Raw genomic sequence first — 44,513 nt, forward strand, 5'->3', positions numbered from 1 at the left:
ACGAGTTCGTTTGTGGTAAGATGGGTGTAGGTCATTTATGGTAGTTCCTCTCAGACAAATGTGGTGTTTATCTGAGCCTAACATAAATGGCTTTTTTCTGTCTAGCTTAATTTTACAAATTGGGATATAATAAAAAGGTCCGCTTTTAAAAGGGGCTGGCCCTTTTATACTTGAAGCAAATAAGCTTAAACGAATTAAGCTTGGAGCTGATTGCCCAGTTTCTCAATGCTGTCTAATGGATGACCAGTTCGGCAATGCCGATTAAACACTTTAGCAGGTCTTTGACTTTTCTGATGAGTTACCTAGCTGTGAGAAAAATGCAAGCCAAGACCTTTACAGGAGGCTGAGAGTAGGACAAAAATCAATAAATCTAGAACAGTGCAATGAGTCTGGACTTTTGTCCTAGACTCAATAGACTTAAGCAGTCAGTATCGATCCAAGATATACAGCATTTATGCTAGAAAGTGCCAGTTTGATTTTTAAAGCGTATGACTTAGAAAGGAATAGTAGTAATGCAAGCCTTAGAAGAAAAATTACAAGCAGATTTTGGGATTGTTTTTAAGGACAAAACACTTCTAGAAACAGCCTTTACCCACACTTCCTATGCCAACGAGCACCGCCTCCTAAACATTTCACATAACGAACGTCTGGAGTTTTTAGGAGACGCCGTTCTGCAATTATTGATTTCGCGCTATTTATTTGAAAAATACCCCAAGAAACCCGAAGGAGACTTATCAAAAATGCGCTCCATGATTGTACGGGAGGAGAGTTTAGCAGGATTTTCCCGTGACTGTGGTTTTGAAGCCTTTGTCAAACTAGGAAAAGGTGAGGAAAAATCAGGCGGTAGAGATCGCGAGACGATCCTAGGAGATTTATTCGAAGCGTTTTTGGGAGCCCTGCTCCTAGATGCAGGAGTGGAAACAGTAGAAAGTTTTCTCAATCAGGTCATGATTCCCAAGGTTGAAGTGGGTGATTTTGAGCGAGTTAAGGACTATAAGACAGCCCTGCAGGAAGCCTTGCAGGTCAAAGGCAGTGTGACCATTAGCTACCGTGTTATTAGTGAAACGGGTCCTGCTCATGATAAACTATTTAAAGTGAGTCTGTCGGTTGATGGACAGGATCTTAGCCAAGGGCAAGGTAAGTCCAAAAAATTGGCAGAGCAGGATGCTGCCAAGACGGCCCTGCTCCAACTGGGACGAGGTTAGTATGTTTCTAAAAGAGATTGAAATGCAGGGGTTCAAGTCTTTTGCGGACAAGACCCGTATTGAATTTGACCGCGGTGTGACAGCCGTGGTTGGCCCTAATGGTTCTGGTAAGTCAAATATTACGGAAAGTCTGCGCTGGGCCTTGGGGGAGTCCTCTGCTAAAAGTCTGCGCGGCGGTAAGATGCCAGACGTTATTTTTGCAGGAACTCAAGATCGCAGTCCCCTTAATTTTGCTCAGGTAACAGTCGTACTGGATAATAGCGATGGTTTCATTGCTGACAGCAGCGATGAGATTCGGGTGGAGCGTCATATCTACCGCAATGGTGACAGTGACTATCTGATTGATGGTAAAAAAGTGCGTTTGCGCGATATTCACGATTTATTCATGGATACCGGCCTTGGACGCGATTCGTTTTCGATCATCTCTCAGGGGCGCGTTGAGGCTATTTTCAACAGTCGGCCTGAAGAGCGCCGAGCTATCTTTGAAGAGGCAGCAGGCGTTCTCAAATACAAAACCCGTAAAAAAGAAACCCAAAGCAAACTGGATAAAACACAGGATAATCTGGATCGGCTGGAAGACATCATCTATGAGCTGGAAGGCCAGATTAAGCCCTTGGAAAAGCAAGCACAGACCGCCAAACAGTTTTTGGACTTAGATGACAAGCGCAAAAAACTCCAGTTAGACATCTTGATTGAAGATATTAAGGTCAATCGAGCTGAACTTGATAAGAGCAATCACCAGCTGGCTTCTGTTAAGACTGATTTAACAGCCTACTATGAGCAGCGTAATCGTTTAGAGTCCGAAAATCAAAAGCTCAAGGAACGCCGGCAGAGCCTATCACAGAGTATGGATAAGGAACAGGCCGAGCTTTTGGAAGTTACTCGCCTTATTGCCGATTATCAGCGTCGGATTGAGGTTCTTTCTTTGGAATCCAGTCAAAAAGCTGAAAAGCAGGCGGATGCTGAAAATCGTTTGGCAGACCTGGAACAAGATAAAGAGAAGCTGCTGCAAGCCTTGTCTGAAAAGCAGCAGGAACAAGAGCAGCTGGCTGAAAAGTTAACAGTCCTCAAAAATCGCATCAGTCAATTGGAAGTCGATCTCTCTCGTTTTTCGACTGATCCCGATCAGATTATTGAAAATTTACGGGAAGAGTTTGTGGCTCTGCTGCAAAAAGAGGCAGATCTTTCCAATCGTTTAACTGCCCTGCAGGCGGATATTGAACAAGAGGAACAAGCCCAAGCTGAACAATCAGCTGAGCGGCAGCAGCTGACTGCAGACCTGACTCAGGCGAAAGAGCAAGCTCAAATAGCTCTGGCTGCTTTTGAAACTGCTAAGGGCAATGTTAAGGAGCTGCTGGATAGCTATCAAGTCCAAGTCCAGCAAGCAAGAGCAATCAGTGCTAACTACCAAGATGAGCAAGAAAAGATGTTTGCCATCATGGACAAGATAAAGGAAAAGGAAGCACGCAAGCGCAGTCTGGAAGCTATTCAGAAGAATCATAGTAATTTTTATGCCGGTGTCAAAACCGTCCTCCAGCAAGCTGATAAACTAGGCGGAATTATTGGAGCTGTTTCTGAGCATCTTTCCTTTAATCCTGACTATCAGACGGCTCTGGAAATAGCTCTGGGCGGCAGCAGTCAAAATATCATTGTAGAGGATGAAGCCGCAGCTAAGAGGGGGATTGATTTTCTCAGACGCAATCGCCAAGGGCGGGCGACCTTTTTGCCCTTGACTACGATCAAACCCCGCCACATGGCTGAACGCAATTTGGAAAACATCACCCAAGCTCAGGGCTTCCTTGGTCTTGCCAGCGACTTGGTGACCTTTGATGATAAGCTGTCCAACATCTTTCAGAATCTTCTGGGTGTTACTGCTATTTTTGATACTGTTGATCATGCCAATCAGGCAGCGCGCTCTGTCGGCTATCAGGTGCGAATGGTGACCTTGGATGGGACAGAGCTGCGCCCAGGTGGCTCCTTTTCAGGCGGTGCCAGCCGCAATAATAATACGACCTTTATCAAGCCGGAATTAGATAGCTTGACAGAAGAATTGACGGTACTCAAAAATCAGCTGGCTCAGCAGGAGACAGCTCTTGATCAGCTTAAGACTGCCGTCAAACAAAAAGAAGAAGAACTAGCTAGTCTCAAGGAAGCCGGTGAGCAGGCACGCTTGGATGAGCAGAAAGCTGAGCTGGCCTATCAAAATCAAGCTGATCGTTTGTCCGACCTCAACCAAGTCTTTAGTGCCTTGTCTGCTAATCAAGAAGGAGAGGCTGCGGTTAATCTGATAGATGAAAAAGACAAGCTGGAAGCAGACTTAGCTGGAGTTGAAGAGCAAAAGGTACATGTCCAGGAGCAGCTGGATAAAATTAAGAATGATAAGGATACGATTACAGCTCAGGTCAATCAATTAAATGAGGAGCTGGCGCAAGCAAGACTGTCTGAGCGTGAATTAACAGGAGAAGAGCGTTTTGCTAGAAATGAGCTGAATCGCCTTAAACTGAACCTGACTGATGTCGAGAAAAATATTGACACCCTCACCCAGCAGCTAAGTACTCAGGCGAGCGACCTATCGCCAGATGAACTGCCTAAGCTAGCCAAGCAGCTGGATCAGGCCCAAGAACGCAAGACTGAGTTGGAAACCGGCCTTATTCGATTGCGGTTTGAAGTGGAAGACTGTGATGGACAGCTCGATGATATTGAAGAGCAAGTTCAAGCCGCCAGCAAGCGCAATGAAGATTTGATTAGGCGTCAGGCTCACCTTGAAGCTGAAATTGATAGCCTCTCGGATAAACTGCGCCAGTTTGCCCGCCAGCTGTCTGAGGATTATCAGATGAGTTTTGAGCAGGCCAGTCAGACAGCTAGTCCTTTGGAAGATGTGCCGGCAGCCAGGCAGCAGTTGACATCGCTTAATCGTCAAATTAAGGCGCTAGGTCCTATTAATTTGGATGCGATTGAACAGTACGATGAAGTCAGCACCCGTCTATCCTTCCTCAATGAGCAAAAATCAGATTTAGTAGATGCGAAAAACCTTCTGCTCAGTACTATCCATGATATGGATGATGAAGTTAAATCTCGTTTCAAGACGACTTTTGAAGCTATTCGTGAGAGTTTTAAGGAAACCTTTGTGCAGATGTTTGGCGGCGGTTCGGCTGACCTTGTCTTGACAGAAGGAGACTTGCTGACAGCTGGCGTAGAAATTTCTGTGCAGCCGCCGGGCAAAAAAATTCAGTCCCTCAACCTGATGTCTGGTGGAGAGAAGGCCCTGTCTGCTTTAGCCCTCCTCTTTTCCATCATTCGTGTTAAGACCATTCCGTTTGTGATCCTAGATGAGGTAGAGGCAGCATTAGATGAAGCGAATGTTAAGCGCTTTGGCGATTATCTCAACCGCTTTGATAAGGCCAGCCAGTTTATCGTGGTCACCCACCGTAAGGGGACAATGGCCGCAGCTGACAGCATCTACGGCGTCACCATGCAGGAATCCGGAGTCTCTAAAATCGTCTCCGTCAAGCTAAAGGATGCTGAAAATATGGTGGAATAGACCATCAAAAAAGCCGATTCATCGGCTTTTTTACTATAACAAACTCTCAATTTCTGAGATTAGCTCAGCTGGTTCTGATTTAGAAGCGAAGCGCCTGACAACTCTGCCTTGGCGATCAACTAAAAATTTAGCAAAATTCCACTCAATAGGCTTACCTAAAGGGCCAGTTTGCTGAGATTTAAGCCATTTATAGAGCGGATCGGCCTGGCTGCCGTTGACCTTTATCTTGGCAAAGCGCGGAAAGGTTGTCTGGTAATTCAGCGTACAGAAATTGTTGATTTCCTCAGCTGTTCCTGGTGCCTGTCCAGCGAATTGGTTACAAGGAAAATCAAGAATTTCAAAGTCCTGATCTTTATAGCTGTCATAGAGAGCTTGCAACCCTTCGTATTGGGGAGTCAGCCCGCAGCCCGTAGCCGTATTGACGATCAGCAAGACTTTGCCGCGATAATCACTGAGGGCAGTCAGTTCTCCGTCTTGCCTAGCAACTGTAAAATCATAGATAGTCATAAGCCACCTCCAGTATTCTTTTCCTTAGTCTATCAAAAAAGCGCGGTCCTTACCAGTTTAAAAGTAAAGAAAAAGCCGAACATAAGGTAGGTAATTCGCAAAAAATCTTTAGTTTTAGCCTTGAAAGTGATATGATAGGAAAGTACTACGCAAAGTTAAAGGAGAGGTGGTTATGGCCATAAAAAAACTCGAAGCGAGCAGCGATCAGAACATTATCAGCGAAGAAGTTCAAATTTTACAGGAACTTCTGGAAGATACCACACGTCAGATGGTCGGTAATAAGGTTTTTTCTCGCATTGAAGAGATGATTGACCTATCGACAAGGGGAGAATATGGGGATTTGGAAAAGGTTATTCAGACTGTTTCCAATGATGACATGGTAGTCATTGCCCGCTATTTCTCCATTCTGCCGCTTTTGATTAATATCTCAGAAGATGTGGATCTAGCTTATGAAGTTAACCACCAAAATAACACCGATAGAGATTATCTGGGAAAAATCTCGACAACCATTGATTTAGTAGCCCAAAAGGATAATGCACAAGAAATCCTGCAGCAGGTCAATGTTGTGCCAGTCTTGACTGCCCACCCCACCCAAGTGCAGCGCAAGACCATGCTGGAGTTGAATCAAAAGATTCACGAGCTTCTGCGCAAGCACCGCGATGTCAAGTTAGGCCTGATCAATAAGGATAAATGGTATGCGGATCTCCGTCGTTATATCGAGATCATGATGCAAACGGACATTATCCGCGAGCAAAAGCTTAAGGTAACCAATGAAATCACCAATGTCATGGAGTACTACAATAGCTCCCTGATTAAGGCCATCACTAATCTGTCATCCGAATACCAGCGTTTAGCTGCCCAGCGCGGCTTAAAGTTGGAAAATCCTAAACCCATCACTATGGGGATGTGGATCGGTGGCGACCGCGACGGCAATCCCTACGTAACAGCCGAGACTTTGCGAATTTCAGCAACCGTTCAAAGTGAGGTCATTTTAAATTACTATATTGAAAAGCTTAATACACTTTACCGCGGTTTTTCTCTTTCGACCCATCTGACGCAGACATCAGAGGCTGTTCAGCGCCTAGCCTCCCTGTCAGATGATACCTCCATCTATCGGGAGCATGAGCCCTATCGTAAGGCCTTTAGTTATATTCAATCTAAGGTTATTCAGACTCTACTGAAGTTACATGCACAGGAAGCTGGTGTCCAGCTGCCTCTTGGTCAGGTCAAATCTACTAGTTTGAGCAGCAGCATTATTGCCAATTATATTCAAAATCAGGTTGGCAGTCGAGCCTCTGAACTGGCAGCCAACCAGCCTGCAGCCTATCAAAGTGCCCGAGAATTAAAAGATGATTTGTTAGCTATCCGTGATTCATTAGTAGCTAATGGCGGAGAAGCGCTCTTAACCGGAGATTTTGAGGAACTCTTGCAGGCCGTTGAGGTCTTTGGCTTTTACTTGGCTAGTATTGACATGCGACAAGACTCCAGTGTTCAGGAAGCCTGTGTGGCTGAATTGCTCAAGTCAGCGAATATTGTAGAAGATTACAGCAGCCTGTCTGAGGAGGAAAAGTGCCAAGTTCTTCTCAAAGAACTCCTAGAGGATCCGCGGCCGCTCTCTTCAACGCATGCTGAGAAATCAGACCTGCTCCAAAAGGAGTTGGCCATCTATCAAACAGCACGCGATATGAAAGATCTACTTGGGGAAGATGTCATTAAGCAGCATATTATTTCCCACACTGAAAGTGTATCTGACATGTTTGAGCTAGCTATTATGCTCAAAGAAGTCGGATTGATTGATAAAGAATCTGCCCGTGTGCAGATTGTACCGCTCTTTGAAACCATTGAGGACTTGGATAATGCCACGGCTATTATGGAAGACTATCTCTCATATGACCTTGTTAAACAATGGATTGCATCGAACGGCAGCTACCAAGAAATCATGCTGGGGTATTCAGACAGTAATAAAGATGGCGGCTACCTAGCTTCCGGCTGGACCCTCTACAAGGCGCAGAATGCCTTGACTAAAATTGGTGAGGACCACGGAATTAAGATTACCTTCTTCCATGGCCGCGGTGGAACTGTAGGCCGCGGTGGCGGTCCTTCTTACGAAGCTATCACCTCCCAGCCATTTGGTTCTATCAAGGATCGCATCCGCTTAACAGAGCAGGGAGAAGTAATTGGATTTAAATATGGCAATAAAGATGCTGCCTACTATAACTTAGAAATGTTGGTATCAGCAGCTATCAACCGTATGGTTACCCGTATGATTGCTGACCCTAATGAGATTGATGGCTTCCGTGCTGACATGGATAAAATCGTAGCAGATTCCAATAGGATCTACCGTGATCTTGTTTTTGGCAATCCACATTTCTATGATTATTTCTTTGAAGCCAGCCCTATTAAAGAAGTGTCCAGTCTCAATCTCGGTTCTCGTCCAGCGGCTCGCAAAACAATTACAGAAATTTCAGGTTTGCGGGCGATTCCATGGGTTTTCTCTTGGTCTCAAAATCGTATAATGTTTCCGGGATGGTACGGTGTTGGCTCGGCTTTCAAACACTTTATTGATGCTAAAGATAGCAATTTGGAAAAACTGCGTCACATGTATAAAACTTGGCCTTTCTTCAATTCCTTGCTGTCTAATGTTGATATGGTTCTGTCGAAATCTAACATGAATATTGCCTTTCAGTATGCTCAGTTGGCTGAAAGACAGGAAGTGCGGGATGTTTTCAACATTATTTTGGACGAATGGCAGCTGACCAAAAATGTTATTTTGGCTATTGAGGGACAAGAAGAACTCCTTGCTGAGAATCCATCTCTAAAATCCAGTCTGGATGTCCGTCTACCCTACTTCAATGTCCTGAACTATATCCAAATTGAATTGATTAAACGTCTGCGTAATGAAGGACTTGATGAAGATACTGAAAAGCTAATCCATATCACGATCAATGGTATTGCTACCGGTCTGCGCAACTCAGGCTGATGCCCACAATCAAAATCAACATGAGGGACTGAACAGGTTATTGTTCAATCCCTTTTATAATAGGCTTTTTAAAGGCTTCTTAGAGGCAAAAATGGGACGTTCCGCCTTTTATTTTGTAGCTAAACGTGATATAATTCTAAGAATATGACTGTTAAGTATTGGAGAAATCATGAAAATTGATAAAAAGCACTTGCTCAATTATTCCATACTAATTCCCTATCTTGTGCTATCTGTGATCGGTTTGATTGTTGTCTACTCGACAACCAGTGTAACCTTGATTAAGTTTGGACTCAATCCCTTTAGCTCTGTTTTAAACCAAGCGGCTTTCTGGCTGGTTAGTCTTTTGGGAATTACCTTTATTTATCGCCTGAAGTTAAATTTTCTAAAAAATAAGCGCGTGTTGACAGCAGCCCTCCTCGTTGAGGTCGTTTTACTGATTGTTGCCAAGTTTTTCTCAGAGGAAATCAACGGTGCTAACGGCTGGATTTCGCTGGGCCCGATTACCTTTCAGCCGGCAGAATATCTCAAGCTGATAATGGTCTGGCTGCTAGCCTTTACCTTTTCCAGACGTCAGGGTGATATTGAGACCTACGACTATCAGGCCTTGACTCGGAGGCGCTGGTACCCGCGTTCTTTAGATGATTTAAAAGACTGGCGGATCTACTCGATGATAATGGTCGGCTTAGTCGTCATCCAGCCTGACTTGGGAAATGCGACTATTATTGTCTTGTCTGGGCTGATTATGTTTGCAGTAAGCGGGATTGGCTACCGTTGGTATATCGCTTTGGTCGGTGTCATCGTTAGTGCTTCAACGATATTCTTAGGGATCATCAAGGTCGTCGGTGTAGAGACGATGTCCAATGTGCCAATTTTTGGCTACGTTGCTAAACGTTTCAGTGCCTACTTCAATCCTTTCAAGGACTTGGCAGATTCAGGATTGCAGTTAGCCCACTCCTATTATGCGATGAGCAATGGGGCCTGGCTGGGCCGTGGACTGGGAAATTCTATCGAAAAGAATGGTTACCTGCCTGAAGCAACGACCGATTTTGTCTTTTCAATTCTAATTGAGGAAATGGGCTTTATCGGTGCTGGTCTTATTTTAGCCCTTGTCTTCTTTTTAATCTTGCGCATTATGCTGGTAGGGATCAAGGCTAAGAACCCATTTAATTCTATGATGGCTCTGGGGATTGGCGGGATGATTCTGATGCAGGTTTTTGTCAATATCGGCGGAATTTCAGGCTTGATTCCATCGACTGGCGTTACCTTTCCCTTCCTCTCACAAGGAGGAAACAGTCTCTTGCTTTTATCAGTTGCCATCGGTATCGTGCTGAATATTGACGCTAACGAAAAACGTGAGGAAATTTATCAGGAAGCAACCGAAGAGATACAAAAGGCTCAAACCCAAGAATTCAAGGTTATTAGTTGAAAGAGGAAGTGAGACATTGCATATGATGGTATATCATATGTATGTCCCAACCTCTTTTTATTATGGTTTCAGAACAGTTTTTTAATAGAGAGAAGCAGTCATAACCAGCAGTTCAACTGCAAATTAATAAGACTTTGGGCTTCTCTTGATTTCCTGATTTTAGGTGCAAGCTTCAAGGAGGGAAGAGTAGAGAGAGCAGAATTATAGACATAGCTATTTTTTAGTTGCAACTGTAGATTAAAGATGATATACTGCCCGTGAAAACGTATTCATAAAAAATACTTAATTAAGCTAGGAGGCCATAGAGATGAAAATTACAGCCGCACTTGCTAAAAAACAAGGGCAAGATTTAAAAACAGAGGAGCTTGAACTTCGTGAACCTCAAGCTGATGAGGTATTGATCAAAATCGTTGCGACCGGTATCTGCCATACAGATGCTATTGGGCGTGATTTCGGTGTCACCCCTTATCCAGTTTTACTGGGACATGAGGGAGCTGGAATCGTTGAGAAGGTTGGGGACTTTGTTACCAGTGTTGAGCCGGGAGACCATGTTGTGCTGTCTTTTGCCTACTGCGGCCACTGTGTCAACTGTTTAAGCGGTCATCCAGCCAATTGTATTCACTGTGGACCAATAAATTTTGGGGGACGTTTTTTGGACGGTACAACCCCCTTGACTCAGGAAGGTCAGCAAGTCTCTAATTTCTTTGGGCAATCGTCATTTGGAAGCTATTCTATTGCCAAAGAGAATAATGTTGTTAAGGTAGATAAAGAGGTGGATATCGCCCTTTTGGGCCCGCTAGGCTGTGGCATTCAAACCGGAAGCGGTACTGTTTTGAACCGTTTAAGACCTGAATTTGGTTCTTCAATTGTGGTTTATGGAACTGGCGCGGTTGGCTTGAGTGCCATAATGGCTGCCAAACTCATTGGCTGCAAGAACATCATCGCTGTAGATATTCATGATAATCGCTTGGCGTTAGCCAAAGATCTAGGTGCAACTCACACTATTAACAGTAAAACAGAAGACATTGTTGAAAGTGTTAAAGCCATCACAGGAGATGGTGCAGAGTATGGTGTTGATACGACAGGAGTTCCTATTGTTGTCAGATCAGCCTTACGAGCCTTGATGCCTATGGGAAATCTTGCGGTTGTTGGTTTTACGCCTGAAATGGAAATCGATATTCACAATGAAATTATGGCTGAAAGCAAGTCCTTGATTGGTGTTGTAGAAGGCGACGCTGTACCGCAAATTTTTATTCCTAGTTTAGTGGACTTCTACAAAGAAGGGCGCTTCCCATTTGATAAATTGGTTAAATTTTATGATTTTAATGAGATTAATCAAGCCTTTCTGGATTCTGCTGATGGTTCGGTCATTAAGCCTATTGTCAAAATGCCCTAGAGAGATGTCGTTAACCTAAACAGTAGAATAAAGAGCTGGACTCCTAGGCAGTTCAGCTCTTTAGTACTCCTTAAATAGGTGACGCTACCCCCTTGAGCTACTTGCCTAATTTTTCTGCTTATTTGGGCCGAAAGAAGTGCAAGAGATTTTTGAGCTTGCCATTCTCTTTTTTTGATAAAAAGCCTTTGACAATTATGTAAAAAGCTTGCATTTCTAAAACAATTTGATAGAATAGTAGGGTAAAGTTAGACTGTATTGCCTACCGTCTATCTATAAAATATATTTTATTGGAGGCTTTTCCTAAATGGCAAAAGAAAAATACGATCGTAGTAAACCACACGTTAACATTGGTACTATCGGACACGTTGACCATGGTAAAACTACTTTGACAGCAGCTATTACTACTGTATTGGCACGTCGTCTTCCAAGTGCTGTTAACCAGCCAAAAGACTACTCATCAATCGATGCTGCACCAGAAGAACGCGAACGCGGTATCACTATCAACACTGCACACGTTGAGTATGAAACTGAAAAGCGTCACTATGCCCACATCGACGCTCCAGGACACGCGGACTATGTTAAAAACATGATCACCGGTGCCGCTCAAATGGACGGAGCTATCCTTGTAGTAGCATCTACTGACGGACCAATGCCACAAACTCGTGAACACATCTTGCTTTCACGCCAAGTTGGTGTTAAGAACCTTATCGTCTTCATGAACAAGGTTGACTTGGTTGACGATGAAGAACTGCTTGAATTGGTTGAAATGGAAATCCGTGACCTCTTGTCAGAATACGATTTCCCAGGTGATGATGTTCCTGTTGTTCAAGGTTCAGCACTTAAAGCCCTTGAAGGTGATACAGCTGCCGAAGACAAGATCATGGAATTGTTGGACATCGTTGATGACTACATTCCAGAACCAAAACGTGATACTGATAAGCCATTGCTTCTTCCAGTCGAAGACGTATTCTCTATCACTGGTCGTGGTACTGTTGCTTCAGGACGTATCGACCGTGGTACTGTAAAAGTTAATGACGAAGTTGAAATCGTTGGTATCAAAGACGAAATCGAAAAAGCTGTTGTTACCGGAGTTGAAATGTTCCGTAAACAGCTTGACGAAGGTCTTGCTGGTGATAACGTTGGTGTGCTTCTTCGTGGTATCCAACGTGACGAAATCGAACGTGGTCAAGTATTGGCTGAACCAGGTTCAATCCACCCACACACTAAGTTTAAAGGTGAAGTTTACATCCTTTCTAAAGATGAAGGTGGACGTCATACACCATTCTTCAACAACTACCGTCCACAGTTCTACTTCCGTACAACTGACGTAACTGGTTCAATCGAATTGCCAGCAGGTACTGAAATGGTTATGCCTGGTGATAACGTTACTATCGACGTTGAATTGATCCACCCAATCGCCGTTGAACAAGGTACTACCTTCTCTATCCGTGAAGGTGGACGTACTGTTGGTTCAGGTATCGTTTCAGAAATCGAAGCTTAAGCGATTAAGTTCCCGTTAAAACGATTAAAAGTCAGACAATGAAAAAGCTAGTGGCCCCTTGGGTACTGGCTTTTTCTATGCTATAATGGACTAAATAATTTTTAGGAGAATCCTGTATATGAAGACACCTTTTGTCAGCAAAAACCAATTAGACCAGATTACAAAAGAATTTCCAACCCCCTTTCATCTTTACGATGAAAAAGGAATCCGTGAAACGGCGCGAGCTGTGAATAAGGCCTTTGCTTGGAATCCTGGTTTTAAGGAGTATTTTGCGGTTAAGGCAACCCCTAACCCTAGTATTTTGAAAATCTTACAAGAGGAGGGCTGCGGTGTCGACTGTGCAACTGATGTCGAATTAATGATGGCTCATAAGCTAGGGTTTAAAGACATTAGCTTTACCTCCAATGATACTAAAGCACAGGAATTTGTCTATGCCCGCCAGACTGGTGCCATGATCAATTTGGATGCTTATGAGCATATTGCTTTCTTAGAAGAGGTCGCCGGTTTACCTGAAACGGTCTCTCTTCGCTACAATCCCGGCGGTGTCTTCTCGCTTGGGACTGATATTATGGATCACCCAGAAGATTCTAAATTCGGGATGACCAAGGACCAACTTTTGCAGGGTTATAAAGATTTGAAGGCCAAAGGTGTTAAAAATTTTGGTCTCCATGCCTTTCTAGCGTCGAATACCGTTACTAACGACTACTATCCAACCTTGGCTGGGCAGTTATTTGAATTAGCTTTGGAAATTAGGGAAGTAGCAGGGGTTGAACTCAGTTTTATCAATCTATCTGGTGGTGTCGGTGTCGATTATACGCCGGCTGATAAGCAGAATGATATTGCGGTCATTGGTCAGGCGGTCCACGAGAAATTTGATCAAATTCTAGTGCCAAATGGACTGGGAGAAATCAAAATTTTCACTGAGCTTGGTCGCTTTATGCTGGCTTCCCATGGTCACTTAATCACTAAGGTTCTCCACCTCAAGGATACCTATCGCCATTATGTCGGTGTTGATGCATCAGCTGTTAATCTTCTGCGTCCTGCTATGTATGATGCCTACCACCATATTACCAACATCAGCAATCCTAACGGTAAAGTGCAAGTAGTAGATGTGACTGGCTCCCTCTGTGAAAACAATGATAAATTTGCCAAAAACCGCGAATTGCCCGAGGCTAGGGTTGGTGATACTTTAGTCATTCATGATACAGGAGCCCACGGCTTCTCCATGGGCTATCAATACAATGGCCGACTTCGCTCAGCTGAAATTCTCTTACAGGAGGATGGCACAGCCAAAATGATCCGCCGTGCTGAAAGGCCAGAGGATTATTTTGCCACCCTCTATGGATTTGGGTTGGACGAGTAAAATCAATAAAGATTTTAAGGCACTCGAGGCAGCAGTCTTGGGTGCTTTTTTGATGCGTTAAAAAATTAGTTAAGTCATAGTGGGGTATCTGCTTTGCCCGCTGAGACTCGGACTGAACAAGGCAACAATTAGTCATCGTAAGGACGAGAAGAAAACAGTCCCAGTACTTTCAGCCAGTCCAAATTGGAAAGGAGAAGACCTGCCTTGTCTGTTGGGGAACATGAAAACTAGGCTATCGATGTTACTATCTGGTTTGAGTTAGTAGGGTGGAGAGGGAGCAAGAAAGAAACAAAAAATTGAAAATTTTGGTTCACTCTCCCATTCCAGCATAGTTGATCAGATTATCAACTTTGGCCTTGCGGTAAAAGGAAATACTCATTGATGTTAAAGCCTCTAATGAACTGTGCAGGGGTAGGACTTCTTGTCCTAGCCAACAAGTCTTACTCCTAACCACTGCACCAAGAGTTTATTCCAAAAGAGGAATACTGGACGAATTTTTATCCAGTCCCTTTCGTATCAAGCGTCCAAAGCTTTCAGGTAACATTCCAGAATTGTGACCCGAAGTTTAACAAGTCAATAATATTGATTAGACGAAATCAGTGAAGGGTGCAAAAGCTCCTCGTAGAAGTTCTTTCAGTATCATTTTTAAACTAAGGAAGAGTATTCGCTTGTTGCAATCTGGCATCTGTCTAGTCAAGACTACTAGCTAAACGTAGAGTTAGTAAAAACCTAGAGCATTGTTCTAATAATTTCGTAGTAGGCTTAGTAAGTAAGCTAGCGTTGTTCGTTGTTTTTATAGGGCTTTTCTGCTATAATCATTTATGTAAAAAATTACTAGGAGTTATACAAACATGGCACTTTGGTTAGCTATTTTATTGATTGCTGTTGCCCTTATGGGTGGTGTTCTTTTGGGAGCCTATTTGGCTCGTCGTCAGTTTATGAAGGAAATTGCGGAATATCCTCGTCTGACACCTGATGCTATTCGAGAAATGATGTCTTCTATGGGACAAAAACCTAATGAAGCGAAGGTCCAACAAACCTACCGCAATATTATTAAACAGTCGAAAGCACAAGCAAGCAAGAAAAAGTAGGCGCAAGAGAGAAGGCTGGGTGAAAACTCAGCCTTGTTTTAGAAAGAGAGCTATGGATAACAGACCGATTGGCTTTTTGGATTCTGGTGTTGGTGGTTTGACGGTTGTTCGCGAACTCATGCGCCAGTTGCCCCACGAAGAGATTATTTATATCGGCGATTCGGCTAGGGCTCCCTATGGCCCAAGGCCAGCCGAACAGATTCGAGAATTTACTTGGCAATTGGTTAATTTTCTCTTAACCAAAGATGTCAAGATGATTGTCATTGCCTGCAATACAGCGACTGCTGTTGCTTGGGAAGAAATTAAAGAACAATTGGATATTCCTGTGTTAGGTGTGGTTCTGCCGGGTTCCAGTGCAGCCATTAAATCAACAAGTTCGGGTAAGATTGGTGTCATTGGTACCCCTATGACGGTCAAGTCTGATATCTATAGGAAAAAGATTGTAGATCTGGCTCCTCAGATGCAGGTGACTAGTCTGGCCTGTCCTCGCTTTGCCCCCTTGGTTGAATCTAACCAGATGACTTCAAGTATTGCTAAAAAAGTAGTTTATGAAAGTCTGGCTCCCTTGGTTGGCAAGGTTGATACCCTAATTTTGGGCTGCACCCACTATCCTCTTTTACGGGGTATTATTCAAAATGTTATGGGGCCCTCGGTCAAACTGATTGACAGTGGGGCAGAGACTATCCGCGATGTTTCTGTTTTACTCAATTATTTCCAGCTCAATCGCAGCCGGGACGTCAGTGCCAGCCAGCACCGTTTCTATACAACGGCGGGAGTAGCAACGTTCAAGGAAATTGCGGAAAATTGGCTGGGACAGGATTTAAATGTGGAGCATGTTAAGCTATGACAGATAAGATTTATGAATACAAGGACCAGACCGACTGGTTTGTCGGCAAATGGCGCGATTTGACCAATATCTATAATCTGGGCGGAGAAAAGGATTTTTTTCAAATTGAGCAGGAATTAGCCGGCCTCATCTCTGGTAAGCAAGGCTTTGATGTGTCAGTTCTCCGCTATTCCTCAGATTTTCGTCTGATGGCTTTTATCATTGATATGATTAATGAGGAATTAGATCGGAATCTAGAAATTAAGCCGTACAGGGGAGCCATCATCATTACCGAAGGCCAGCTCTTGCGTTTAGTTCACCTGCCTGAGCAAGGATTGTCTCTGGATGACTTTTTTAGTCAAGAGACTAAGCAGAGCTTAGGTGATAAAATTCTGATTGCCACCCGCAATGATGGTAAGACCAAGGAATTTCGTCAGATGTTTAAGAATCTGGGTTTGGAGGTTGAAAATCTCAATGACCACCCCGACTTGCCGGAGGTAGAAGAAACAGGGACAACCTTTGAAGAAAATGCCCGCCTCAAGGCTGAAACCATTGCTCAATTGACTGGGCAAATGGTTTTGGCGGATGACTCAGGTCTCAAGGTGGACGCCCTAGGCGGGCTTCCTGGTGTTTGGTCGGCTCGCTTTTCAGGGCCTGATGCCAATGATGAAAAGAACAATGCCAAACTATTACATGAGTTGGCCATGGTCTTTGAAGAGAAAGACCGATCGGCTCAATTCCATACCACTCTAGTTGTAGCGGCACCTGAGCGCGAAAGTTTAGTGGTGGAAGCTGATTGGCCGGGCTATATTGCATTTGAAGCCAAGGGAGAGAATGGTTTTGGATATGATCCTCTCTTTCTGGTAGGAGAAACAGGCCGAACGGCAGCCCAGTTGACAGCAGAGGAAAAGAATGCTCAGTCCCATCGTGGCTTGGCTGTTAAGAAGTTGATGGAGGTATTTCCAGCATGGCAACAAAAACAATCGTAGTGATGAGCGATTCTCATGGAGATCGTGAGATTGTCCAAAGTATTAAAGCCCATTATCAGGGAAAGGTCGATGCTATCTTTCACAATGGAGATTCTGAACTTCCTTCTAATGATTCAATCTGGGAGGGAATCAAGGTAGTGCGTGGAAACTGTGACTATGATAATGGCTATCCAGAGTCCTTGGTCACTCAGGTCGGTGATGCGGTTATCGCTCAGACCCATGGCCATCTCTACGGTATCAATTTTACTTGGGAGCGTTTAGATCTTTGGGCTCAATCAGAAGATGCTGACATTTGCCTCTATGGCCATCTGCATCGGGCAAGCGCTTGGCGCAATGGCAAAACTGTCTTTGTCAATCCCGGATCTGTTTTACAACCGCGGGGTGAAATCACAGAGAAGCTCTATGCTAAAATTGAGATTTCAGAGACGCTAATCAGAGTGAGTTATTACACTCGTGACCACCAGCTCTATCCCAGCTTAACACAGGAATTTGAACGATGATAGCGAGAGAATTTGAAGACTTCCTTACCCCCTTTCAAGAGGACTACCTGACACCAGCTGAGGATCTGGCCCTAGTCATGTCTAATCATAAGGCGGGACATGTCATGCTTTTATTGACCAGAAATGGGTATTCTAGAATCCCTGTCATGTCTACGGACAAACGCTATATGGGTACTATTTCCATGTCGGATATTCTGTCCTATCAAGCTCAGAATGGCTTGTCTGATCAGGAAATAGCAGATGTTGAGATTCTTGAAATGCTCAATCACAAAATTGATATCCTGACAGATGATGCGGATTTGACCGAAATCTTGCATAAGATTGTTGATTTTCCCTTTCTGCCTGTGATTGATAAGCAAGGGATCTTCCTTGGTATTATCACCCGTAAGAAGGTTCTCAAATCAATTAATAGCCTACTGCACAATTTTACAGAGGAGTATCAGATTGAGCCCATTGATCCAGAGTCTTAATGATTTTATTGCCAGCAAGGATCTATCCGAGAATTCCCGCAAATCCTACCAGTATGACTTGCAGCAGTTTGTCCAGCTGATTGACGCTCAGGTTTCTTCAAATAAGCTCAAGCTCTACCAGCAGTCTCTTGCTAACCTCAAGCCATCGGCCCGTAAGCGCAAGTTTTCTGCTGTCAACCAGTTTCTCCTTTATCTCTATGAAGAAGGGCAAGTGGCGCATTATCATCATTTAAAAAATCATGAGAAAGTGAGACCAGAAGCAAAACCGCAGGAACTTTTGGACCTTGCTTGCTTTAGGCAAGCCCAGCCCAGTCATGGGAAGTGGATTGCCCTCTTGATTTTGGAACTTGGTTTAACCCCAAGTGAGATTGCAGGAATTAAGCTGACTGATGTGGATTTGGAATTTCGTGTGATTCGCTTGAAAAGGGCCGAACAGGTGAGGATTCTTCCCCTATCAGAGGAGCTGCTGCCTTGGCTCAGTCAGCTCAGCGATGGTCTTTATCTTTTTGACAAGAAGGGACAGCCTTATTCGCGGCAGTGGTTTTTTAATCAGCTCAATGACTTTTTAGCTCAAGTCGGTTTTCCAGATTTGACCGCTCAAAAATTGCGGGAGCAATATATCCTAAGAGAAGTCAAAGAAGGAACCTCAATATTGGACTTAGCGAAAAATTTGGGTCTTAAAAGTCCCCTAACCTTGGAGCACTATTACAAGCATGGATATTAAATTAAAAGATTTTGAAGGACCGCTGGATTTACTCTTGCATCTGGTCTCAAAATATGAAATGGATATTTACGATGTGCCCATTGTGGAGGTCATCGAACAGTATCTGGCCTATATTTCCACCCTGCAGGCCATGCGGTTGGAAGTGGCCGGTGAATATATGGTTATGGCCAGTCAGCTCATGTTGATTAAGAGCCGCAAGCTTCTGCCAAAAGTGGTGGAAGAAACGCCACTGGAAGAAGATCCGGAGCAAGAACTGCTCAGTCAGTTGGAGGAGTACCAAAGATATAAGGAGCTCAGTCAGGAATTAGCTGCCCAGCATGACATTAGGGCTCGTTTTTTCTCCAAGCCCAAGCAGGAATTGATTTATGAGGATGCTGAGCTGTCCCATGATAAGACGACACTGGATCTCTATCTGGCTTTTTCTAAGGTCATGGCAGCTAAGCAGGAAGAGATAAAAAATAGTCATACCACTATTGAACGGGATGACTATAGAATTGAAGATATGATGGAGTTGGTTTCAACCCGTCTAGTTGGCCACAAGTCTGTCGAACTGGGAGAAATCTTTTCAGAAGCCCAGTCTATGAATGAGGTTATCACTATTTTTTTAGCCACTCTAGAATTAATCAAAGTCGGTCGGATTCAAGCCCGACAAGCTGAGAATTTTGGACAAGTCACCTTGATTAGCATGGAAGGAGAGCAGACTTAATGTCTTATTTAGCACAAATTGAAGCTCTACTCTTTGTGGCGGGAGAAGACGGTCTCAGCCTGCGCAATCTGGCCGGTTTACTGGATATCTCAGTCACGGCAGTCAGCCAGCAGCTGGAAAAACTGACTGAGAAATATAGGATGGATCAGGATTCTGCACTTTATCTGCTAGAGTCTTCCAATACCTACAAGATTGTGACCAAGGAGGAACACGCTGAGCTCCTGCGGCAGTATTCCAAGGCTCCCATTAATCAGAGTCTGTCCCGAGCCAGTCTGGAAGTTCTTTCCATCGTAGCCTACAAGCAGCCTATTACTCGGGTTGAAGTGGACAGCATCCGTGGTGTTAATTCCAGTGGAGCTATTTCTAAGTTGCAAGCCTTCGGTTTGATCCAGGAAGTCGGCAAGAAGGATGTTATCGGCCGGCCCAACCTCTATGCGACCACTGATTATTTCTTGGATTATATGGGAATCAACAGCTTGGATGAGCTGGTTGATGCCTCTGCGATCGAATTAGTGGATCAGGAAATGACCCTCTTTAGTGAGGATGATATTTAAAACAGAAAGAAAATCATGAGAATTAACAAATACATTGCCCACGCTGGTATAGCCAGTCGCAGAAAAGCAGAAGAGCTGATTAAAAAAGGTCTGGTTAGTATCAATGGTCAAACAGTGACAGAGTTGGCTACCAATGTCAAAAATGGTGATTTAGTCGAAGTCTCTGGCCAGCCCATTTATAATGAAGAAAAGGTCTACTACCTCCTAAACAAGCCTCGGGGCGTGATTTCTAGCGTCTCGGATGATAAGGGACGTAAGACCGTCATTGACCTTTTGCCAGATGTCAAAGAGCGCATTTACCCTGTCGGCCGACTGGACTGGGATACCACTGGTCTCTTAATCTTGACCAATGACGGCGATTTTACCGACGAGATGATTCATCCCCGCAATGAGATTGATAAGGTTTATCTGGCACGGGTCAAGGGCATTGCGACTAAGGAAAATCTGCGGCCCCTGACACGGGGCGTGGTGATCGATGGTAAGAAAACAGGACCTGCCCGCTACAATATCATCAAGGTTGAGCCTGATAAGAATCGCTCGGTCGTTGAGCTAACTATCCATGAAGGCCGCAACCATCAAGTGAAGAAGATGTTTGAAGCTGTCGGCCTCTTAGTAGATAAACTGTCCCGCACCCAATTTGGCACCCTTAACTTACGCGGTTTGCGCCCAGGAGAATCCCGCCGCCTTAATAAAAAAGAAATCAGCCAGCTCCACAATGCGGCTGTTACAAAGACCAAATGAAAAAACTCTTGATCGCTCCAGTTCGCCTCTATCAAAAATTGATTTCCCCTCTAACACCGGCTTCTTGCCGCTATCATCCCACTTGCTCCAACTATATGGTTGAAGCTATTGAAAAGCATGGCCTGCTAGGCCTACTCATGGGAATCGCCCGAATTTTACGCTGCCATCCTTTCGTCGAAGGCGGTGATGATCCTGTGCCCGATCATTTTAGTTTAAAAAGAAATCGAGAAACCAAGTCAAAGTAGGCTTGGTTTTTGTGTTTCAAGGAACTAGCACATATATGGATACCTATGATAGAATGGAGGAATGAGATAGAATTTAAAACAAGAATGGAGATTAAAGTAATGACTTTAAATAGTGAACAGACGCTGAAACCTAAAATCGAAAAGTCAAAAAATTATGAATCGGATAAGCGGAGAATTATTGAGTTAGATAAAGATCTAGTTTCTAATATAGATAATATTGAGAAGAGGGTAGAGGGGCAAATTTCACAATACTTGCAGGAGTCGGACAGAAAGAAAAAGAAGAAGTTATTGAAGGAAATTAAAAAAGGAGAAGTGGAAGTCAGAATAGGTGATGATGAAAAGTATCTTTGGTTAGGTTACTTTTATAATAAGAAAAAGAATAAATTAAATTTGAGCAATCTTGAATTAATAAAGCATGAAAAAATAAAATTAAATTTTTGGAAAAAGTATGGAAATTGTTTTGCTCAACTTTTTTTCTTATTATCTGCTATAGTTTTTGCTTTTGTACCATTTAAAGATAGTGGTAGTGTTATTGAACTTTTAGGAATTCGATTGTTATCTAAAAAGACTAGAAATAAAGTCATAATAATTACTGTTTTTTTAGGTATTTCATTTGTTTGTGGAATCTTAAAGCTGCTCTATGATTGGTCTAAGATAAAGAGCAGTTATATAAGAAAAGTTATCATTTCTGATTCGATTCTATATAAGATCAAAAGGTACTCTGTTCAAGAAAAATTGGATTCAAGAAACTCAAAAGATTTTATTATTAATTTTATATTAAGTCTTTTTACTCCATGGTTTAATATTCTTGTGCCTGCTCTTTATATTGTTGGATCTAAGCCAGAAGGCATTCTATTACTCGGTATTGATTATACAGCTTTAGGACTACTTGTAGTTAGTTCCTTGTATTATTTATATGCTTATATGAGTATTATTGGCTCCAAAACAGAAATATTGTTGATTGTTATAGCGGTATTTATTGCAGGTGCAATAAATATAGAGATGTGGGGCGGTTTACTCATATTATTTTCCTTGCTCAATTTTCTTATTTCTAAGGATATCTGGAAGTTACAATCATCAAAGATTACTCCGTTAGAGGGGAATAATAATACTAAGAGTAATCAAGCTAAAGTAAATCAGAATGTTTTTCAATTGAGAGTAACACTTACCTTTTGCTCTTTATTATTGTATTTTTATTTACTTCTAACTGAAGATACAAATCTAGTTATATCTTTAATTGAATTCATGGAAAAGGAGCATCCAGATAAAATTTTTTTCACTTTTTTTAAGGGGCTAGATCGTTTAATTTATTTTGCTGCTGTATATGTTCCGATCGTTCAATTCAACAGAAAAACTAATCTAATAACCAAAATTTATCATGAGTCTATTGAGTGGCTTTATGACCTGATTTATGGAGATATCACTGTTTATCCACCACAATTCAAAGATACATTGGAATTGTATTCAAAAGAATTTGAGATTCTGAGTTCAAATGGCAAGTGGGCGATTCAAAACCTTAATGAAATTCCTGACGAAACAGCGTTCATCTGGTTAACAGACCTATCGACTAGACCTCAGGAAGCAGAATTACTGGTTCGCTACCCAAGCGGAAAGAGCTACAAACAGGCCATTAAGTTAGAATGGGTCACATGAATATAAGAGATTAGCCAAGTTGTTGCTTGGCTTTTTCTACACTTCTTTTATCATGGATGAATTATTTTGTCAGTTTGGACTATCCCCCATGACTTTTGTCATATCATGTCATGACATTAGATGCTGAAAAGTTTTGTTCTGTTTCGGTAAACTTAAACCAGAAAGAAAATATTATGAAAATCAAAGTATCTGATATCATTTATACCTTTATTGGAGTAGTTTGCGTAGCCTTAAGTGTCTTTCCAACTGTTTTTGAACAGTTGGAGATTGAAACTGTCTTTTCGTATTTTGGAGAGTTCATAGGCTTGTTAATTTCAGCGATTGTTCTAATCAGTATTGTTAAATTTCTTATCGAAGAATTGGCTGATTAGGAAGAAAGGGCAGCCTTCTCCTACCTTAACAGTTACAAAGGAGGGACTAAAATGACCTATGAGGAAATTAAACTTAGACTTTTAGAAGATGGTATCCGCAGCTATAAAATCTTTCAAGGGATTAAAATTTACTCCCACACTGTCAAAACTGAGGATGAACAAAAACAAATCTCAAAAAGAGTTTACCTGACAAAAAAGCAACACTATGTTTATTATGAACGAACAGATCCTAACTGGTATTACTGGAATAAAGACAGAGAAAACGCAAACTTTGATCCAAGTGATATTAATGAAAATACACTTTTTGAAGTGGCAGATGATTTGGAATCTTTAACAAAATATTTGGGAAAAGATATCATTCACAAACTGGCGGAAAAAGTTCAGCATGGTGAAGTCACCGAATATCTAGATATTTAGAAATCATTAGAAAACACACCGCCTAAATAAACTTGCTCTAAAGGCTGTGTAAAAAAGATAAACCGTCTAGAAAGTCAGGATTTTCTGCTAATTTCCTATTTTTGCTTTGCCTTTTGGGGGTTCGGCATTATATCAAAAATGAACATAGGCTGCGGATGGTGTCAAAGGGATGATTTCTCCTAGAGTTTTCTCTTGACTCTTCGGTGCAATCCCTATTTTGACTGTATCTGTGGACGCCCTTTGTGACACGACGTTTGGTTAGTAGATTTTGCTAACCAAACGAAGTTAGTGGGAGAGGTAGGGAGTGGGAAAGAACCCAAAAATTGAAAATTTTGGTTCGTCTTCCCACCCCCGCACAGTTGGCTAGGTTTTCCGCTTTGGCCTTGTGGCAAAAGGAAAGCCAGCCAACCACTGCGTCAAGAGCTTATTCCAAAACAGGAATGTTGGACAAGTTTTTGTCCAGCCTCGTTTGGTATCAAGTGCAGAGCACTTAGATAACAAGCCTCTGCCGTATCTTAGTAAAAGGAGTATAGTGATGGCAACTACTGTTATAAACGTTTCAAACTTATCCAAACAATTTAAATCAAAAAAGGTTCTGGAGGGTATTTCCTTTGAGGTTAAGGAGGGCGATTGTCTGGCCTTAATTGGACCTAATGGTTCAGGCAAAACAACACTCTTTAACTGCCTGCTGGGAGATTATGCTCAGACAGAAGGAACCATCACTGTACTGAGGCAGAATCCCCAGTCTTCGCAGCTTAAAGGAAAAGTAGGCATCCTTTTTCAGGAGAACCTGACAGAAGAAAAGATGAGGGTTTCTGAGCTCCTCAATTTTCAAAAAGCTATTTATTCAGATCCTCTGTCTGATAAAGAAATTGATGGTTTGCTGCAATTTTCTGACCAGCAAAAACATCAATTCGCCGAAAAATTATCTGGCGGTCAAAGACGCCTTCTGGCCTTTGTGCAAGTCTTGGTTGGCCAACCTGACATCATCTTCTTGGATGAACCGACAGCCGGTATGGATACCAATACGCGCAAGCGTTTTTGGGAAATTGTTGCTGACTTGAAAAAGGCTGGCAAGACCATTATTTATTCCAGCCATTACATTGAAGAAGTAGAGCATACGGCAGATAGGATCTTGGTCTTGCACCAAGGAAAATTACTGCGGGACACGACGCCTTATCTGATGCGCTCAGAAGAAAAGGAGAAGGTCTTTACCCTACCTGCTGGCTACCTCTTTGCTGTTGAAGGGCAGAATATTCAAGATTTGACTATCAAGACAGACACTATTTCCTTTAGCAGCAGGCAACCTCAGCATATTTGGGATTTACTGGCAGAGGCCAAGTGCCCAATTGAAGACATCGAAATAACCAATCGTACGCTTTTAAATACTATTTTTGATATGGCAAAGGAGAATGATCATGAAAACGCTTAAAGCAATCCTTTATCAGGAGTACCTCATCAATAAACGCTCTTTATCCAATCTAGTTATGGGGATTGGCATGCCGCTAGTTTTCTTTCTCCTCTTTACCAGCATATGGGCCAATGAAGACAGTATGCCTAAAGACCAAGTTGCCTATTGGGTGCGTCAGTACATGATGCAGATGACAGCCTTTTCCAGCCTTAGTTTTGCCTTTTTTTCCTTGCCCTTTGCTTTTCAAGAAGATCGAAATGGCAACCGCCTCAGAAGTATTCAGCACAGTCCCATTCCTATATGGCAATACTATATCAGTAAAATTTTAACGATTCTTATTCACTTTGTCTTAGCTATTTTGGTGGTTTTTGCCGCAGGATATTTTTTCAAGGATGTCGATATGTCTGCCAAAGATTGGCTGCTCAGTGCAGTGGTTTTATTTGCTGGAGCCGTCTGTTTTATGCCCTTTGGTGCCCTTTTTGCCCATATCAAATCTTCGCAAACCCTCTCGCTGGTTGCTAATATTTTCTATCTGGGTTTGGCTGTCTTGGGCGGCCTCTGGATGCCAGTGCAGACTTTCCCAGATTTCATGCAGAAACTAGCCAAGGTGACTCCAACCTACCACCTCAATAATCTTTTGATTTCTTATTTCAAAGATGATTTTTCCATTCAGTCTCTGTTCATTCTTCTGGGATATGCTATCATAGTTTTAATGATTGCTCTGGCAGTCGGAAAAAAACTTGAGGTAAACTAATGTTTCAACCCTTTCAAAAAACAGACTCACTCTACTATGTAGGGCTGGTCTTCATGATTTTTCCCTTAGGAGGGGTATTGTGGTTTGATTATCCTATGTGGACGCTGGGGCCGTCTCTTTTGTTCATGATAGCCTATATTTTGATTATCCACCTTCGTAATCAGTATCAAAGCATACTTGCTGTCCTTTGGTTCTATCTGCTTGGCTATATTCTTGGAATGACTTTTGCGATTGAGCCTAATATGATGTGGTTTTTCTTTTATCTCGTGAATCTGTTGGTTTGGCGATTTGGAGATGACATGCGGAGCTACCGAACGATATCTTATATGCTTGGTCTAATGATTGTTATGATGTGGGGATTGTTCTTTACCCCAACAGTCATAGAAAAAGTAATGACAGTGCTGATTACCACCTTTATCATTGCTATGCACTATTTTCAGCGGCAGAATTATTTGGAAAGTAAGGTTAAAGAGGAAATTTATCAGAAAAATAAGGAAATTAATCTCCTGACCGCTGAAAATGAACGCAATAGAATCGGACGAGATTTACATGACACGCTGGGACATACCTTTGCCATGATGACTTTAAAGACAGAGTTGGCGCTCAAACAGCTCGATAAAGATAATCCAGTCGCTGTTCGCAAGGAACTGCTGGAGCTCAAACAAATCAGTCAGAAGTCAATGAAAGATGTCCGCGGGTTGGTTAACAACCTTAAGTACCGTACAGTGGCAGAGGAATTAGATAATATCACCGAGGTGTTTGCCCTGTCAGACATTGGCCTGACAGTGGATAATCAGTTGGACTTAGCTGCGCTATCACCAGTTATTCAGTCTAGCATGACCATGATTTTACGAGAACTAACCACCAACATTATTAAGCATGCTGGAGCTAATCAGTGTCACATCAAGCTCTACAGAACTGGTGAGCTAGTGATTGATGTCAGTGATAATGGCTGCGGTTTTGCCCAGCTGACTGGTGAGGAGTTGCATTCCATCAAAGAGCGCCTGCAGCTGGTTAAGGGAGATGTTGTGATTTTATCTAACCAAAATCCAACGCTTATTCGTGTGACCTTAGAAGAAGGAGATGGGCTATGAAATTATTAGTTGCAGAAGATCAGGCCATGCTGCGGGATGCGCTTTGTCAGCTTTTACTCATGGAAGATGATGTGGAGGAAATTTATCAGGCTGCAGATGGAGACGAAGCGATAGCTCAGCTGCAAAAACAGGCTGTTGATGCCGCTATTCTAGATGTTGAAATGCCAAAGAGAACGGGACTCGATGTGCTGGAGTGGGTTCGTGAGCATCAGGGCATGGACATCAAGGTTATCATTGTAACGACTTTCAAGCGTGCAGGTTATTTTCAAAGAGCCATCAAAGCCGGTGTAGACGCTTATGTGCTTAAGGACCGCTCAACTGATGAGCTGATGACGACCATACACACAGTTCTTGCAGGCAAAAAAGAATACTCACCTGAATTGATGGAAAATTTAGTTGGTAGCCGCAACCCACTTAGCAAACAGGAACTGGCAGTACTAGGGCATGTGGCACGGGGGTTAAGCAATAAAGAGATTGCAGAAGAACTTTTCTTGTCAAACGGTACGATCCGTAACTATATGTCATCTATCTTGACTAAGCTGGATGCCAAAAACCGCATGGATGCTGTCAATATCGCCCAAAAGAATGAATGGTTGTAACGAAATTGGGCAGCTCTAAAATTAATTGACGAACTTTTGGAGAGCAGTACAAACTTAGAAGTGCATGTAGACAGAGTGAGCTAGCATAATTGCATTAAATCTCATTCTCAAAGCAATAAGGAGTAAAATCAAAAAGAGTGGGACAGGTGTCCATGCTTACTGAGCGTCATGAGTATCTGTTCCAGCCCCTTTTTACGCAATTTAAGAGAAGGATAGTCCATTTCTTTTGTATAGTTTCCAGAAAGGGCAAGGGGGGAACTCGGATAAGCTCTTTGGTAACTCATCCAGTTCCCTGTAAATATCGCCTGCATAGTCCGAAAGAAAATGCATATTTTTCTCATTATAAAATAAAAACTCCCAGAAGCATCTGCCATATCTGGGAGTTTTTGAGTTGACTGGGAATAATTGGGAAGATTTAAGAATAACTCACTTAAGCCTATATTGGATATGAAAGCAAGCAATCTGCTCATAGTTGTTAGGCGAATTTTTTATAGCCCAATATAAAAAATATAGATTAGGCAAACCTGTTCTAGCGTGATACCATAGGGGAAATTAATAAATGAACATGAAGCTAATCTCTTCGGAAAAAAGCTCGACTTCCTTGTGTCCAAGGACACGGCATCTGTCGCCTATTTTTCGGTCAGAGATTTTCGCTTAGCGAACTGCTTCTTTGTATCTTGTTAATTGAACTTGGGCTGCGGATTGTGCAAAAAGATCGCTTTTTCCTAGACGCAAGTGCTCTACGTCTATTTCCTTTCTTTCGGTTAGGAATTTTCGTTAAGCGAAACGGCCCTTAGCGACACTCCGTTTGGTTAGTCGATTTTACTAGCCAAACGGAGTTAGTGGGTGAGGTAGGGAGTGGGATCAACCCAAAAATTGAAAATTTTGGTTCTCACCACGTCCTGGTTTTAAGGTGGCGACCTGAGACGGTCTCTCCCCAGACCGTTTCACTCCCACCCCCGCACAGCTCCAAAGGTCCGAGGAACCTTTGGAGATTGGAGATAGGATGAACAGCGTTCATCACATTTGCTTAAGTTTTCCGCTTTGGCCTTGTGGCAAAAGGAAAGCCAGCCAGCAGTGGCTCATTGGTGCTAAAGCACCTAATGAACTGTGCAGGGGTAAGACTAAGTTGGCCTAGCCAACAAGTCTTACTCCCAACCACTGCGTCAAGAGCTTATTCCAAAACAGGAATGTTGGACAAGTTTTTGTCCAGCCTCGTTTGGTATCAAGTGCGGAGCACTTAGATAACAAGTCTCTGCCGTATCTTAGTAAAAGGAGAAATATTTATGTCTACATTTTCTATTCATACCATTGAAACGGCTCCGGAAGCTGTTCAGGACACATTAAAAACAGTTGAAGCGGATAACGGCGGCTATATTCCTAACTTGATTGGTCTGTTGGCTAATGCCCCGACAGCCTTGGAAACTTACCGTACAGTAGGAGAAATTAACCGCCGTAACAGCTTGACACCGACAGAAAGAGAGGTCATTCAGATTACAGCTGCTGTGACTAATGGCTGTGCCTTCTGCGTAGCTGGTCATACAGCTTTTTCCATTAAGCAGATTCAAATGGCCCCTGATCTATTGGAAGCCCTTAGAAATAGTACTCCTATTGATTCAGAACCTAAACTAGATACCTTGGCTAAATTTACCATTGCTGTTATCAATACTAAAGGCCGTGTCGGTGATGAAGCATTTGCTGATTTTCTGGAAGCTGGCTACACGCACGAAAATGCCCTAGATGTTGTTTTAGGGGTTAGTCTCGCAACTCTTTGCAACTATGCTAATAATATGGCAGATACACCAATCAATCCTGAATTGCAGCCCTACGCAAAATAGCGACTGCTCTGATGACGTTTGCTTTGTAAGCGCAATTCTACCCTCTAACCCATTGGTTAATTAGAGCGGTTTTGCAAAATCAAACTTGGTTAGTCGCTCTCACTAATCAAACAGAATTAATGGGGGAGCTAGCCAATTCACTCTAGTGATTGGCGTTTGGTAACAAGTGCAGAGCACTTAGATAAGAAGCCTCTGTCCTATCTTGAGAATTGCGACACTTCGAACCTACGGTCGATCGTACCGAAGGTTCGAAGTTAGTAATTGGCATAGCAAACTACCATGGTAGTTTGTGTAGTAGAGCAAGACCTAAGGTCTTAGCGATACTTTGTAAATTGAACCCGAGCCTAATTTCCTCGGGAAAAAGAAGGCGCTTCTTGTGTGCAAGTACACAGCGTCGCTCCCCTATTTTCCTATCGGAAATTTTTGCTTAGCGAATCGGTTCTTTGTATCTTAATAATTGAACACGGGCTGCGGCTTGTGCAAAAAAGATAGTTTCTTCCTAGACGCAAGCGTCTTCGTCGAACCTCCTATTTTTGCTTAATCCGCGACCGCCCTTGGTATCTTGATAATTGAACCCGCCTACGACTCTGTGAAATTAGACTCGCCCTCCTAGAATCTTCGGGGATTCTTCGTCAAGCTCCCTAAATTTCTTTGAGTCGCTTAACGGCTTGGTATCTTGGTAATTGAACCCGCCTACGACTCTGTGAAATTAGACTCGCCCTCCTAGAATCTTCGGAGATTCTTCGTCAGGCTCCCTAAATTTCTTTGAGTCGCTTAACGGCTTGGTATCTTGATAATTGAACCCGCCTACACTCCTGTGGAATTAGATAAATGTCGCTCGATTCCCAATGAATCGTCACTCCATTTCCTAAATTCCTTTGGAGTGCTTAACGGCTTGGTATCTTGGTGTAAGGAGACCTTATGAGTTATTTTTCAAATGATTTTATTAGTTGGTTGGATGACAATGCTGATACTCTCGATCAGCATTCAGGTGCTTTGGCTGACAGTCTCTTAGAACGTATTGCTGCTCAGGGTGTTTTTAGGATTGGCGTCCCTAGGGAATTGGGAGGCATGGGAGGAAGCTACCAAGATGTTATTGATGTATTAACAGAACTGAGCTATCATTCTTTAACAGCTGCTTTTATCAGCTGGGGGCATCGAACCTTTATTGAAAATATTTTAGCTAGTGATAATCCTTATCCCAGAGAGACCTGGTTGGATGATGTATTAACAGGAAGGGTGTCTGCTGGTACAGGGCTGTCGAACTGTGTCAAATACCTTTCAGATATTGAAGAGCTCGAAGTTAAAGTTATTGAAGAAGATGGGCATTACTACCTTCACGGACGTTTACCTTGGGTGACTAATGTCCGCTCAGATAACTATATTGCGGTTTTTGCTGCAGCTTATGATCAGAGCGATGAGCGGCCGCCTTTAATTTTGGCTGTTCCTAAATCCGCTGGTATTAAGCGTTCGCAAGATTTGGAATTTATTTCTCTGCAAGGGGCTAACACAGCCGCCTTGACCTTTAATATGATCCCCTTAGATGAAAACTGGGTATTGTCACGAGATGCCAAGCGATTTATAGCAGAGACCCGCCCTGCCTTTCTAGGCTATCAGTTTGGTCTGGCATTTGGTTTAGCTCAGCGCTCTTTGACTGAGGTCGAAACCAATCTTTCTGCTAACCGCTTGGTACTGCAAGATAGTTACCAAGATACATTGGCTGAACTCAATCGTATTAAGACTCATCTCTACAGTGGCTTAGGGAGCCCTGCCTATTTTTTGCAGCACGTTCGTGAACTTTTTCAACTGCGTATTGATATTGTTCAGGTGGTGGCTGACAGCCTGCTTTTGGAACTTCAGGCCGTAGGCGGACGCGGTTATATTAAGGCGTCAAATTCTAGTTTTGCCAGACGTTGGCAGGAAGGAGCTTTTTTGCCCATTGTTTCCCCTAGCGCTGTACAATTGCGTCATATCTTAGCGGCCTAGTCTATCTCAAAACAGTAAAATTTTTTACAATTGCAATCTGGTCAGTCCTGATAGGGGCTGATTTTTTAATTAGCTGCTCGCTTCATATCTTCTAAAAAATGCTATAATAGTCATACTATGGCTAAATCAAAATCGAAAAAATCAAACAATAAAACGAATAATCAAGGTAGGAAAGACAAGCGCCCAACTAAGGCAGAGCGTGAACGTAAAAAAGCCATCAGAAAAATGCTTGTGGCTTTTTTGACCGCTTTTGTGCTCTTCTTTGCGATCATCCGACTGGGAGTCTTTGGTATAACAGCTTATAATCTCGTTCGTGTCCTCGTAGGAAGTCTAGCCTATCCAGCAATGTTTGGACTGCTCTTTTATCTCTTTGCTGGTAAGTGGTTGCAAAAGCGTGTCGGTTTTATGTCAGGATATATCTCAGTTATGGCGGGTCTGATGCTGATCTTTCATGCCTACCTCTTCTCTATGGAAGTCATGAAAAAACGGGACGTTTTGGCAGGAACCTTTCGCTTAGTAACAGCTGATTTAAAAAATGTTGCCGTGACCCATTTCATGGGAGGTGGCCTGATCGGTGCTATTATTTATAAACCTGTAGCCTTTCTATTTTCTAATATTGGCTCCTATTTAATCGGTGGTCTCTTGATTATTCTGGGTCTTTATCTGATGAGTTCGTGGGATGTCTATGATGTCATGAATTTCTTTAAGCGCACAGGCAGCAGTCTCAGCGATCGGATTGATCAGACGAGTTTGCAAATGGAAGCCCGTCGTGAGCAGAAGCGCAGAGAAAAAAGGCAGTCTAAGCAGACAGCAGCCCAGCAAGAAGCAGAAAAAATGGATGTGGATGCCGAATTTGATTATCAAATCGATCCCCAAACAGGCGAAATTCTTTCGGATGACAGCCCTTTTGCTTCAGCAGCATCGGCCAGTGAACCAGTAATTTTAGGTGGATATGATGAAGCTGAAGACGAGCCAGCTTATTCTCAGCAGGATTTTAAAAACTATCATTTCCCTTACCCAGATGAAGAAGTGGAGGTGCCTCGGGCCGATCAAGCCTCCTCCTCTCCACAAGAGCAGGAAAACGCCCAAACTGATGAATCCGTTGAAGTAGACTTCACCCCCAAACAAACTCTCCTCTACAAGCTGCCTACTATTGATCTTTTTGCACCCGATAAACCTAAAAATCAGTCTAAGGAAAAGAAGATTGTCCGTGAGAATATCAAGATTTTGGAAGAAACCTTCGCCAGTTTTGGAATCAAGGCTAGTGTTGAGCGAGCAGAAATTGGACCTTCAGTCACTAAGTATGAAATAAAACCGGCCGTTGGAGTCCGTGTCAACCGTATCTCTAATCTTGCCGATGACTTAGCTCTGGCGCTTGCCGCAAAAGATGTGCGGATTGAAGCGCCAATTCCTGGAAAATCACTGGTTGGTATTGAAGTGCCGAACTCTGAGATCGCCACAGTCAGTTTCCGTGAGCTCTGGGAACAAGCCAAGACAGACGCTAATAAGCTTTTAGAAGTGCCTTTGGGAAAGGCTGTTAACGGTACTGCTCGCAGCTTTGATTTAGCCCGTATGCCTCACTTGCTGGTGGCTGGATCGACCGGCTCTGGTAAGTCTGTAGCGGTCAATGGTATCATTGCTTCTATCCTAATGAAGGCTCGCCCCGATCAGGTCAAATTCATGATGATTGATCCTAAGATGGTTGAATTATCAGTTTACAACGATATTCCCCACCTCCTCATTCCAGTTGTTACCAACCCGCGCAAGGCTGCTAAGGCTTTGCAGAAGGTTGTAGATGAGATGGAGAATCGTTATGAACTCTTTAGCCATGTTGGTGTCCGTAATATTGCAGGTTACAATGCTAAGGTAGAAGATTTTAATGCGCATTCTGATGAGAAACGCATCCCCCTGCCCTTGATTGTTGTTATCGTTGATGAGTTGGCAGACTTGATGATGGTCGCCAGCAAGGAAGTTGAAGATGCCATTATCCGTTTGGGACAAAAAGCGCGTGCAGCTGGTATCCATATGATTTTGGCCACCCAGCGTCCTTCTGTCGATGTCATCAGCGGTTTGATTAAGGCTAATGTACCTTCCCGTATTGCCTTTGCCGTATCCTCAGGTACTGATAGTCGGACGATTTTGGATGAGAACGGCGCAGAAAAATTGCTTGGTCGCGGAGATATGCTCTTTAAGCCAATTGACGAAAACCATCCTGTCCGCCTGCAGGGCTCCTTTATTTCTGATGATGATGTTGAACGCATTGTCGACTATATTAAAGAACAGGCAGAAGCAGATTATGATGACAGCTTTGATCCAGGTGAAGTATCCGAAACAGACGGTGATTTATCTGGGAGCAGTGAAACTGCAGACGGTGATCCCTTATTTGAGGAAGCTAAGGCTCTCGTCTTGGAGACACAGAAAGCCAGTGCCTCCATGCTGCAGCGCCGTCTATCGGTTGGCTTCAACCGTGCCACGCGTCTAATGGAAGAACTAGAAGAAGCTGGCGTCATCGGACCAGCTGAAGGTACTAAACCACGCAAAGTTTTAATGACCAATCAATAAAAAGAGAGCGGTACAACCTCAATCGCTGATTTCTGGTTGTCTCTCTCTTTTTTTCTTTCTTAAGGTTTCAAGAAAATCAAGATAAATTAAAGCTATAAAAGAAAGTTGGCTTCAACGGTTTATGAGTGAGAGTAGCAATAATCGTGCACAATAGCCTGCCAAACGCTTGAAGGTGAGGAACCAAGATGATTAACGGCTTTTTTATGATTTAAAGTAAGCCGAAAAATGCTTCAGTTTAATTAAAATCAATCTGCAAGAGTTTGCTCTGTTCACAGGCTTCCAGAGCTAATCGCTGTCCCTTATGAATTGCTAACAAACTATCCTTTTTAAGCTGTATCGCTTGATGGTCTAAGCTAACTAGGAGCTGCCCCTCTAATACCTGTAGCAGCTTATCTCCTGTACTGACCTCTTCGCTGATGTTTTCCCCCTTATCAAAAGCATATAGAGTAATCGTCTGATCGAGCCCAAGTTTTTGGCTGAGTGAGCGGCTGGCGATCTGCTGTTTGTAGTAGCTTACAAGATGAGAAAACGATTCAATCATGATCAGCCTCCGGCTTGACAACAGTCAGCAGCATCTGGAAGGCTTCCTTGGCAAAGAGGGCGTGAGGGATCTCAGCAGGCATAAGGATAGATTGCCCAGCGATGAGTTCAAAGTTCTTATCAGCGATTGTAATCGTAACCTTACCAGACAAGACCTGAACCAAGGCATCGCCTGGTGAGGAGTGGCGGCCAATCTCCTGTCCCTTATCCAGAGAAAAGAGTGTCATACCGAGATCTGGTCGCTGAACTAAGGTTTTACTAAGTATCTGTTCCTCAGCGATAGGAACTTCCTTACTTAAATCCAGAATATGTGCAGGCTCTAATTTATCAATATAACGCATAATATTTCCTCCTTATTTTTGACTGGCTACAGCGATATAACGCAGGTCTTTCCCTGTTTGGTTAAAAAAACGATACATCTTCCAAAATTGCTGACGATTTTCCTTTTTCATGCCTCGGTAGAAAATTTTGCACGTCCCCCCAAGGCCTTCGTCTCTGATCATCCCTGACAGAGACATCAGGGACATTTGGCCGTAGGTTGCATGTACTTGTCTAAACCCCATTTCCTGATAAAGATTTTTCCAGTCATCAACTTGAAGGGGCTGGACATTAGCATTAATGGTGGTTCTCAGCTTTTCTAAAGTCTGTTCCAAATGGGGATCCTCATAGGCAACATCATGTGTCAACAACAGGCCTCCCGGTTTTAGGACGCGTCTGTATTCCGTGATTGCCCGCTTCTTGGATTTGCCTTGGAGCATGGTCAGCATAGCCTCGTTGATAACAATGTCAAAAGAGTTATCGTCAAAAGGCAATTTCATGGCATTAGCCTCTTGGACCTGAATGAATTCCTCAAGACCAGCCTGAGCAACAGCTTTTTTGGCTTTTTTTAAAGCCTCAGTATCAACTCCTCTGACATGGCAGCCATAAGTCTGAACCAAATCAATAGCAGTCGTTCCCTGATTGCAGGCAACTTCTAAGACCTCTTTATCTTTGCTGAACTGCCCCTGTTCCATTAGCCAATTAGTGGCTGTAACCCCGCCAGGACGCAGCCGCTTCTTGCCAAGTCTAGCTAAGAAATGATGTCCTAGTTCTTTTTGTGCCATTTGCCTTACTCCTTTATTTAAGATACTAAGAGCCAATTTGCCTTGCTTAACCTATCCCACAAATGAACGGAACTTGGTTCAGTCTATTTCTGAATTCACAAGCTCTCCCAAGACTTTTGGCTTATGCAGGATCGCAGACTACTCAGTTTGTAGAAAATAGGTTTTGGTTTAGACCTTCATTCTAACAAAAAGAAGCCAGCCCAGTAAGCATTTACTGGATAAATCTATTCATTGGAATCATTACAAAAAAACTAATGGAGCGTTTAGAGTCAGCAAGTAGAAGTTAGGGTTATTTGAAAATTGATGTCCATGAAATCACAATCTTGTCTTTATCTTGTTTTCGAAGTGCCAAAAAGCGCTCAGAATATGCAAAAGAGCTTAGAACTTTACTGTCCTAAACTCCTTATTGCTTATTTGTCCTTATTCAGCCATTCTTGGTATTTTTCCACAAGATTGACGGCATACTGGGTAGCCAAAGCCAGTGAGAAAGCTTCTGTCCCTTCTGTTTCTTCGTTGGCAACCTCAATTTTGGTTTCATTGTAGATAGCCTTCAAGCTCTCTTTGGATAGGGTATCTTTAAAAGCCTTAAATCCTTTATGCATAAATTCAACTCCATTCTAATGTAAAAAATATTAAGACATTAAGCTAGGTAGTCTTACTGTAGATACAAGGAAAGCTGACCGCCTCTCAATCTTTTTAGTCCGAAATTTCTTTTAAGCTTCCTGATGCTATTATAGCATGAAAAAATTTCAATCTCTTGGTAAAAACTGCTTTTTTCCTGTTCAAGATATCTAGGGGAGAAAAAATTTTCCAGCAGTTGACTTTACAAATTCCTTGTCTGTCTGATATGATGAAATCATGGTTCAATCATACAGTAAAAATGCCAATCGCAATATGCGTCGTCCTATTGTCAAAGAAGAAGTCGTTCAGTACATGCGCACTCATCAGAAACAGGAAACAGGAGCGCTTAAAGATTTAGCAGCTTTTGCCCAAAAAGAAAATATCCCTATTATTCAGCCAGAAGTAGCAGCCTATTTTCGATTTCTTTTGCAGACTCTGGCACCGCAGTCAATTTTAGAAATAGGAGCCGCTATCGGTTATTCAGCTCTCTTGATGGCTGAATATGCGCCTCAGGCTGCGATTACTACAATTGAGCGCAATAAAGAAATGATCGATTTAGCTAAAGCAAATTTTGCCTGCTATGATAAACGCAGACAAGTCACCCTCCTCGAAGGTGAGGCTGCAGACATATTAGCAAATCTAGAGACCCAGTTTGACTTTGTTTTTATGGATTCGGCTAAGTCCAAATATATCGTTTTTTTGCCGGAGGTGCTTAAGCGACTTAGGGTCGGCGGTGTCATTGTGATTGATGATGTTTTTCAAGGCGGTGACCTCACACGTCCCATCACCGAGATCAGACGAGGCCAACGGGCTATTTATCGCGGACTCCAACGGCTGATGGAGGCGACTTTGACTAACCCAGATTTGACAGCCAGTCTTCTACCTATCAGTGATGGTCTCCTCCTCATTCGTAAGAATGCCTCCGATGTAACTTTACCGGACTAGGCAAGATTTCTAAAAGTATGTTATAATAGAAAAGTTAACGTTTAGGGCGGGGAGCCCAAATATAAATAAGGAGTGACACATGGCTAGTAGAAAAGCATTTCAAGATGAAGTGAAAAATAAAAACCGACGTACTAAAAAAGACCAGCGCAAGAAAAAGAAAAAAACAGAAGGTAGTTTTTTCCATTCTCTAGCGACGATCTTTGGCAGTAAAGTCTTTCGAGGATTGGCTACAATTGTCCTAGCAGCAGCTCTGGGGGGAGCCGGAACTTACTTGTGGATGAACAGCAGACCGTCTGAGCAGACTGTTTTGGTTCGCATGAAGGGGAAAACAATCACTGTTGCTGATCTTTATGAAAGCTCTAAGGGTTCAGATGCTACAAAGACTGCCCTCTTGCAAAAGATCTTCTCAACGATGTTAGAGGATAAATACGGCAAAAAAGTGTCTAATGATACCGTTGATAAAAAATATCAGCAGTACGTTAAGCAGTATGGTGATCAGCTGACGACGCTTCTATCACAAAACGGTATGACAGCTGATACCTTTAAAGAAGGTCTGCGAGTTCAAGCCCTGCAAGAGTATGCTTACAAACAAGCTGCTAAAAAGGATTTAACCGATAAGAAATTACAGGAGCTGTACAAGGATTATACCCCAACTGTAACGGTTAGCTACATCCAAGTAAGCGACAAGGAAAAAGCTGATTCTCTCCATGAGCAAGCTACAGCTGACGGTGCGGATTTCAGTCAATTGGCTAAAGATAACAACGGTCAAGAAAATGTTGCTTTCGATTCGGGCGATGCATCATCTTCTAATGAATCGCAAAACCTTCCGCCGGAAGAAGTCCAAAAGGCGGCTTTCAAGTTGGATAAAGATGCTGTTTCGGATGTCGTTGAAGTTTCGGGCAATGATAGCTCCAAGAGCTACTACATTGTCAAGGTTACCGATAAAACAGAGAAGAATCCTGATTGGACAGCTTACAAGAAACGTTTGTCAGATGTCTACGTTAACAAAAAAGTTAGCGATAGCAGCTTTACAAATAAAGTCACAGCTAACTTACTCAAAGAGTACAACGTGACTATTGAAGATCAAACATACAGCTCTTTACTGTCTAACTACGGTTTAGACTCATCAGCATCAAGTTCATCTTCAAAAGCTAAATAAAATATCCAACTTGAGATTTTATCGTCAAAGCTAGTAGGAATTGAGAATGGTTTCCCTTTAATACCAGTTCAGAAATCTGGCGGATGCTGCGAGCCAGACAGGTAGGGTGAGCTTGCTACTCAGTCTTAACAACTTAATAAACTTAATGAAGAATGACAAGTTCATAAAATGGAGGTGGTACCGCGGCTTAGTTCGCCCTTCTCTTAAAGTGGACTTGTCTTTTTATAACTTTTTATTATACCGAGGAGTTCTGTATGAAAACATTTCAAATTAAACAAAAGATGTGGTCTTTGGGTGGAAAATTTATTATCAATGATGAGCTGGGCATGCCCACCTATCAAGTGGAAGGCAGCCTCTTCAAAATTCCAAAGACCTTTACAATTGCGGATATGTCTGGAAATCAGGTAGGGAAAATTGAAAAGCGGGTGTGGGCCTTCCTTCCTAAATTTGATGTGAATCTAGCCAATGGACAAATTGTTACCATCAAAAAGGATTTTAGCTTTTTTAAACCCCATTATTCTCTCGAAAATCTGAATATGGAAGTTCAGGGCAACTTCTGGGATATGAATTTCAACCTGCTGCAAAACGGTCAAATCGTAGCTCGCATCTCACAGGAGTGGTTTCGAATGACCTCAACTTATAATATTGAGGTTTATAATGAAGCTTACTGTGACCTAGTCATCGCTTTAACCGTAGCGATTGATTATGTGAAAGCCCAAGAATCTGGGATTGCAGCTAGCTCAGCCTCAAATTAACTAAGAATAGCTATATAGAAAGGTTATAAATTACCAATGAAACTATTAACATCAGCACAAATTCGTCAAATGTGGTTAGATTTTTGGAAATCAAAAGGCCACTCCGTAGAACCATCAGCTAACCTAGTGCCGGTCAATGATCCCACCCTCCTCTGGATTAACTCTGGGGTCGCTACCCTCAAGAAATACTTTGATGGTTCTGTCATTCCAGAAAATCCCCGTATTACCAATGCTCAAAAATCGATCCGTACTAACGATATTGAAAATGTCGGAAAGACAGCCCGCCACCACACCATGTTTGAAATGCTGGGGAACTTCTCAATCGGAGATTACTTCCGTGATGAGGCGATCGAGTGGGGCTATGAACTCTTAACTAGTCCGGACTGGTTTGCCTTTCCTAAGGAAAAGCTTTATGTGACTTATTACCCAGATGACAAGGCTACCTATAACCGCTGGATTGCTTGTGGAATGGAGCCCAGTCACATGGTTCCAATTGAAGATAACTTCTGGGAAATAGGAGCTGGTCCTTCAGGACCAGATACCGAAATCTTTTACGACCGTGGTGAGGACTTTGATCCAGACCATATAGGACTTCGTCTTTTGGCAGAAGATATTGAAAACGACCGCTATATCGAGATCTGGAATATCGTCTTATCACAGTTCAACGCAGATCCTAAAGTTCCACGTAAAGAGTATAAGGAGCTTCCAAGTAAAAATATTGATACAGGTGCTGGCTTAGAGCGTCTGGCAGCAGTTATGCAAGGGGCTAAAACCAACTTTGAAACAGACCTCTTTATGCCTATTATTCGGGAAGTTGAAAATCTCTCAGGCAAGACCTACGATCCAGATGGCGACAACATGAGTTTCAAGGTCATCGCTGACCATATCCGTGCTCTTTCCTTTGCTATTGGTGATGGCGCTCTCCCTGGTAATGAAGGACGCGGTTACGTCCTGCGCCGTCTCCTTCGTCGTGCGGTCATGCATGGCCGCCGTTTGGGAATTACAGATACCTTCCTCTACAAACTTGTTCCAACGGTTGGTAAAATTATGGAATCTTACTATCCAGAAGTACTGGAAAAGCAAGACTTTATTGAGAAAATCGTTAAACGCGAAGAAGAGACCTTTGCCCGCACAATTGATGCCGGTAGCGGTCATTTGGAAGAGCTCCTAGCTGATCTCAAAGCGGCTGGTAAGGATACTTTGGAAGGTAAGGACATCTTCAAACTCTACGACACCTACGGATTCCCAGTTGAACTAACAGAAGAGTTGGCAGAGGATGCTGGTTATAAAATTGACCATGCTGGTTTCCAAGCTGCCATGAAAGAGCAGCAAGAGCGGGCTCGGGCTGCCGTTGTCAAGGGCGGTTCAATGGGGATGCAAAACGAAACCCTCGCAGGTATCGTCGAGCCATCAACCTTCAGCTATGAGAAGGAAGTCCTAGATAGCAAGCTTTCTGTTATCATTGTGGATAACGAGCGTGCAGACTCAGTAGCTAGTGGTCAAGCCCTTCTCGTCTTTGAGCAAACACCATTCTACGCTGAAATGGGCGGGCAGGTTGCTGACCATGGTGTCATCACAGATGCCGCTGGGCATATCCTAGCCCGTGTGACGGATGTGCAAAAAGCACCAAATGGTCAAGCCCTCCATACCGTTGAGGTTGAAGGCGAATTGACTCTCGGGACAGAGTATCACTTGGAAATCGACCACAAACGTCGCTATGCGGTTGAGAAAAACCATACGGCCACTCACTTGCTCCATGCGGCCCTTCACAATGTCATTGGTGAACATGCGACTCAGGCCGGATCGCTCAATGAAGAAGACTTCTTGCGCTTTGACTTCACCCACTTCGAGGCTGTGAGCGCTTATGAACTCCGTCGTATTGAAGAAGAGGTCAATCAACAAATCTGGAAAGCTATTGCGGTCAAGACGATTGAGACTGACCTTGATACGGCTAAGGAGATGGGAGCCATGGCTCTTTTCGGTGAGAAGTATGGCAAGGATGTTCGTGTCGTGGTTATCGGTGATTATTCTATCGAGCTCTGTGGCGGTACTCATCTGGGTAATACCTCTGAAATTGGGCTCTTTAAGATCGTCAAAGAAGAAGGAATCGGCTCTGGTACGCGTCGTATTCTAGCTCTCACTGGTCAACAAGCTTTTGAAGCCTTCCGTGAGGAAGAGGATGCCCTTAAGGCAGTGGCTGCGACTGTCAAAGCACCCCAGCTTAAGGAAGTCCCAGCTAAGGTGCAAAATCTGACCGAGCAAGTTAAAGATCTGCAAAAAGAAGTCGCAGAACTCAAAGAAAAAGCTGCTGCTGCCGCAGCAGGCGATATTTTCAAAGATGTCAAGGAGGCAAACGGCATCCGTTACATTGCCAGTCAAGTGGAGGTTTCAGATGCTGGTGCTCTGCGTACCTTTGCGGATAATTGGAAGCAAGCTGACCACTCTGATATTTTGGTTCTTGCTGCAAGTATTGGAGAAAAGGTCAATGTTCTCGTTGCCAGCAAGACCAAGGATGTCCACGCTGGTAACCTCATCAAGGAACTGGCTCCAATTGTTTCAGGTCGCGGTGGCGGTAAGCCAGATCTGGCTATGGCTGGAGGTTCAGATGCCTCAGCCATCCAAGCACTTTTAGCCGCTGTGGCGGATAAGCTCTAAGCTGAGTTAACTGACTGTCTCAAATGCGATAGGAATAAAAAGCCAAGTTTGATTAAGCTTGGCTTTTTTGACTGTCGAAAACCACCAGTTATGTTAGTGGTTCTAAAGATCCTTGAGCCTAGTATTAAAACCTCAGTCTTCTATTAACCGCTTTTTTAGCATGGCTATCGAATCCGATTTACCTCTCTTTTATCGTCAGCTTGCCTGCGGCTTCTTGTAGTAGCAATTTTTACTATGTTTATAACATTACTTGGAAATATCGTAACAATGAGATTTTAGTAAAAAATAACGAAGGTAGAATCAAGATTCTTCAGATCTAAGTTCAGGACTCTAAGACAAATGATGTCTCATAGTCCTTTTATACTGTTTGAATACAATAAAGAATGCTAAGTTTTATAGATTGGAAGGCTAGAAAAATAAGCTTTTGCTTGTGCCTATTTTGCAAGAATTGGCGCCAAAAGATTATAATAATCAAAAAAATATACTTTTGATTTCATATAAATTAAAAGTATAACAAAAGTATTTCTTTAAAAGTGATTCTATGTTACAATGAAGCAGGCAAATTATGATTTGCTTAGAAAAATATTGGGAGAAAACAATGAAAGCAAAACAAGTTTACGGTTTTCGAAAAAGTAAGGTTGTGAAATCTCTATGCGGTGCTGTGTTGGGAGCCACAGCGCTGGTGTCACTGACAGGCTATAGAGCAGCAGCCGAGGAAGTATCGGAAACAACATCGACAAGCGGTGTTGACACGAAGGTTGTCGGGACAGCAACAGGCAACCCAGCGACTAATCTGCCGGAAGCTCAAGGGCCAGCCAGCGACCAAGCCAGCCAGAGTCAGGCCCAAGCCGGCCAGAACAATGGGGAGAAGCTGGTTGTAGAGGCTCCGTCACCAGAATTGGAGCAGGCGGTTAAGGAAGCTTACCAAGCTGGTGTGACGGTTCAAGAAGAGGCTGATGTGGACGCGGGGACCGTTCAGACCTCAGAACAAGCAGCTGCTAAGCAGGCGGAGATCGATGCGGATTATGCCCAGCAAGTAGAAGAAATTAAGACAACTTTAAAAGATTATTCAGCCTCTAAGGCAGTTTATGATATTGATAAAGCTGCTTATGATACGGCTAAGGCCAAGTACGATCAGGATAAGGTAGCCTACGATACGGCTAAGGCCAAGTATGATCAGGATAAGGCAGCCTATGATACGGCTAAAACCAAGTATGATCAGGATAAGGCAGCCTACGATACGGCCAAAGCCAAGTATGATCAGGATAAGGCGGCTTATGCTATAGCCAAGGCCAAGTATGATCAGGATAAGGCAGCTTATGATGCCGCTAAAACAGAATATGATCGCCTCAAAGCAGCCTACGATATTGCTAAAACCAAGTACAATCAAGATAAAACTGCTTACGATGCAGCCAAGGTTAAATATGATCAGGATAAGGTAGCCTACGATACGGCTAAGGCCAAGTATGATCAGGATAAGGCAGCCTATGATACGGCTAAAGCCAAGTACGATCAGGACAAGGCAGCCTATGATACAGCTAAAGCCAAGTATGATCAGGATAAAGCAACTTATGATCTTAATAAGGAATTATACGACCAAGACGTCATTAAATATCAAGAGGCACTGGTAGAAGCAGAAAATAAGAAAAATCAAGATGGCTACCTATCTGTGGCAACGCCCCAACCTCTAATTTTTAAGCGTGAAGATAATGCCATAACGAGTCTAGAGGCTTCTGTAAAACAGTACACTAAGGACGAGTTAACAGATTACATTGCGGCCTTACCGATCGATACACCTTATAAAGAATATATCGATATCATCAATAATATGGAAGACCTAGCTGATGGTACAAGAGTTGTTCTGAACAAAGGTGTTCCGCTTACTGTCACCTATACAAATCTTGAAAATTCAACTTTTGATGGTAAAAAGATCTCAAAAGTAACATATACCTACACTCTGAAAGAGGCAAGTATCACTGATGAGGTGCTTCCTATAGTCTTATACAAGGATCCGACTAAGACTCTCTGGTATCCCGCTATGAGTGGGAGCATCAGGATTAATATGGCTGCAAAGTTTTACGATGCTGATGGTCAATTAATCGATCTGACAGGCGGTTTGTTCAGCTTTTCTTCTTTAAACTCAGATTTAAAATCAGTGGAGTGGGTCTCTGGCTTTAATGGTGAGATGATCCCAATTTCAGGATCTGCTATTGTCCCCCATCCAAATGGCGATGTTCATGCTGATCACTCTACAGATTCTATAGCAGAAGGCTCACGCTTTGACTATGCTGAGTGGGATACAGAACTCAGTCCACTTAAATGGTATGGTGCTATTGTCGGTAAGGCTAATGGCAGTGATGTCAGCTTTGATATCGCGTCGACCGGACGTTATCTAGTTTGGTTTGCCTTTAACTCCGATATTAAGGCAGTTGGTGTTCCAGTGAAACCCATAGAGCCAGTAGCACCGACACCGCCAACTGAGCCGACTGAACCAGTAGCACCAACCCCACCAACCGAGCCCGCTATTCCAGTAGAGCCGGTAGCGCCAACCCCACCAACCGAACCAGTAGCACCAACGCCGCCAACTGAACCAACTGAACCAGTAGCACCGGTTGTTCCGACACCTCCGACTGAACCGGTTGCACCGATTCCGCCGGCTGCACCAGTGGCACCCGCTGTTCCAACGGTTCGTTACCACTATGCTAGCTATGCCATCCAGCCTCAGGTTAACAAGGCCATCACCAATAACATAGGAGTCGATATCGACAAGACCCTGGTCGCTAAGCAGTCAGTGGTCAAGTTCCAACTGAGAACGGCTGAACTACCAGCCAACCGTGAGGAAACCACCTCCTTCGTCTTGGTCGATCCCCTGCCAAGCGGCTATCAGTTCAACCTCGAAGCGACTAAGGTGGCCAGTCCAGACTTTGAGGTCACCTATGATCAAGCGACCCATACGGTGACCTTCACAGCCACCGCGGAAACCCTGGCCCTGCTCAATCAGGACTACACCAAGGGCATCACTGCCCCCGTCCCAACCATTGTCGGTCAGGTCATGAACGATGGGGCCACCTATGAAAATAACTTTACCTTAACGGTCAATGATGCTTATGGGGTCAAATCCAATATCGTTCGGGTCACCACCCCAGGGAAACCAGGAGATCCAGACAATCCCAATAATAACTACATCAAACCGCACAAGGTCAATAAAAATGAAAATGGCACCGTGATTGACGGCAAGACCGTCCTGGCTGGTTCAACCAATTTCTACGAATTGACGTGGGATCT

General features: G+C 43.2%; 37 protein-coding genes. 32 read left to right on the forward strand and 5 right to left on the reverse strand.

From position 1 onward, the window contains the following. Positions 1-512: 512 nt before the first annotated feature. Together rnc and smc are read left to right on the forward strand one after the other, a co-directional pair. Positions 513-1,205 (forward strand): ribonuclease III, encoded by a 693-nt coding sequence (gene rnc, locus AC4HAO_RS09750; RefSeq protein ID WP_491094086.1) that lies wholly within the window; start codon positions 513-515, stop codon positions 1,203-1,205. Between the two features lies 1 nt (position 1,206). Next, the gene (gene smc, locus AC4HAO_RS09755) at positions 1,207-4,746 is read left to right on the forward strand and encodes a chromosome segregation protein SMC (protein WP_491135241.1); all 3,540 of its coding nucleotides are present in this window, start codon (positions 1,207-1,209) and stop codon (positions 4,744-4,746) included. Positions 4,747-4,779: 33 nt separating this feature from the next. Here smc and AC4HAO_RS09760 read toward each other — a convergent pair whose 3' ends face one another. Beyond that, the gene (locus tag AC4HAO_RS09760; RefSeq protein ID WP_447451496.1) at positions 4,780-5,253 is read right to left on the reverse strand and encodes a glutathione peroxidase; all 474 of its coding nucleotides are present in this window, start codon (positions 5,251-5,253) and stop codon (positions 4,780-4,782) included. Between the two features lie 268 nt (positions 5,254-5,521). Between AC4HAO_RS09760 and ppc the strand changes: the two genes are divergently transcribed. The 25 genes from ppc (at position 5,522) to AC4HAO_RS09885 (ending at position 33,450) form a co-directional block, all read left to right on the forward strand. Next, positions 5,522-8,233, forward strand: coding sequence for a phosphoenolpyruvate carboxylase (gene ppc, locus AC4HAO_RS09765; RefSeq protein ID WP_491135265.1), 2,712 nt, complete (start codon positions 5,522-5,524; stop codon positions 8,231-8,233). A 169-nt stretch (positions 8,234-8,402) separates the two neighbouring features. Further along, the gene (gene ftsW, locus AC4HAO_RS09770; RefSeq protein ID WP_491135243.1) at positions 8,403-9,659 is read left to right on the forward strand and encodes a cell division peptidoglycan polymerase FtsW; all 1,257 of its coding nucleotides are present in this window, start codon (positions 8,403-8,405) and stop codon (positions 9,657-9,659) included. A gap of 307 nt (positions 9,660-9,966) precedes the next feature. Beyond that, complete coding sequence (locus AC4HAO_RS09775) at positions 9,967-11,055, forward strand: NAD(P)-dependent alcohol dehydrogenase (RefSeq protein ID WP_491094090.1); 1,089 nt, start codon at positions 9,967-9,969, stop codon at positions 11,053-11,055. Positions 11,056-11,359: 304 nt separating this feature from the next. Further along, positions 11,360-12,556: an elongation factor Tu gene (tuf, locus tag AC4HAO_RS09780; RefSeq protein ID WP_491094091.1), complete on the forward strand. Its 1,197-nt coding sequence runs from the start codon at positions 11,360-11,362 to the stop codon at positions 12,554-12,556. Between the two features lie 118 nt (positions 12,557-12,674). Beyond that, positions 12,675-13,919, forward strand: a complete 1,245-nt coding sequence (locus tag AC4HAO_RS09785) for a diaminopimelate decarboxylase (protein ID WP_491135244.1) — start codon at positions 12,675-12,677, stop codon at positions 13,917-13,919. A gap of 851 nt (positions 13,920-14,770) precedes the next feature. After that, positions 14,771-15,010, forward strand: a complete 240-nt coding sequence (locus AC4HAO_RS09790) for a YneF family protein (protein WP_165209961.1) — start codon at positions 14,771-14,773, stop codon at positions 15,008-15,010. Between the two features lie 52 nt (positions 15,011-15,062). Then, on the forward strand, positions 15,063-15,857 hold the full coding sequence (gene racE / locus AC4HAO_RS09795; protein ID WP_165209963.1) for a glutamate racemase: 795 nt from the start codon (positions 15,063-15,065) through the stop codon (positions 15,855-15,857). Further along, entirely contained in the window at positions 15,854-16,825 is a 972-nt protein-coding gene (locus AC4HAO_RS09800) for a nucleoside-triphosphate diphosphatase (RefSeq protein ID WP_491135246.1), read from the forward strand. Before racE ends, AC4HAO_RS09800 begins: the two co-directional genes overlap by 4 nt. Further along, the gene (locus tag AC4HAO_RS09805) at positions 16,804-17,325 is read left to right on the forward strand and encodes a metallophosphoesterase (RefSeq protein ID WP_491135247.1); all 522 of its coding nucleotides are present in this window, start codon (positions 16,804-16,806) and stop codon (positions 17,323-17,325) included. Before AC4HAO_RS09800 ends, AC4HAO_RS09805 begins: the two co-directional genes overlap by 22 nt. Next, the gene (gene cbpB, locus AC4HAO_RS09810) at positions 17,322-17,795 is read left to right on the forward strand and encodes a cyclic-di-AMP-binding protein CbpB (protein ID WP_491135248.1); all 474 of its coding nucleotides are present in this window, start codon (positions 17,322-17,324) and stop codon (positions 17,793-17,795) included. The genes AC4HAO_RS09805 and cbpB overlap by 4 nt, the downstream gene beginning before the upstream one ends. After that, positions 17,770-18,519 (forward strand): site-specific tyrosine recombinase XerD, encoded by a 750-nt coding sequence (xerD, locus tag AC4HAO_RS09815; RefSeq protein ID WP_491135249.1) that lies wholly within the window; start codon positions 17,770-17,772, stop codon positions 18,517-18,519. Before cbpB ends, xerD begins: the two co-directional genes overlap by 26 nt. After that, positions 18,509-19,225, forward strand: a complete 717-nt coding sequence (locus tag AC4HAO_RS09820) for a segregation/condensation protein A (protein WP_165209975.1) — start codon at positions 18,509-18,511, stop codon at positions 19,223-19,225. The genes xerD and AC4HAO_RS09820 overlap by 11 nt, the downstream gene beginning before the upstream one ends. Next, the gene (scpB, locus tag AC4HAO_RS09825) at positions 19,225-19,779 is read left to right on the forward strand and encodes an SMC-Scp complex subunit ScpB (RefSeq protein WP_491135250.1); all 555 of its coding nucleotides are present in this window, start codon (positions 19,225-19,227) and stop codon (positions 19,777-19,779) included. Before AC4HAO_RS09820 ends, scpB begins: the two co-directional genes overlap by 1 nt. Positions 19,780-19,794: 15 nt before the next feature. Next, entirely contained in the window at positions 19,795-20,520 is a 726-nt protein-coding gene (locus tag AC4HAO_RS09830; protein ID WP_165209981.1) for a pseudouridine synthase, read from the forward strand. Beyond that, on the forward strand, positions 20,517-20,765 hold the full coding sequence (yidD, locus tag AC4HAO_RS09835) for a membrane protein insertion efficiency factor YidD (protein WP_491135251.1): 249 nt from the start codon (positions 20,517-20,519) through the stop codon (positions 20,763-20,765). Before AC4HAO_RS09830 ends, yidD begins: the two co-directional genes overlap by 4 nt. Before the next feature lie 99 nt (positions 20,766-20,864). Beyond that, complete coding sequence (locus AC4HAO_RS09840) at positions 20,865-22,418, forward strand: hypothetical protein (RefSeq protein ID WP_491135252.1); 1,554 nt, start codon at positions 20,865-20,867, stop codon at positions 22,416-22,418. 173 nt (positions 22,419-22,591) lie between these two features. Further along, complete coding sequence (locus AC4HAO_RS09845; protein WP_491135253.1) at positions 22,592-22,789, forward strand: hypothetical protein; 198 nt, start codon at positions 22,592-22,594, stop codon at positions 22,787-22,789. 51 nt (positions 22,790-22,840) lie between these two features. Continuing rightward, the gene (locus tag AC4HAO_RS09850) at positions 22,841-23,206 is read left to right on the forward strand and encodes an EXLDI protein (protein WP_491135254.1); all 366 of its coding nucleotides are present in this window, start codon (positions 22,841-22,843) and stop codon (positions 23,204-23,206) included. A gap of 535 nt (positions 23,207-23,741) precedes the next feature. Then, complete coding sequence (locus AC4HAO_RS09855) at positions 23,742-24,638, forward strand: ABC transporter ATP-binding protein (RefSeq protein ID WP_491135256.1); 897 nt, start codon at positions 23,742-23,744, stop codon at positions 24,636-24,638. Further along, a complete protein-coding gene (locus tag AC4HAO_RS09860) occupies positions 24,625-25,371 on the forward strand; it encodes an ABC transporter permease (protein ID WP_491094003.1) in 747 nt (248 codons plus the stop codon). The genes AC4HAO_RS09855 and AC4HAO_RS09860 overlap by 14 nt, the downstream gene beginning before the upstream one ends. Continuing rightward, entirely contained in the window at positions 25,371-26,465 is a 1,095-nt protein-coding gene (locus tag AC4HAO_RS09865; RefSeq protein WP_491094002.1) for a sensor histidine kinase, read from the forward strand. The genes AC4HAO_RS09860 and AC4HAO_RS09865 overlap by 1 nt, the downstream gene beginning before the upstream one ends. Next, positions 26,462-27,064: a response regulator transcription factor gene (locus AC4HAO_RS09870; protein ID WP_491094001.1), complete on the forward strand. Its 603-nt coding sequence runs from the start codon at positions 26,462-26,464 to the stop codon at positions 27,062-27,064. The genes AC4HAO_RS09865 and AC4HAO_RS09870 overlap by 4 nt, the downstream gene beginning before the upstream one ends. Positions 27,065-28,350: 1,286 nt before the next feature. Beyond that, entirely contained in the window at positions 28,351-28,902 is a 552-nt protein-coding gene (locus tag AC4HAO_RS09875) for a carboxymuconolactone decarboxylase family protein (protein WP_491093999.1), read from the forward strand. Positions 28,903-29,823: 921 nt separating this feature from the next. Then, a complete protein-coding gene (locus tag AC4HAO_RS09880; protein ID WP_491093998.1) occupies positions 29,824-30,888 on the forward strand; it encodes an acyl-CoA dehydrogenase family protein in 1,065 nt (354 codons plus the stop codon). A 117-nt stretch (positions 30,889-31,005) separates the two neighbouring features. Next, positions 31,006-33,450 carry a DNA translocase FtsK gene (locus tag AC4HAO_RS09885; protein ID WP_491135258.1) on the forward strand — a complete coding sequence of 815 codons (2,445 nt, stop codon included), beginning with the start codon at positions 31,006-31,008 and terminating at the stop codon, positions 33,448-33,450. Between the two features lie 235 nt (positions 33,451-33,685). Here the strand turns inward: AC4HAO_RS09885 and AC4HAO_RS09890 are convergent, their stop codons facing one another. The 4 genes from AC4HAO_RS09890 to AC4HAO_RS09905 all read right to left on the reverse strand — a co-directional run bounded on the left by AC4HAO_RS09890 (position 33,686) and on the right by AC4HAO_RS09905 (position 35,695). Beyond that, complete coding sequence (locus tag AC4HAO_RS09890) at positions 33,686-33,991, reverse strand: cupin domain-containing protein (RefSeq protein ID WP_447451472.1); 306 nt, start codon at positions 33,989-33,991, stop codon at positions 33,686-33,688. Then, complete coding sequence (locus tag AC4HAO_RS09895) at positions 33,984-34,331, reverse strand: cupin domain-containing protein (RefSeq protein ID WP_447451471.1); 348 nt, start codon at positions 34,329-34,331, stop codon at positions 33,984-33,986. Before AC4HAO_RS09895 ends, AC4HAO_RS09890 begins: the two co-directional genes overlap by 8 nt. Before the next feature lie 12 nt (positions 34,332-34,343). Next, on the reverse strand, positions 34,344-35,093 hold the full coding sequence (locus AC4HAO_RS09900) for a class I SAM-dependent methyltransferase (protein ID WP_491135259.1): 750 nt from the start codon (positions 35,091-35,093) through the stop codon (positions 34,344-34,346). A 410-nt stretch (positions 35,094-35,503) separates the two neighbouring features. Continuing rightward, positions 35,504-35,695: a hypothetical protein gene (locus AC4HAO_RS09905; protein WP_491093982.1), complete on the reverse strand. Its 192-nt coding sequence runs from the start codon at positions 35,693-35,695 to the stop codon at positions 35,504-35,506. Positions 35,696-35,951: 256 nt separating this feature from the next. On the opposite strand from AC4HAO_RS09905, the gene AC4HAO_RS09910 reads away from it, so the two are divergent. The 5 genes from AC4HAO_RS09910 to AC4HAO_RS09930 form a co-directional block, all read left to right on the forward strand. Beyond that, entirely contained in the window at positions 35,952-36,659 is a 708-nt protein-coding gene (locus AC4HAO_RS09910) for an O-methyltransferase (RefSeq protein ID WP_491135260.1), read from the forward strand. 79 nt (positions 36,660-36,738) lie between these two features. Next, entirely contained in the window at positions 36,739-37,818 is a 1,080-nt protein-coding gene (locus tag AC4HAO_RS09915) for a peptidyl-prolyl cis-trans isomerase (protein ID WP_491135261.1), read from the forward strand. 254 nt (positions 37,819-38,072) lie between these two features. After that, positions 38,073-38,573 (forward strand): LURP-one-related/scramblase family protein, encoded by a 501-nt coding sequence (locus AC4HAO_RS09920; RefSeq protein WP_491093979.1) that lies wholly within the window; start codon positions 38,073-38,075, stop codon positions 38,571-38,573. Between the two features lie 36 nt (positions 38,574-38,609). Then, positions 38,610-41,228, forward strand: coding sequence for an alanine--tRNA ligase (alaS, locus tag AC4HAO_RS09925; RefSeq protein ID WP_491135262.1), 2,619 nt, complete (start codon positions 38,610-38,612; stop codon positions 41,226-41,228). A 598-nt stretch (positions 41,229-41,826) separates the two neighbouring features. Further along, positions 41,827-44,513: GbpC/Spa domain-containing protein (locus AC4HAO_RS09930; RefSeq protein WP_491135264.1), on the forward strand; the 2,687-nt coding region annotated here is incomplete at its 3' end.

Source organism: Streptococcus sp. ELY_137, assembly GCF_058314515.1.

What these genes read in the sequence shown, in the direction of transcription:
- rnc (WP_491094086.1), top strand. Translation starts at nt 513, where the DNA reads ATGCAAGCCTTAGAAGAAAAATTACAAGCAGATTTTGGGATTGTTTTT.
- smc (WP_491135241.1), top strand. Translation starts at nt 1,207, where the DNA reads ATGTTTCTAAAAGAGATTGAAATGCAGGGGTTCAAGTCTTTTGCGGAC.
- AC4HAO_RS09760 (WP_447451496.1), bottom strand. Translation starts at nt 5,253, where the DNA reads ATGACTATCTATGATTTTACAGTTGCTAGGCAAGACGGAGAACTGACT.
- ppc (WP_491135265.1), top strand. Translation starts at nt 5,522, where the DNA reads ATGGTCGGTAATAAGGTTTTTTCTCGCATTGAAGAGATGATTGACCTA.
- ftsW (WP_491135243.1), top strand. Translation starts at nt 8,403, where the DNA reads ATGAAAATTGATAAAAAGCACTTGCTCAATTATTCCATACTAATTCCC.
- AC4HAO_RS09775 (WP_491094090.1), top strand. Translation starts at nt 9,967, where the DNA reads ATGAAAATTACAGCCGCACTTGCTAAAAAACAAGGGCAAGATTTAAAA.
- tuf (WP_491094091.1), top strand. Translation starts at nt 11,360, where the DNA reads ATGGCAAAAGAAAAATACGATCGTAGTAAACCACACGTTAACATTGGT.
- AC4HAO_RS09785 (WP_491135244.1), top strand. Translation starts at nt 12,675, where the DNA reads ATGAAGACACCTTTTGTCAGCAAAAACCAATTAGACCAGATTACAAAA.
- AC4HAO_RS09790 (WP_165209961.1), top strand. Translation starts at nt 14,771, where the DNA reads ATGGCACTTTGGTTAGCTATTTTATTGATTGCTGTTGCCCTTATGGGT.
- racE (WP_165209963.1), top strand. Translation starts at nt 15,063, where the DNA reads ATGGATAACAGACCGATTGGCTTTTTGGATTCTGGTGTTGGTGGTTTG.
- AC4HAO_RS09800 (WP_491135246.1), top strand. Translation starts at nt 15,854, where the DNA reads ATGACAGATAAGATTTATGAATACAAGGACCAGACCGACTGGTTTGTC.
- AC4HAO_RS09805 (WP_491135247.1), top strand. Translation starts at nt 16,804, where the DNA reads ATGGCAACAAAAACAATCGTAGTGATGAGCGATTCTCATGGAGATCGT.
- cbpB (WP_491135248.1), top strand. Translation starts at nt 17,322, where the DNA reads ATGATAGCGAGAGAATTTGAAGACTTCCTTACCCCCTTTCAAGAGGAC.
- AC4HAO_RS09820 (WP_165209975.1), top strand. Translation starts at nt 18,509, where the DNA reads ATGGATATTAAATTAAAAGATTTTGAAGGACCGCTGGATTTACTCTTG.
- scpB (WP_491135250.1), top strand. Translation starts at nt 19,225, where the DNA reads ATGTCTTATTTAGCACAAATTGAAGCTCTACTCTTTGTGGCGGGAGAA.
- AC4HAO_RS09830 (WP_165209981.1), top strand. Translation starts at nt 19,795, where the DNA reads ATGAGAATTAACAAATACATTGCCCACGCTGGTATAGCCAGTCGCAGA.
- yidD (WP_491135251.1), top strand. Translation starts at nt 20,517, where the DNA reads ATGAAAAAACTCTTGATCGCTCCAGTTCGCCTCTATCAAAAATTGATT.
- AC4HAO_RS09840 (WP_491135252.1), top strand. Translation starts at nt 20,865, where the DNA reads ATGACTTTAAATAGTGAACAGACGCTGAAACCTAAAATCGAAAAGTCA.
- AC4HAO_RS09845 (WP_491135253.1), top strand. Translation starts at nt 22,592, where the DNA reads ATGAAAATCAAAGTATCTGATATCATTTATACCTTTATTGGAGTAGTT.
- AC4HAO_RS09850 (WP_491135254.1), top strand. Translation starts at nt 22,841, where the DNA reads ATGACCTATGAGGAAATTAAACTTAGACTTTTAGAAGATGGTATCCGC.
- AC4HAO_RS09855 (WP_491135256.1), top strand. Translation starts at nt 23,742, where the DNA reads ATGGCAACTACTGTTATAAACGTTTCAAACTTATCCAAACAATTTAAA.
- AC4HAO_RS09860 (WP_491094003.1), top strand. Translation starts at nt 24,625, where the DNA reads ATGAAAACGCTTAAAGCAATCCTTTATCAGGAGTACCTCATCAATAAA.
- AC4HAO_RS09865 (WP_491094002.1), top strand. Translation starts at nt 25,371, where the DNA reads ATGTTTCAACCCTTTCAAAAAACAGACTCACTCTACTATGTAGGGCTG.
- AC4HAO_RS09870 (WP_491094001.1), top strand. Translation starts at nt 26,462, where the DNA reads ATGAAATTATTAGTTGCAGAAGATCAGGCCATGCTGCGGGATGCGCTT.
- AC4HAO_RS09875 (WP_491093999.1), top strand. Translation starts at nt 28,351, where the DNA reads ATGTCTACATTTTCTATTCATACCATTGAAACGGCTCCGGAAGCTGTT.
- AC4HAO_RS09880 (WP_491093998.1), top strand. Translation starts at nt 29,824, where the DNA reads ATGAGTTATTTTTCAAATGATTTTATTAGTTGGTTGGATGACAATGCT.
- AC4HAO_RS09885 (WP_491135258.1), top strand. Translation starts at nt 31,006, where the DNA reads ATGGCTAAATCAAAATCGAAAAAATCAAACAATAAAACGAATAATCAA.
- AC4HAO_RS09890 (WP_447451472.1), bottom strand. Translation starts at nt 33,991, where the DNA reads ATGATTGAATCGTTTTCTCATCTTGTAAGCTACTACAAACAGCAGATC.
- AC4HAO_RS09895 (WP_447451471.1), bottom strand. Translation starts at nt 34,331, where the DNA reads ATGCGTTATATTGATAAATTAGAGCCTGCACATATTCTGGATTTAAGT.
- AC4HAO_RS09900 (WP_491135259.1), bottom strand. Translation starts at nt 35,093, where the DNA reads ATGGCACAAAAAGAACTAGGACATCATTTCTTAGCTAGACTTGGCAAG.
- AC4HAO_RS09905 (WP_491093982.1), bottom strand. Translation starts at nt 35,695, where the DNA reads ATGCATAAAGGATTTAAGGCTTTTAAAGATACCCTATCCAAAGAGAGC.
- AC4HAO_RS09910 (WP_491135260.1), top strand. Translation starts at nt 35,952, where the DNA reads ATGGTTCAATCATACAGTAAAAATGCCAATCGCAATATGCGTCGTCCT.
- AC4HAO_RS09915 (WP_491135261.1), top strand. Translation starts at nt 36,739, where the DNA reads ATGGCTAGTAGAAAAGCATTTCAAGATGAAGTGAAAAATAAAAACCGA.
- AC4HAO_RS09920 (WP_491093979.1), top strand. Translation starts at nt 38,073, where the DNA reads ATGAAAACATTTCAAATTAAACAAAAGATGTGGTCTTTGGGTGGAAAA.
- alaS (WP_491135262.1), top strand. Translation starts at nt 38,610, where the DNA reads ATGAAACTATTAACATCAGCACAAATTCGTCAAATGTGGTTAGATTTT.